We start from the raw sequence: 57,671 nt of genomic DNA on the forward strand, positions 1-57,671 counted from the left end.
CTAAAGCCGGTAAAGCTAGAGACATAAGCGCATTTTTCCATTTGCTCTTTGGCGACTTCAGCCAATTCTTTCCGTCCATAGCCAATATTAACATTCCAAAGAGACGCCATTCCTTCAATGTATTTTTTTCCATTCAGATCATAAACATGAACGCCTTCTGCTTTATCGAAAATAATGGAAGGACCTTTTTCTTGTTGATCTTGAAGTGAAGAAGTGGGATGAATAAAATATTTTTTATCCAATTCAACCAATTCTTGTCGTAACGCTTCGTTGTTGCTCATTGATATCGCTCCTTTTTTCCAAATGTCGCTGTATCCAGTGGCATTATGTAATTAATCTTCACAACTATAGATTATATATGATTAATTTTAGAAAAGAAAGGGGTTGACTTCCTTTTTCCAAGATTTTGTGTAAGGAGTATTTGATTTGCCTCTTGTTAAAAAAAAGTAATTTTTGGATCCAATTTAGGGGATGGATGGGAGCCGGCCATCATTAGTCCCGGCTTCGCCCCATATTCATGTTTCTACAGTTACGCTGTTCTATCTTGTGAATCGTTTTCCAAACTTAAATGAAGCTCAGGTGGTTTTTGTTTAAATCCTTTTGTTAAAAAGATCAGATAAATAAAACCGAGAGCAAACCAGATGCTTCCCAACACCTTTGAATGGATGTCCAAATTCAATAATAACCATATATCAAGCACGGCCCCAATACCCGGAAGGATCAAGTAAAGAATGGTTCCTTTGAAGGACCGTTCTTTCTTTTTAATAAAGTAATAAGAAATAACCGCGATATTGACGGAGATAAAGGCTATAAACGCTCCAAAGTTGATGAAAGACGCCACCAAGGTCAAGCTCAACACTAAAGAAAGAAGGGAGATGGCGCTGATTAATAAAATATTATTGATAGGTGTTTTAAATTTGGGATGAAGCTTGCCAAAAAAACTCGGAAGTTGTCCGTCACGTCCCATGGCAAATAGCACGCGAGAGGCACTTGCCTGGGAAGACATTGCCGATCCAAAAACCGTTACCGCATAAACGGCCAGAAATAAGGTGGCCATTAATTTGCCGCCAACAAAAGTGATGATCTCATGAGATGCTGAATCCGGGTCTGTAAATGTCGTGTGGTCCGGCCATACATTGTATGCAAAATAAGATACCGTCATGAAAACGGCTCCGCCTACAAGGGTGATCAACATGACAGCGCGGGGAATCGTCTTTTTCGGATTGACGGTTTCCTCCGCAAACGCCGTTGCCGAATCAAAGCCCAGGAATGAAAAACATAATAGGGCTGCACCGGCAACAATATAAGAGAAAGATTCATCCGGGTTGAAAAATGGCTTCACGTTTAAAAGGGTGCCCGTACCCGCTCCGCCAACAATTTCTTTTACGGAAAAGCCGATAAATATGAAGATAAACAACAGAGAAAATATCGTGATCATTGCATTGGCCATGGTGGCCAGCCTGATTCCTCTGGCATTGATGAGCGTAACGAGCAGAAGCATCCCCAGGATCCAAATATAGCTTGGGATGGCCGGAAAAGCCGCTGAGAAAAAGATGCCAAACAGCAAATAGTTGACCATCGGAATGAATAAATAATCCATTAGCACGGCCCAGCCGACCATGAAGCCGACGTGTGGGCTGATCGACTTTTGCGTGTAGGTGTAAGCTGAGCCGGCCGATGGCACGACTTTCGCCATTTGACCATAACTATAGGCGGTAAAAAGCATGACAATGAGCGCCAATAAATAGGATCCCGATACCATGCCGTTCGACAATTCCGCAGCTATTCCATACGTGCTGAAAACAGTCGCCAGTGCCATAAATGAAAATCCGAAAAGTACAACCGGGATAAGGGTAAGGGAGCGCTTCATTTGGTCTTGTTGCATACAAATCCTCCTTTTGGCTTGTGAGCGGTTACGAATAAAATGTTGTATAAAGGGGCTTCAAACAAGGAAGCATCTTATGGATGATTCACAAGCTTTTTTGTGTTTTTTTCATAAACTACTTTTCCATCAACCATTGTCATTTCAACTTTAGCATCGAGGATTTCTTTTTCCGGAACATGAAACAAGTTCCTGTCGAGAATAACTATATCTGCAAGCTTTCCTTTTTCTAATGTGCCCATTTCGTGTTCCCGGAACACGCTGTAAGCAGATCCGTAAGTATAGGCTCTTAAAGCTTGTGCCAATGTAATTTTTTCCTGTTCATTCCAAGTATCTTCCAGTGAATAATCTTTGCGTGTTACTGCATGATAAAGTCCCAGCATCGGATTTAGCGGTACAATCGGATAGTCGCTACTGTAAGGCATGACATGGCCTTCCTTGAAGAAGAGGGCGTTCGGATAAATATAAGGGAACTTTTCCTTTGAAACCCTTTCTGTATGGCTTTCTCTCGGCATTAAGGCCATATGGTAAGGCTGGACCGAAGGAAGCACGCCTAATTGTTTAAATCTTGGTATATCTTCCGGGGCAATGACCTCAATATGTTCAAGGGTGTGGCGTGAGTCCCGCTTGCCATTTTCTTTTTGAGCATTTTCATATAGATCGAGGCCAAGCCGGACAGCGCCATCTCCGATTGTGTGAAATTTAATTTGATAACCTTCCTTATCGGCGGCTGTGACCCATTCTTGAAGCTGTTCTTCGGAAAAGCCGATTTCACCTCTTGTTTCCGGTTTATCTTTATACACATCAAGCATGTAAGCGGTATAGCCGGTCACAACCCCGTCAATGAATTGCTTTAAACCGGACATTTTCAGCTTTGGTGAAGTGAATGTTGTCCGGAATTCATTTGCTTGTTCCCAATCACCATTTAGCGGTGGATATAGATGGATTCTGACAGTTAATAAATCGTTTTCATCAAATTCTTTAAAAGTGGCGTACCCTTCCAACTGTTCATGGGCCCGGGACAAATAAAGGTCGTTCACTGCGGTCACACCAAAGCTTGCGGCGTGGTCCAAGAAAAGCTGTACCATTTTTCTTTTCTGTTCATCAGAAAAGTTATAGGCATATTCGCCAACGAGTGACATCGCGGATTCAATTAAAATGCCTGTTGGATGACCATCCCCATCTTTATGAATGATTCCATAATCCGGGTTGGCCGTGTCCGGCTTTATGTTGGCGATATCAAGCGCTTTCGTATTGACCCAGCCATAATGCCCTTCTGCATGAATCAGAAAAACAGGCCGGTCAGAAATATACTGGTCAAGGATGTGCCGATCGGGAAAATGCTTGTCCCCCCATGCGGTATAATCCCATCCGGTTCCAATAATCCACGAGCTGTCAGGATGTTCATCTGCATACGCTTTCACTTTTTCGGCAGCATCTTTGGCAGATAACGTATCATTTAAAGGAACGGCATAGTAGTTAAAGAGACTCCCGGCCATAATATGAATGTGTGAATCAAAAAAACCTGGCGAAACGAGCTTTTCCCCGGCATCAATCAGGCGCGTTTCATCACTCATGTATTTGTTTGCTTCCTGAGGTTTACATACAGCAAGGATTTTATTATCCTTTATGGCGACAGCCAGGTGTTCAGGATGTTCTTTTAAGCCTGTAAAAACGGCTTTACTTTGTATGATCAGATCCGCTTTCATTTTTTTCTCCTCCCAAGTATTGATATGTTTATAGTGGTTGGGATTTACATATAATTATGATGCAATTATTATGCCAACTATAAATTTACTTAAGTCGTGTCTATTCTTATACCTATTTCCCGAGCATTCTGTGTAAAAAAGATCTTGCGATCACGCAAAAAAACAGTTGTCCGGCTATAGTAGGAGGTTGAAGTAATCTTTTATGCTATTAATCATAAAATTGCTCTTTGAATAATACGATAATGCGATTTTACATAACCTATTCAATTTTGCATTGATTAAATGAGAGAGTCGCTGATTGGCGCATCAAGCTTCGGGGTTCAGAAAATGCCGATGTTCGCAAAGCGAGAGGAAGATTTCGTACATGAGCTTTGGGGAATGGCCTTGCATTAAGAGGTCTATTACAAACGGCTTGAGGTCATGAATGGCAAGGAAGCCTATTAGAATGGATGTATTTCCGCGGTCCAACATATTTATGGAAGATTGTTCACCTCGTTGGAAAGGCGGCTAAAAGATTTGCTTAATATATATCATTTTTCATCCATAAAGGGCATCATGTATTTTTCAATGATGGACCCATGATACAATGTTCCAGCCAGCATCAGCATAAACGGGTACTCTTCCGTTCCAGACAAAATCCGAATCGCAAGTGCCAAGTGTACACTTATGTGTCCAGCAAATCGGAAAACGGGGATTTGTGTTTTTGATCAAATTAAAGGGGTTGAGACACAAGCAAATATTAAATAGCAAAAAAATCCCTATCATCTCTACGTCAACATATTTTGACTACGCTAAAAGCTTGCGTATATACCTAGGACAATTTATCCGGCATGTAAGGTGCCGTAAGCCTCCCACTTCAAAATCTTGCGTGAATACAAAAGGTCTAAGTGTGAGAAAACGGCACCTAAATGCCCGATTGGTTCAACTAACATTCAGTAGAAGACCTACTGAATGAAGTTTCACTTTATTGTTCGTTTTTTAACAGCTGATTTAGTTATGTCCCGGTCCCTTTGTGTTTCCTGCACACTTCCATCTTTGATGGAAAGGTACATGAAACATTTATAATATTAAACGACTTTTTCTTCATAATGGACATTTGAGTTGTTGGATTTGGTCAGTAATGAAATAACGACTACCAAAATGGTTGACACCGGCAATCCAATAAAAACGGGATGAATGCCGAATGGATGTCCTGCTACTTGCCAACCTACCGCAATAAACAGCCCGATCCACATTGCCCATGTGCCGCCCGCTTTCGTAGCGCCCTTCCAAAATAACCCGAAAATGACCGGTGCCAGCAGGGAGGAAACTAACATCGCTGTTCCCGTTACCCACAAATTAACGAGTTGCGGAATATATAATGCGAGCAGCAAAGAAAATAGGGAAACAAATATGACTGATAAACGACTGTATGCTAGAAGCTTTCTATCGTTTTGAAGCTTGAGACGCGGCTTAATAATATCGTTGACAATAGAAGAGGCCCCTGCCATGAAAAACGAGTCCGCCGTAGAAATAACGGTAGCCAATAAAGCAATGATCATTACAATAATCATTGGAAAATTGAAAACATTCCCGATGATTTCATAGTAGCTCAATGTCGGATTAATGTCTCCCATCTGTAAGCCGTACTTGCCTGCTACTCCAATCGTAATCACGAAAAATCCTGTTAAAAATGCCAGTACGATGGAAATCCAGTAGCCGCGTGTGGTCGTTTTCAAATCTTTTGCCGCCCAAAATCGTTGCCATAGATCCTGTCTGACAAATTGATAGGCGCCAATCGTTAATAAATAGACGAAAACTTGCGTGGCCGAAATGTTGAAGACGCTCAAATTGGCTCTTTCATTCATTGCCAGGGCGTTTTCTGTCATATTTCCCCAGCCGCCAGATGCAATAATAACAACAACAAACAATGTGAAAATTCCAATCGTCTGGATTGTTCCATGAAAGGCGTCTTGCCAAATAACGGATTTCATCCCGCCAAAGTACGTTTTGAGCGTCAGCATAATCCAGCTAATGATAATTCCTGTTGTGATGCTAAGTCCGATGGTCAAATTCAAAATAGTCGCAATGGCAACAAATTGCATGCCGGTTATGGCACTGTAAGCAATTAAAATACTGATGACTGTTGGAAAGCGGGCCCCTTCCCCGAAGCGCAACGTTGTAAAATCGGCAATCGTAACCATATTGTATTTTTCTCCATATTGGCGAATCTTTTTAACAAAGAAAAACATTAAAATGATACCCGCAAAAAGGGTGCCGAAGTTCAGCCAATGCTGGCCCATGCCAAACCTGTACCCATTTTCCATATAGCCGAGCAAAGTGGACCCGCCGACAGCGGTGCCGACGAACGTCAGGATTAATGGGAAAATGGAGACGGATCTTCCGGCTACGTTATAATCATCATACGTTTTGATACTTTTTTGATTTATATAGAGAGAGACTCCAAATAGAAACAGGAAATAGACAATGACAAGTCCACCCAAAATCATTTGTTCTTGTGAATGATACATATTGATTTCTCCTCGTTTCAGGGATATTTTTAAGTGTCGCTAAAGACGATTTCTCCTTCAACAATTGTTTGAGTTACTTTCATGTCTTTGAGTGATTCCGGATCCGTTTTAAATGGGTCTTGGTTCAATACGATGAAATCCGCATATTTTCCAATGGAAAGTGAACCGATTATGTTTTCATCAAAGCCTGAAAAGGCGGCGTCAATGGTGTAAGCTTTTATCGCGTCTTCCACTGAAATGGCTTCTGCTGTTCCAAGTTGTTGACCGCCAATCGTCTTGCGGACGACGGCAGAATAGACGCCAAGCAGCGGATTGCCGTCACATACCGGTAAATCTGAATTTCCCGGGGACATAATTCCATATTTCTTAAAGGAAGCATGCGGAAATACTTTTTCTGCCCGCTGCTTTCCAAGGTTTGCCAAATAGCTGTCTCCAATCGAGTATATAAATCCAATGGAAGAAGCGGCAATGATTCCATATTGCGCTATTTGCTTTAAATGTTCTTCTGTCGGTAAGGTACAATGCTCGATTCTGTTGCGCATTCTCTTGTTTTCTTCGGGGGTGGCCGCATTTGAAATAGCCTTCAGAGCCATTTCGATTGCCCGCTCACCAATCCCATGGATGGATACACGCAAATTGTTTTTAATAGATTGGGATACGAGCTTGTTTAAATGGTCTTGCTGCATGTATAGAATGCCGTTGTTATTGTCATCATTCTCATAAGGCCTGTTCAATGCTGCTGTTTTGCCGCCGACACTTCCATCGAGCATGTACTTTAAGCCTTGAATATTCAGGCGGTCATTTCCTAAATGGCTTTCAATTCCAAGTTTCAGAGCCTCATCTTGGACACCGGTCCAGCCCATTAAATCAATTGCCCAGAGCCAAAGGCGGGCTTTCAAACGGAAACTTTCTTCTTTTTGAAGCTGTTGGTACACGATCATGTCGTTTTTAGTGACGGCCATTTCATGCACAGTCGTAATTCCCCACTGGAAAAATTGTTTCTGTGCCTGCATCATCGCGTCTTTTAATTGTTCAATAGAAAATAGAGGGACAGAAAACTCGTGCATGGCGTTTTCTTGTATGAGACCGCTTGGTTTGCCGGTTTTAGGATCAATATGGAAATGACCTCCTTCAGGATCTTTAGGAAGATCAGGCAGGCCGCTCGCCTTAAAAGCCAATCTATTGGCCACAGCATTATGTGAACAAGTCCTTTTTAGGAATACGGGATGATCTGGCGCGGCTTCACTTAGCTCGTCCATTGTAGGAAAGCGTTTTTCCTTTATTTTGCTGTCGTCCCATCCCGTCCCAAGGATCCATTCTCCTTTTGGCGTTACTTTTGCTTTTTCCCTTACTGCATGAAGAATGCTTTCAATGTCGGGTGTTACTTCTGCTCTCAAGTCAAGTTGCAGCAATTTTGCCGCGTACTGTAACGGATGTGCATGACTTTCGATAAATCCTGGTAAGACCGTTTTTCCATTTACATTTACTAGTTTTGTGGAAGGACCTTTCATCTGGTTTGTATTCTCGTCAAAAGCAATCATTTTTCCGTTCTTGACTGCCACTTTAGTTGCGTTAGGGCGGACTTCATCCATCGTGTAAATGTTGGCGTTATAAAAGATTACATCTGCGAACATTTCATATACCTCCTCTTGATGTGGCGCTTTCTTACAGGAAGGAAGCGTTAGTATGATGATTTGCCAACTGATAGACTGTCTTCAAAAGCAAGTTGGCACCTTTTTCAATCTCTTGCGGCGTGGTAAACTCTTCTTGGCAGTGGCTTTTTCCATCAGCACTTGGAACAAATATCATGGCTGTCGGGGTTATTCGATTCATATATTTTGCGTCATGCCCGGCTCCGCTGATCATTTTCTGGTTGCTATAACCAAGCTTGTCGGCATTTTCGGCAATGATGTTAATCAAACTTTCGGAAAAGCGGGTCGCGGAACTTTCCCAAATTTTATCGATTTGAACTGAAACTTTTTCAGCGGCAGCACAAACGCTGATTTTTTCTATTAATAATTGGGTCAATTGTTCTTTGATGGTGTCATGCGAATGGCGGATATCGACAGAGAAAGTGACCTCCCCGGGCACACAATTGATCGAGTTTGGCTTAATAGAAAGCCTGCCTACTGTAGCCGTAGCTTCATGATGAAAGTTTACGGCTGTTTGTTTAATCATTTGTATCATCTTGGAAGCCGCGTACAGGGCATCCTTCCGCATGTTCATCGGCGTTGGTCCTGCGTGATCGGATTGCCCGGTGATTTTCACTTCCAGCCAATTCATTCCTTGAATGCCGGTCACGATGCCGATATCCACATTTTTATGTTCCAATACGGGACCTTGCTCAATATGGAGCTCCAAATAGCAATAAGCGTTTTGAATGCGGTTTCTTTTTGAACCGTGATAGCCGATCCGTTTTAATTCATCTAAAAAGGTTTTCCCTTCCCGGTCTGTACGAGAGTAAACAAATTGGTGATCGAAATGTCCCGATAGTCCACCGGCACCTAAAATTGGCGGTTCAAATCTGGCTCCCTCTTCATTTGTAAAATTGATGAGTTCAATCGGTCTGTCTGTTTGTATACCGCTTTCATTCAATACGGTTAAAACTTCCAGTCCAGCTAGCACACCGAGTATTCCGTCGTATCTTCCGCCTTCGGGCTGTGTATCAAGATGGGAACCAATCAACACCGGAGCGGCATTGGGATTTTTTCCTTCCCTCCTGCCATAAATATTGCCAAAATCATCGACACGAACTTCCAAATCAATGTTCTTCAACCAGCGTATATATAAATCCCGCATGTTCTTATCCTCATTCGTCAGCGCGAGCCGGCGTATTCCCCCGCAGGGGAGTTTGCCGATATCGGCACTTTTGTCAATTGTTCTCATGAGGCGGTCCATATGAATCTGTAAATCTCGTTTCATGACTTCGCCAACCTCCTTATCACCTTTATATTTTATGAAATACTGTTTCATTGGCACGTTCTATGGGTTTTACTAAGAGCAATAATTGTGCCAAGATTTTTTGGTTATGGGAGCAAAAACGCCCCCGTTTTGACAGATTACGATGATTGCGTTTACAATTGTTGTTCAAAAGCGACTCAAGAAATACAGATTTGAGTCGATATTGACTCAACTATTTCTTAAAAAACAACGGTAAATTTCTCTTTTGAATCGTTTTCAAATCAAAATGGGCTGTTATTTTTACTCTAATGACAGATGGAGAGGGTGAATGGATTGAATAAAGTGCAAGAGCTTTTGAAACATCCATATTTCACAAAAATTCTGAATGCATTCTCTGACGGAGTTTTGATTTCTGATGGAGAAGGTCAGGTATTATGGCTGAATACAGCGTGTGCAAATTTCTCAAACAAACCGAAGTCGTTTTTTATCGGGAAAAGTGTTTACTTACTGGAAGAACTAGGTATATTTAAGCCATCAGTCACAAAAATGGTTATTGAAAAGCAAGCATTAGTAAGCACGGTACAAACATCTGAGGGCAAAGACCTCAGATTCATTGTCACCGGGTATCCCATTACAGATGAAGACGGAAAAATAGATTGTATCATCGCTCAGACGAAGGACATTACGGAAATTGTCCATACTACTAACGAACTGGAAGAAACACAGGCATTGTTAAAAAGGTACAGCCAGGAAATTGCGAAAATACATTACGAGAAAAACTTAGCGGGTTCGCATTTTTTTATTAGTCACAGTCCGATTTATCAAGCTATGTTGAATACGGTTGACAAAATTGCCCCCACAGATTCGACGGTTCTGCTGAGTGGCGAAACAGGTGTTGGAAAAAATGTAATTGCCAGGCGAATTCATGAATTAAGTGAACGGGAAAGCGAACCGTTTATTGAAATAAATTGCGGGGCGATACCGGAATCTCTAATAGAGTCAGAGTTGTTTGGCTATGCGAAGGGGGCTTTTACCGGAGCGAATAAAGGGGGAAAAGCAGGCCTGATCAAGCTGGCTGATAAAGGAACGCTGTTTTTTGATGAAATTGGCGAACTTCCCATCCACCTTCAAGCAAAGCTTTTGCAATTTTTGCAAGAGAAGAAATTTCTTCCGGTAGGCGCCACAGCATATCATTCCGCAAATGTAAGAATTATTGCTGCCACCAATCTTGAATTAGTGGAAGAAGTAAAGAAAGGCAACTTTCGTTCAGATTTGTTTTACAGGTTGAATGTTTTACCAATACGTGTGCCTTCACTTCGGGAGAGGGAGGAGGATATTGCGGGGTTATTGCAATTTCATCTGGATAAGTACAATAAAAAGCATAAGCGGTCATACCGGCTGACTTCCGAGGCAGTTGCGAACTTACAAACATACGAATGGCCGGGGAATATTCGTGAATTGGAAAATTTAATGGAACGCCTGGTCATTATCAGTTCGGGCGACTACATTCAATTGGAAGATTTACCGCTCCATATGAAAAAGGAGGAAGAACCTTCTTTCCATCTCGCCCATTATGGGGAAGGGGATTCGTTGACAGATATACTGGAATCAGTGGAAAAAGATATCATCGGCAAGGCTTATGCAAAATTTAAAACGACCCGAAAAACGGCGGAACAATTGGGCATTACACAATCACTTTTAATGAGAAGGCTGAAGAAATATAACATCAAGCTGCAAAGAGACAATTGACACCATTTTTGAAAGCCTGTACAATAAAGGTAGACGTACAAAATTTGCTTTCTGGTGAAACTTCCTTTTACTAGGTTCGGCAAAATAGTACGCCTTTCATTCTTATCGTTAATGAGAAGACTGCCAAATCTGTCAACCAGCGGGAAGACCGCAGGAGTCACGCAGAATAACCCAGTCGTTCATTTACATTTCATTGTAAATGACGGCTGGTTTTTTTATGCCGGTTTTCTGATTCAACGGACATTTATTCTTTGGGGAGGAAAAAGAAGATGTGTCTCGCAAAATCAGGCTGCAAACTATGCGGTAACTGCAAAGGCTCGAAAAAAACGAAGACAGAAGAGAAGAAAAAGTGAGGAAAAGAGAGCGGATTCAGCCGCTCTCTTTTTCATATTGCCACAAAACCCTTCTTCCATGGCGGAAATCGCTTCAATTTGTTTTATAACGAATAGGTTCTGGAACATCTGCGTAGTATATTGCTTTATCACGAAATAGAAGAGTGTCTGAGCATTTCCTTGTTGAAAGAAATGATTGGTTTTCATTTAAAAAGTGAGCGGATTCGGCCGCTTCCAGGCTGTTGAGAAACCTTTGATGTTTCATCACGGCAAGTCCGTTCACCCTTTGGGAATGCTCGTCTTTTTTGAGATCCCCGGCGACTTTTTTCATTTACTATCCGCTTTTTGGAAAATACTCTCTACTATTTAGATTCCCTCTCGTCGCAATGAAAATGCTCTTCCTTATTTCGATTTCCTCTTGAATTTTGGAAAATACTCTCTGCTATTTAGATTCCCTCTCGTCTTTATGAAAATACTATTCCTTATTTCGATTTTTGCTCTTGCCTTTTGGAAAATACTCTCTACTATTTTGTTTTATTTGCGTTTTTCGGAAGTTACTTTCCATTTTTTATATTTACTCTCGGTATTAGAAAATACTCTTCACTTACCTCTCGTCTTTCGGGGTATTATTATCGACTTGAAGAGGAGATGCAGCCGCTCTCTTTCAATTCGCTCCTTTTTGGATGGCTGTTTGCGCCAGTTTTAGTATGGTGACATCATCCATCGGCGGGTTATGCAAACCGGCCCTGACATCGCGGTAGTAGCGCTGCAATGGGTTCTGGCGCTGGAGGCTCTTGGCGCCGACGATACGCATCGCTTTATCAACAATGTCAATGGCCGAATTCGTAATGGTATATTTGACTGCGCCAAGTTCGTTTGTCATGTATGGTCTCCGCGCTTCATCATCATATGCTTCCGCCACGTTGTATATAAAGTGCCGGCACCTGGTTAGCTCCAAGTCCATCTCCCCAAGCAGGCGCTGCACATTGGGAAGTTCACTGATCGTTCCCTCAATACTGTTCGGGGAATACTCCAGCGCGAAACGGAGGGCGAAGTCGCGGGCAGCCTGCGCAATGCCAAGATAGCAGGCCGGGATGTGTAAAATCCATCCGTTTACTTTGTTTCCTCTTGGGCCCTCGTTGATTTCCATCAGCATGGAGTCATCTACGGTGACACGATCGAGCACTAAATCATGGCTTTCCGTCCCTCTCATTGAGATCACGTCCCATGTTTCCTCAATGGATAAACCTTCCGATTCTTTATGAAGGAGGAAAAACCCGATGGCTTGTTTTTCCTCAATCCACGCAGAAGTGAGAAAATAAGTTAAAGCCGGGGACATGGTCGTAAATGTTTTTCGGCCCGATATCTCCCATTTTCCCCCTTTTTTCACGGCTGTTGTACCGGGCCGGCCGCCTCTTGTCGGACTGCCTGTTTGGGCTTCGCTGACAGCCCTGTTAACGAGAGCGCCATTCAGCACTTCTTCCGCAAAAAATGCCAATTTGCTGTCATCCCATAATTTTTTTTCATAAAGCTCACCTGTTACGCCCATATGCCAACCAATCGAAAGTCCTGTTGCGGCATCGCTGCTTGCGATTGTTTCTTGGAATAGCACCATGTCATAAATGCCGATGCCTTTTCCTCCGTATGTTTGCGGAAGTGGCAAACTTGTATAACCAAGATTCACTAGCACATCGATATTTTCTTTTGGAAATTTACTCTGTTCATCGGTATCGGCTGAACGAGTGCTGAATTCTGTACCTTCTTCGCTTAATGTTTGCAGCCATTTCTTTTGCGTATTGGTTTTGATAAATATTTGTTTCAAGTCATACTCACCCCGGATTTTTATATGTCATATATATGATAAATGAAGAATTCCTATTTGTTTTATAGGCTTAAATATATCTGAGTTTACTAGGAGCGTCAAGGCATTCAGGTTAATCCTTACTTTACAGGTAAGAATAATTATGTTAACGTCTTTTATATACTATTCGAAAAGTGCAGGGATGGTTATGATTGAACTGGAAAATATCACCAAACGCTACAAAAAGAATGAAGTATTAAAAGGGGTGGACTTGAAAGTCCAAAAGGGGGATGTGCTGGTCATCATCGGCCCGAGCGGTTCCGGAAAGACAACGTTATTAAGATGTATGAATTACTTGGAGCGCCCGGATGAAGGCACAGTTACCATAGACGGTTTTACAGTGAAGGGAAATCATCCTTCCAAACGGGATATATTGGCGCTGAGAAGAAAAACAGCGATGGTTTTTCAACATTACAATCTGTTTAAAAATAAGACCGTTTTGGAAAATGTAACAGAAGGTCTGATTGTGGCCAAAAAAGTATCCAAACAGGAAGCAAGGGAGATTGGGATCTCGTTGCTTGAGCAGGTGGGCCTTGCAGAAAAAATGGATGAGTACCCGTCGCGGCTTTCCGGCGGGCAGCAGCAGCGCGTTGGTATAGCAAGGGCATTGGCCCTCAATCCGTCCGTTATTTTATTTGATGAACCAACATCTGCGCTTGACCCGGAAATGGTTGGGGAAGTTCTGTCCATCATTAAAAAAATTGCGCGTGATGGGATTACCATGGTTGTTGTGACCCATGAAATAGAATTTGCTCGCGAGGTGGCGACCCGTGTCGTTTTTATGGACGAAGGCCAGATCGTCGAAGAAGGCGTGCCGGAGGAAATTCTTGTTCGCCCAAAACATGATCGGACAAAGCAATTTTTAAAGAGATTAGTCAGAGAAGAAGATTACGCAATCTAGGGGGAAAGGGAATGAAGAAAGTTTTACTGGGAGCCGCTTTATTCACGCTCTTTGCTTTTATGGGGGGCTGCTCGCAAAGTTCAGCAGATTCAGAAAAAACAGATGGTAAACAAGTGGTGAAGGTAGCGATTAGTGATGAAGTGAATCCTCCGTTTCTGTATGCCGATGAAAATAACAATCCGATTGGATATGACATGGATTATATGAAAGAAATAGAAAAAAAGCTTCCGGAATATACCTTTGAATATGTGTGGGGAGAGGAAGAATCCAATTTGGTTGGCGTTGATACGGGAAAATATGACTTTGCCATTAACTGGTTCTTTAAAAATCCGGAAAGGGGAGAAAAGTTTCTGTATCCGGAGCATGAATTTGGCTATTCATTGACAGCGCTCGTTACAAAAAAAGATCGAGATGATATTAAAACATTGGATGATATGGTGGGGAAAAAATTCCCGCCGATGTCTCCAAGCGGAGGTCTTCGCACTATTTTAAACGCTTATAACGAACAACATAAGGACCGTCCATTAACGATTGAAAGCATGGATGCTCCTTCCAATGCGGAAAATCTCAAACTTGTTGATAAAGGCAAGGCCGACGCGATGTTTATGAACGTCACAACGTTCAATGAAATTCAAAAAGAGCTGGATCTTGACTTGAAAGTGGCCGGCATTATATCAAAAGAACCGATATGGACGGTATACCATAAGGACCATACAGAGCTTGCCAAAAAGATAGATGAAGCCACGGTTGAATTGCGGGAAGACGGCGTATTGTCCAAGCTGGCCGAAAAATGGTTTGGCGTAGATTTCTTTAAAGATCTTGATTACATGAATGAAGAAGGATTTCATTTTGAACCATAATGTTTCCGTGTTGGGCCGCCCGGTGCCGCCCGGCGCGGACTTTCATGATCATAGCGTCTTTCAGGTGGTGAATGAATATGAATTCGGGGTTTGCAGGCTGGCTTGATTTATTTGTCAAAGTATTGGAGAAATTGCCGCTCACACTCCTGATGCTCGGCCTTTCTTTGTTTTTTTCCATCATTCTCGGGTTGGTAATCGCGGTCATCCGTATTCAGAAAAAGCCGATGTTGTATCAGTTGGCTACCTTTTATTTATCTTTCACAAGGTGCACGCCGCTGCTCGTACAGCTTTTTCTCGTCTATTTTGGCCTGCCGCAATTACTGCTTGCTTTCCATATCGATATTAATAGTTGGGACCGGCTTGTCTTTCTTGTGATGGCCTTTTCTTTTCATACGGCCGCTTACTTGTCGGAAGTTTTCAGGTCCGCGTATCTTGCTGTCGGAGAGGACCAATTGGAAGCTGCTTACAGTGTCGGAATGAGCTATTCCCAGGCTTTAACAAGGATTGTTTTGCCGCAGGCGTTTGTCATTTCGTTGCCGAACCTCGGAAATAACATCATCGAGCTCCTGAAAGATACGTCACTCGCTTTTACGATTGGCATTATCGATATTATGGGGCAAGTGCGCATCATATTGGGAAACAACCATGGCATGGGAATGTTTCAAATCTATGTCGTCATTTCCCTCGTGTATTGGGGAACGTGCATCTTGATTGAAAGCGTGATTGGTTTTATGGAAAAACTGTTTAAAAAAGGGCGGGTTAGCTTATCTGAATAAAGGTAGTGATATGAATGTCTATCATTAATTTGGAATTTGCTTTGGAACATGTTCCGGACGTATTGAAGGGTGTTCCTGTCATGCTGTCGATTGCGGTTGTCGCTATGGTGTTTGGCTCGATTTTTGGCTTGTTGATCGCTTTATGCAGAATTTATCGAGTTCCGGTGTTACATCGTTTTCTTATTTTGTACATTTCCTTTATAAGAGGCACGCCGCTCTTGGTTCAGCTGTATGTGTTTTTTTACGGTGTTCCCGTTCTCATAGATTACTTGAATGCGAAGTTCGGCCTGAACATGGATGCCCAAGGTATTTCACCGCTTATTTATGCGTTTATCAACTATACGCTTCATACGGCGGCGTATCAGGCGGAAATTTTCCGTTCTGCCATCAATGCGCTGAATGTTGGACAAATGGAAGCGGCCTATTCTGTTGGCATGACAACGGCACAAGGCTTGCGGAGGATTATACTGCCCCAAGCGTTTCTAGTCGCGCTTCCCAATTTAGGCAATACATTTATTAGTTTGATGAAGGCGACGTCGCTTGCCTTTGCCGTTAAAGTCGTGGAGATCATGGCGCTTGCTAAAATTATTGCTAATGACGGTTATCGATTTCTGGAAATGTATGTAGTGGCATCCATTATTTATTGGGTCATCTGCCTGTTTTTTGAGGTTGTTTTCGCGAAGCTTGAAAAAAGAATGCGCCGCCACGAATCTCATTGGGATGCAAAATTGGCGTGAAGACTTTTTCGAAAGGGAAACGGATGGGGCCTTTTCCTATCTCATCGTTTTTAATAGAAGTGAAGCCTGATCCAGAAGCGAAATGGATTGCACCCTGTACCGATTTTCGCGCACAATGCCTGTTCGGCTAGACGATAGGCGTGCTCTTTTTTTTCCAAGTCGAACAGCCTTCTGCGATCAATATAGAGGGGCCGGGAAAGTCGGTGCAATTTGAAATTCCCGCGTTCTGGACGGCGCACAGCAAGATGATCCAGACGAAGACAGAGGATCAGCACGATCTCGGTTTACATCGACAATCGGAAAAGACGCTTCATCTGTTTTGGGTTTCTTCATTATTCAATTATTGTTTCGTGGCGTAAAAAACCTAAGTGGCACTGGTCCGCAACTTCCCATAAATGAGGGCCTGCGTCAGAAAGGAGATCCCCCCAACTAAAAAAACAGTCGGTGGGAAGCACTTTGTTTTCTTCCGACTGATTGATGTTAGAGGTTTTTTAGGCGTCTCTTTTTACGTAGTATATTCTCCATTAATGCGCACATAATCATAGGATAAGTCACATCCCCAACCGGTGGCGTTCCCTGGGCCTTGACCGAGAGAAACGAAAATCCCGATGTCGTTTCCTTTTAAGTACTTCGCCAACTCCTCCTGGTTGGGCGCTGTCGGTTCTCCATCCTTAAATACAATGAGATCACCAAATGAAACGGATACTTTGGCCGGATCAATAGTGAAATCCGCATTTCCAATCGTTGAAATAATCCTGCCCCAGTTCGGGTCGGCTCCAAAGATGGCTGTTTTGACAAGGGGAGAATTAATGATACCCTTGACCATTCTCTTAGCTTCGGATTCACTGTTGGCCCCTGACACGTTCACCTCTACAAGCTTAGTTGCTCCTTCCCCGTCACGGGCCAAGTCTTTGGCCAGGCTGATGAGCATAGCGGTCAATGCTTGTTCAAATTCATCAAGATCGACCGGGCCTGCCAGGCCATTGGCCATGATCGCCACCGTATCGCTCGTGCTCGTATCCCCATCAACTGAAACCATATTGAACGATACATTCACCGCTCTTTTTAATATTTTTTGTAAATGTTCAGGAGCAATTTCGGCATCTGTCACAATATAACTGAGCATAGTCGCCATGTTCGGTTCAATCATGCCGGACCCTTTGGCGATCGCGCATACAGTGGCATTGCCCACTTGCTCTTTACGGTATTTTGGGAAGGTGTCTGTCGTCATGATGGCTTCGGCTGATTTCTGTAGTGCCCCTTTTGTTAACTCCTGTTTCAAGCCGGGAATCCCTGCCAATATGTTTTTGACAGGTAGAGGGACTCCGATCACACCGGTGGAAGATGGTAAAATGTCTTCCGGATTGACGGCAAGCTCCTCCGCCAGAGTATCAATGATATGGTGGACATCTACGATGCCTTGTTGCCCGGTCGCTACATTGGCGTTTTTGCTGTTAATGACAAATGCTTGCAAATAACCATTTTTGATATGTTCTTTGCCTACAACGACAGGTGCTCCGCAAAATTGATTTTGGGTAAACATCGCAGCCGCCGCCGCGCGGACTTCGGAGTATATGACGGTGAAATCAAGTGTTTCATCTTTAATGCCCACATTTTTTGCGCAAGATAGAAATCCTTTCGGGAAGGTAAGTGGATTGTCCATTAGAATCATCTCCTGCCTTATCTGTTTTTATTTATATTATACAATGGACAGACCTGAAAGAAAGGGATTTTTGAATAATTATTTAAAAATGTGCATAAATATGAATAAATGTATTGACTTTCACCTGTCGTTCAGTAAGATAAGTTATATATTAAATAAAAAGGTGATAATCAATGATCGAAATCCGCAAAGCAACTTTGAAAGATATTGATCAAGTACATGATTTGGTGAATAAATATGCTAAAGAAGAATTACTGCTGCCAAGGACGCGCGAATCGCTCGTCATCAACATCCAGTCTATTTTTGTGGCAAGTGAGGGTGGAGAGGTGCTTGGTGTTGCCTGCCTGGCCATTCTAGGTCAAGACCTTGCGGAAATTCGATCACTTGCTGTTTCCGAAAAAGCACAAGGCCGTGGAATAGGAAAGATGCTTGTCGAGAAAATTATAGAAGAAACGAAAAATATTGGTATCTCAAAGTTGATATCATTGACATATCAAGTTGTCTTTTTTGAAAAATGCGGTTTTACAATCATCGAAAAAACGGAGATGCCCCAAAAGGTTTGGACCGATTGCATTCATTGTCCAAAATTTCCGGCATGCGATGAAGTAGCCATGGCCATCCATTTGTGATATTGTTCAAAAATTACATTAATATAAAACAACATTGACAGATTCGTGAACTTATTGTTATAGTATTAATCGTTATGTTATAAATAACGTTAAAACAATATAAACATAAGTTTAAGACTGTCAAATCTAACCAGACTTTGTTGAGAAAACGTAAACAAAGCATTACGTAGATTTAGAGCCAGTAAACGATTGTAAATGATAGTAACACGTCTTGCGGATTATCCATTTACAGTAGTTGCTGGCTTTTTTCATTGGAAAACTTTTCTAACTGTATATCCTTTTCTCAACAAGACATGATGACCGATGAAAAAGAAGGTGACTGCGGGAAAGAAGAGTTCTGGAATAGAGGAAGAAAGCCGTCATCTATGTATCTGTCACCAGACCATATTTTGCCAATGGGAATCAGTCTTCATCAATGTAAAACAGGCCGGACAGGAGAAAGTAGCGAAAACGCATTCGCCTTCATTCTGTATCCGCTTTTTCAGCATTCCCTCCGATTTGGAAAGAGTTTTCAGACGACTCCCTTTCAGCAGTGGTTTGCAAAGATAGCCGCGAAATTTGGGAAAAAGCGCTATGATCCGCTTTGACTTGCTTTTAACAGTCGGATGCTTCGTAATATTGGGATCTTTTCAAAAAAAGACTGCTCCAATTTTTCGGCTTCTCTTTTTTATACCGAGAAGATCCCTAGCTTTCTCAAATGTGAAAACCCTTTAAGAGAAAAGTCATCGGGCCTGTTAGGGGTGAAGGCGGATTCACCATTCCTTCTTACATTTTATGAAAGGCTTTACGGATAAAATGTTATCGGATTCATCTCTAGTGAAATGCAAACAGGCTTCTTCGTCTGGAAACTGTTTTCGATGGGGATTTGCGGTTGATCCAGATTGGGCACTCAGTGTTGGTAAAAAGAACGGGCATCCAATTCGGAAATAAATTTTCCGGAAATCAGATTGTACCGCGTTGCCCTGGCGGCAATAGGGGAAACGAAAGAAAGGCACTTCATTGAAGACGGTACGTTAGGACAGTACAAGCTTAAATCCTTTCATATCCAATAACTTAACCGAAATACGGTGCATCGAACCGGCTGATCCATTTGTTCCATTGGGTTTGTTTACAGAAAAGCAATGCAAACTCTCCGGTAAACTGGAATGATTTTGTTAGTGCCTGTCTGTACTGTATGTTGTCGTTGAAAAGGATTGGACATTGGAAAAAGAAGTACAAATGACAAGAGAGAAATGATGTAGATGGGAGAGAGTACGTAATGGAAAATTATCTTAACTTTATTGGCGGGGAATGGGTTGGTTCTGTTTCTGGAGAAAAGCACGAACATTATAACCCGGCGAAGCCAAATGAATGTATCGGTTCAACTGAAGTCTCAACACCCGAAGATGTGAATAGAGCCATTAAAGCGGCAAAATCCGCTTTCAAAGGCTGGAAAGCAACTTCTTCGGTGGCAAGAGGAGAGATCCTTCGTAAAGCTGCTGATATTTTGGAAGAGCGGGCAGATGATATTGCCAAGTCAGCCACATTGGAAATGGGAAAACGCTTTATTGAAACAAAGGGAGAGGCCCTGCGCGGGGCATCCATTTTGCGATATTACGCACAGGAAGGGTACCGCAAAACCGGTGAAGTCCTACCCTCGGCAAACGCCGGATCGACTTTGCTTGCACTGCGTGTTCCTGTAGGGGTAGTGGCAGCGATTACCCCGTGGAATTTTCCAATCGCCATTCCCATTTGGAAACTGGCTCCCGCACTCGTATTTGGCAATCCTGTCGTCTGGAAGCCGGCACAGGAAACGGGTATCACTGCCGCTAAAATCGCCAAAGTCTTTGAAGAAGCGGGTCTTCCGGCAGGCGTACTAAACCTTGTGTTGGGTAGAGGTTCTGTTATTGGAGAAGTCATGACAGAGCATGAAGATGTAACGGCTATTACGTTTACTGGCTCAAACGCGGTTGGGCAAACAATCGCGCAACAGGCAACGGCAAACGGCAAGAAATATCAATTGGAGCTTGGGGGCAAAAACCCGGCGGTTGTACTTGCGGATGCCAATTTGGATCTTGCCGCTCGTCTCGTCGTAGAAGGGGCAATGAAACAAACAGGTCAACGTTGTACAGCGACTAGCAGAGTATATGTTGAAGCACCTGTTCATGATCAATTCGTTGAAAAAGTAATTGAACAAGCAAAGCAAATCAAAATCGGCGACGGTTTACAAGAGGAATACACGATGGGGCCTGTTGCTTCCAAAAAACAGTTCGATACCGTTACAGGTTACATCCAAAAAGGGAAAGAAGAAGGCGCCACGCTTTTATACGGCGGTGAAGCGCTTGACATCAATGGCGGTTACTATATCGAACCAACGATCTTTGGTGATGTTACTCATGAAATGACAATTGCCAAAGAGGAAATTTTTGGGCCGGTTGTGGCAGTCATGAAAGTGGCCGATTATGAAGAGGCTCTTGAAAAAGCAAATGATACGATTTACGGATTAAGCGCAGCGATCTTCACCACAAATCTGGAAAAAGCATTTCATTTTATCGAACACAGTGAAGTGGGAATGGTGCAAATAAACGGAGAGACTGGCGGTGCTGAGCCACAGGCTCCGTTTGGGGGAACGAAAGCTTCCGGCCAAGGACCAAAAGAACAGGGACAGGCTGCGGCTGAATTCTTTACAACAAATAAAACGGTAACTTTTAACCCATTCGCGAAGTAATAACATCTTCTCTGCTGAAAGCGGACGGTCTTTCAGCAGAATCTCTTATAAATGAATAAAGGAGAAAGGTAATGCAAAAAGATCGAAATATTGAAAAGGTTTTATCTCGTTGGGATGTTCTGTTTTTAGCCTTTGGCGCGATGATTGGTTGGGGCTGGGTCGTGTTATCCGGAGAGTGGATTCTTGGAGCCGGTACGGTTGGAGCGATGATCGCATTTGTCGCAGGAGGCGTCCTCGTTATATTTGTTGGTCTGACTTATGCGGAACTCGCATCTTCCATGCCTACGACAGGCGGAGCGCTTATATATGTTTTAAGGGGTATTGGTCCTAAAACTTCCTTTACAGCTTCATGGATGCTCGCACTCGGTTACATTTCGGTTGTAGCATTTGAAGCGGTGGCACTGCCTACCGTGATCGAATATATTTTTCCAAACTATAAAGTAGGTTTCATGTATACGATTAATGGTTATGATGTATATCTTTCCTGGGTTCTTGTAGGTGTGGTCGGTTCCATCTTTGTGACAATTGTAAACTATCTCGGCATCAAATCCGCCGCCTTTTTACAAATGGTACTGACGATTATTATCGCTATTATTGGATTAATGCTCATTTTTGGTGGTGCTTTTAACGGTGAAGTTTCCAATGCCGAGCCGCTATTCATTGGCGGAATGAGCGGGATCATGGTCGTTGCGATTATGACGCCATTTATGTTTGTCGGTTTTGATGTGATTCCGCAAACAGCCGAAGAAATGAACGTTCCCGCCAGGTCAATTGGGAAAATTTTAATTGTATCTGTTGTAATGGCCGTTATTTGGTATGTTGCCATTATATTTGCGGTTGGGTTGGGCCTTGATCATAGTACCCTGGCCAATTCTACACTTCCGACGGCTGATGCAATGGCCAAATTGTTTGGAAGCGACATCTTTGGCATTATATTGATACTCGGAGGAATTGCGGGTATTATTACGAGTTGGAACGCGTTTATTATCGGAGGAAGCCGGATTTTGTATGCGATGGCTGAAAAGAAGATGATCCCATCTTGGTTTGGCAAGCTTCATCCCAAACACGGAACACCGGTAAACGCTGTCTTATTTATCGGTACTTTGGCGACAGTAAGCCCGCTGCTTGGACGGCCCATGCTTGTCTGGCTTGTGGACGCGGGTGGACTTGCTATTGTTATTGCTTATTTGCTGGCTGCGGTGGCTTTTGTTCAGCTCCGCAAAAACGAACCGGAGATGGAGAGGCCCTTTAAAGCCGGAAAGTCAAGCATTGTCGGGTGGCTGGCCGTTCTTATGAGTATTTTCTTCGTTATTCTATACATGCCCGGAATGCCGGCGGCTCTCATTTGGCCATATGAATGGGTTATTTTTGCCGGTTGGGCGCTTCTCGGTTTCTTGCTCATGTTGTCCATGAGAAAAAATTTTTCATCCGGTGAAATCCGGTATCAACACAACAAAAAAATAGGATAGTCGTACAAAGTGAAATGAATCCAATTTGACTAAGATTGGATTCATTTTTTTGTAAAAATCCTCATTGAAACCGTTAAACTTCTATGATAAACTATGAATTGTATCCAAAACAAAGAGAGGTGGATATCATTGCCGAGCGATGCCACGTCAAATAAATCGACGATTGTCAAAAACGTCACGAAGCGGCTTAGAAAAGCCATTTTGGATGGTACGTTAAAAGAAGGCGATCGTTTAATCCAGGAGGAATGGGCAGAACGTCTCAAGGTAAGCAGGATGCCCATACGTGAAGCATTGACGCAACTCCAAATTGAAGGATTAGTCGAGCTTGTTCCGCATAAAGGAGCAGTCGTTACACCGATTACAAAAGACAATATAGAAGAAATATATCACCTTCGCTCCATGCTTGAGGGATTGGCGGTGGAAAAGTCTCTTCCTTATTTAACCGAGGAAGATAAACAGCATTTATATGATATTTTAATTCAAATGGAGACACTCGAGTTAACAGATGAAACAAATGATCAATATATCCAACTGAATGCATCCTTCCATCAGACACTCAGAAGCGGCTGTCCGTGGCCCCGCGTTCAGAAAATGGTCGAAATGTTGGGGATTTCACCAATCGCCCCCAATTTATTAATCGACTACTATCAGGAAACGCAAAGGGAACATCGCCTTATATATGAAGCGGCGTTACGGGGAGATCCTGCTGAGCTAAGGGCTGCGGTGGAGTATCATATTTTGCGGACAAAAAATAATTTGATCAAGTGCATGGAACACATGAAAAAACATACTTAACTTGAACGGGGGTATAAAAATATGTATGATTTTGCGATTGTAGGCGGCGGTATTGTAGGGCTTTCAACAGGCATGGCCATATATGACAGATTTCCAAATGCCAAAGTGGTTGTGATTGAAAAAGAATCCGCTGTTGCCACGCATCAAACAGGACATAACAGCGGGGTCATCCATTCGGGAATCTATTATAAGCCAGGGAGCTATAAAGCGCGTTTTGCCAGACAAGGAAGCCAGTCAATGACTGAATTTTGCCAGAAACACAATATTGATCACGACATATGCGGCAAGGTCATCGTGGCGACGAAACCTGAAGAACTGCCGCTTCTTGAAAACTTGTATGAGCGCGGTTTGCAAAATGAACTGGCCATTGAAAAAATTGAGTCAGCCGAATTGAAAGAAATTGAACCTCATGTGGCGGGTCTTGCAGCCATTCGGGTACCTATGGCTGGTATCGTCAACTACAGGCAAGTGAGCGAAAAGTTTGCAGAAATCATTGCCGATCACGGCGGCGATATTTTGTTAAACACAAAAGTAGAGAAAATCAACGAAGAAAATGATGAGGTCGTAATCGAAACGAATAACGGAACGATAAAAGCCGGCATTGTCATTAATTGCGCGGGCCTTCACAGTGACCGGGTTGCTGCTGCCGCAGGCTATAAAACGGATATGAAAATAGTGCCTTTCCGTGGGGAATACTACAAGTTGAAACCGGAAAAGCGGTATCTCGTTAAACATTTGATTTACCCGGTTCCAAACCCCAAGTTTCCGTTTTTGGGCGTCCATTTTACCCGCATGATCGATGGCGAAGTGGATGCGGGCCCCAATGCTGTGCTTGGATTTAAACGAGAAGGTTACAAGAAAACGGACTTCAATCCCAAAGACCTGGCTGAAACGTTAACATACGGCGGCTTTTGGAAACTTGCGTCCAAGTTTATGAAAGAGGGAATGGAAGAATATATCAGGTCATTCAGCAAAGCTCAGTTTACGAAGAGCCTTCAAGCATTAATTCCGGAAATCCAAGAGGATGACCTTGTACCGGCACCTGCCGGCGTTCGCGCCCAGGCATTAAAAGATGATGGCTCCATGGTGGACGACTTCCACATTATTATGGGGCAACGCTCGATCCATGTATGTAATGCACCATCGCCGGCTGCAACAGCATCAATAGAGATCGGAAAAGAAGTGGCACGAAGAATTCCTGAACAGTCACACCTTAAAGAAGCGGCTGTCACAATTCAATAAAGAGGGGATATCGATGGAGTTTAATGCAAAAACGATGTTCATTGCAGGCCATGCGCGCCTGCCGCAAGGAATGGCTGCCAAAAGCGTCTACGAGACACTGACCATTACAGCAGAAATTGATGTAAAGTATGGGGTCATACTAAAAGCCTCCGCTACTCTTGCAACTGAACATGGAAGTGATTTTATCGGGCGCCTTCTAAGAGGAACCAGTTTGAAGGATGGCATTGACGAACAGATTGAAGCCATTCAAACGTATTATAAAGGGAAAGCGACCAACGCGCTTATTGCTGCCATGAAAGATTTGCACTTGCATTTCAAGCAAATCACTGAAGGGGAAAAATAAGGCGAGGAGTTCCTCCTGAAGTGTGGGATCGTTATACGGAAATATGATCAAAAAGCTCAGCGAGCCCCTTGGCGGGCATTGTTGAGCTTTTATTCTTCGGTTGCTTTTACCCACAAGGATTTGACAACTTCTGTGAAAGACTGTAACTCCTCTTTTTCCTCTTTTTTCTTCAAGTATATAAGAGATGTTTTAAAGCTGATTTTTTGGTCCGTCAACTCGATAGGAATCAACAATCCACTGTTTAACTCTTTTTTTATGAGATTGCTAGATAGCAGTCCATAGCCTGTTCCTTTTAATACAGCGCGTTTGATTGCTTCTTCACTGCCGAATTCAATATTTTTTTTCGGAGAAAAGTCTGTTTGTTGTATATAGTGGTGAATGAGGGCCTTGTAGTTCCCGCTGATTCTGTATCTGATAAAAGGCAATTTGTTGATGATTTCGTTCACTGACAATTGCTCAGAGACAGATTTTGCTGCGACTAATAAGAGCTCTTCTTCATCTAAAATGATATTTTCTATTTCTTCTCTTACTATTTCCCCTGCAATAACGCCTAAATCGAAAGTGTTGGATTCAATTCCTTTTATGACCTCGTTACTGTTACAAGAAGCTAAGTTGATATGGACATCGGGAAATGTCTTTAAAAACTCAGATACAATGAAAGGAAAGTAGTTGGTGCAATAAAATTCAGAAGCAGCAATATGAAGATAACCGTTTGGCTTTTCGAGATCTTCAAAGGCGGATTCCATTCGATCCACGATCAAAAAAAGTTCATCAGTATACTTCTTTAACAGCTTGCCGGCCGGCGTTAAATGATTGGTTCTTCCAACACGAAAGAATAATAGTTGATTCAACTCTTTTTCCAGTGACTGAATCTGAGCCGTAACAGTTGGCTGGGTAAAATTCAGTTTCTCCGCCGCCTTCGTAAAATTCAAGCACTCTGCCACCACCTGAAACGTTTTTAAATTCCTCAATTCCATTCCCGCGCCACCTCTGTACATCATATTGCCAACAGTTTACCATAGATCGGCCAATAGAAATGTATCCATAGAAGCGATTGATGAAAACGATCACAAAGTTCAATTTCTCAATTAATATGCACCATGCTATGTTAAAAGTAATGGGGTGATTACGTGATTGTTTGCTGAGTTTAAAAAAGCGTGGGGTCACGATCATACGTTACATGCAACGGGGGTGATTATGTGATTGTTTGTACAACATTAGACTTATCCGCTGAAATGAGACAAAAAATAGCGAAAGAAACGCAAGTTCCTGTCGTTCAAAGAACAATCAATGAACTGAGCAGAAGGGAGAAAAATGCTGTGGAAATTCTAATCACTTATGGAAACTTTGATGATGCTGTCACCGTTGAGGAATTGCGGCAGCTTCCAGGGTTGAAATGGATCCATGTCTTAAGCAGCGGGACGGAGCAATTGCCGATAACTCCAATCAAAGATAAGAACATTCTCGTCACTTCATCAAAAGGGATTCATGCGATTCCGATCAGTGAGTATGTGATTTTCGCCGTTCTTTATTTTGCAAAACATATACCACAATTTATAAAGCTTCAGGAACAGAAGAGCTGGTCATATACTGCTGGAATGTCTGAAGTTTATGGCAAAACTTTAGGCGTGTTGGGAACGGGTGTAATTGGATTGGAAATTGCCAGAAAAGCAAGGGCGCTTGGCATGAGAGTAATCGGAGTAAATCGGAGCGGCCGTCATATGGTCGGCTTTGATGAAGTCCATCGTGTTCAGCAGTTGAAGGAAATAGTCCCATGTTGTGATTATATTTGCAGTGCGCTTCCATCTACTGATGAGACGAGAAATCTCATCGACAAAAATATCATTCAACTGATGAAGGATCAAGTCATTTTTATAAATGTCGGCAGAGGGGATGTCATTGTTGAAGAACATTTGTTAGAAGCTTTAAGAACAGGAAAAATAGGCGGTGCGGCTTTGGATGTGTTTAAAAGCGAGCCGCTTGAAGTTCAACATCCATTTTGGAGAATGAAAAATGTGTTGATTACACCTCATGCTTCCGCCAGAACGAATATGTACATGTTCCGTGCTCTTCAAATGTTCCTTGAAAATTTTCGCTATTATCAACAGAATGCTCTTCAGTTTATGGTCAATAAGGTGGATTTTCATTAACGTCATGTAGAAAGAAGGGAAAGCACATGGTGAAATACAGACAAGATCCAACTTTTAAGGAGCCCAGGTTTAGTGGGATCAGTACTTTTATGAGGCTTCCGCACGTGAAGACATTGGAAAATGTAGACGTGGCCATCATAGGTATCCCTTTTGATACGGGGCAAACATTCAGAACAGGAGCAAGGTTTGGACCGCAAGCCATTCGCAACTTTTCGTCGCTTGTGCGCTGCTCCTCGAATCACCACAAAATCAATATATTTGATTATATTTCCGCTGTGGATTATGGAGATATTCCGGTTGTTCCGGGATTTATCCAAGAAACATATAAAAATATAGTCGAAGTTTTGGCTCCTATGTATAAAAAGGAAATCGTCCCGATTGTCATGGGCGGGGACCATTCCATTTCACTAGGAGAGCTGCGAGCTGCTGCCGAACATTATGGACCTGTTTCTCTCGTCCACTTTGATGCGCACACTGATACAGTAGACAGCTATTTTGGACAAAGGTACACACATGGTACCCCTTTTAGGCGGGCTGTGGAAGAAGGATTAATTGACCCTTTTCATTCTATCCAGATTGGATTGCGCGGGTCAATCAATAGCGTGGACGAGTACGATCAATCCAGAGAACTCGGATTTGAAGTGATAACGACCGAAGAAGTCCTGGACATGGGAATCAAGTCATTAATTTCTGCTATTAAACATAGAGTGGCAGGCCGGCGTGTCTTCCTTTCTTTTGATGTAGACTTTATTGATCCGGCATTTGCCCCGGGGACGGGCACCCCGGAAGTTGGAGGAATTTATCCGCGTGAGGCCTTCCAAATATTACGCCAACTGACCGATATTCCTTTTATTGGTTTCGATGTGGTGGAAGTTCTTCCAGCGTACGATCATGGAGATATCACATCCGCATTGGCAGCAAACGTTATGTTTGAAATGATGTGTTTAACGGCATTGAATAAAAAAGAACACACCTGATGTGTAACAGAATGGGAGTGAGACACAACTAAATCAGCTGATGAAAAAACGAACAAACTTCATTCAGTAGGCGTTTTCTTCCATCTCCCTACTGAATGTTAGTTGAACCAATCGGGCATTTAGGTGCCGTTTACTCCCACTTAGCCCTTTTGTATTCACTCAAGATTTTGAAGTGGGAGTTTTACGGCACCTTACATGCGGGATAAAGTGAAACTTCATTGAATAAGATGGGACGGTTTGTATTCTCAGAGAATATGAAACAATTTCGAAAAAAATTTGACAAATTTGTTGACACCGCAGACACTCGGTGATATTCTTTAGATAAGAATTATTTTAAACATATTCACCTTTTGAAAAATGCCTTTTCAAAATCGTGAATAGTATAGATTGTACACAAACGACAGGGAAAGTAAAATAAGCAAAACTGCAATATTCACTGTGACTCTACTTCCATAGAGCGGTGAAGTGAATATAAGCCAGTTGTTCGAATGTAAGCCTTTCTATTTGGAAAGGTTGTTCGACAACTGGCTTTTTACGTTTTCTGTCAAACCCGTTTTTACTGATAAAAATTTTTACAGGAGGAATATTTTCATGGGAGTTGCAACAGAAAGCAAATTCGTAAAGAAAACAGCCGGTTATGAGGTAAAGCCTCATCCGCAGTCAAACCGTTTGTTCCACATCACAGTTAACAAAGAAGCGATTGCCAAGTTTTTAGCGGCAGTGGAAGAGAAAAACATCTCTGTCCAAAGCCTTGAGTACACACCATACCAGCGCTTGATCGTATCTTCTCTTCTTCAAGATTTCGTGGGAGAAGATCTCGGCGAAACGCTTAGAGGAATTGTTCACGACCGCGAAACAGGCGGATTTACACTCGGTTTGGAAGGTGTAACTGAAAACACAGATGAGTATGTGATTTTTGCAACAGCGATTACACATCTACTTGGACAGCCCAACTTTGACGCCATGTCCGGAAAATATTATGCGCGTTTTACAGTAAAAGACACTGATAATAGTGACTCTTACCTGCGTCAAGCATACCGTCTCTTTACGCTCCATACTGACGGAACATTCGTTGATGAGCCAACTGACTGGTTGCTCATGATGAAAATGATTGAAGAAAACGCGCGTGGCGGTGAATCAAGACTTCTTCACTTGGATGATTGGAAAGAGCTTGATAAATTTGCCAACAATCCGCTTGGAAGCCATAAATTCTTGTACAAAGCTCCACCAAGCAAAAACGTTTCACAAGAAGTTAATCGTGCAACATTCTTTAAAAAGAATGACAAACCTTGCATCTGCTTTATCGACCAATTTGTTTATCCAGAAACAATTGATCAAGCTAAATACTTGGAAGAACTTTCTGCTTCCATGGAAAGCGATGAGAGCGTCATTGAATTGGAACTTCCAGTAGGCGACCTCGTTGTCGTCAACAACTTGTTCTGGTTGCACGGCCGTGCGGCATTTGAAAAAGATCCAAACTTAAATCGTGAATTGATGCGTCAACGTGGACGTTTCTTAGAGTAAATCAATCTCATTTGGAAAAAACCTCTACCATTTTGTATGCACCCTTTGCAGGGTGCTTTTTTTATAGACAGAGAACATAATCCATATAGATCCAAGTGAATCCAAGAGAAGAAATCGCAAACCCAGTCACCATTTCCGGTTCATCGTACGCGCTCAAGTATGATGGTGCCGTTCGGACATTGCACTATGCAAAACTGGTCGACAGACGACTATTTGTGATTTGGCGGTAAAATCATGAGCGGAGTAAAACGCGCGGCAAGCGGCTTCCTAAGCTGGAAGATAAAATATGTAGGAAAGCCGCTTGCGATGAACGCCCTCCCGCTTTGGACTAACAAGTTGAGCACAAAACTCGCGGACAAGCGTGGATAAGAGGGTGAGCCGAAATACCCGTGTATGAGGAGGTCATACCCGCGTATAGAGGAGAATACCCGCGCGTGGAGAGAAATACCCGCGCATGGAGAGAAATACCCGCGTATAGAGAAATACCCGCGTATAGAGAAAAATACCCGCGTATAGAGGAAAATACCCGCGTATAGAGGAGAATACCCGCGTATAGAGGAAGAATACCCGCGTATAGAGAAAAATACCCGCGTATAGAGAGAAATACCCGCGTATAGAGAGAAATACCCGCGTATAGAGAGAAATACCCGCGTATAGAGGAGAATACCCGCGTATAGAGAGAAATACCCGCGTATAGAGAAATACCCGCGTATAGAGGAAAATACCCGCGTATAGAGGAGAATACCCGCGTATAGAGAAAAATACCCGCGTATAGAGAGAAATCCCGCGTATAGAGGAAAATACCCGCGTATAGAGAGAAATACCCGCGTATAGAGAAATACCCGCGCATAGAGAAAAATACCCGCGTATAGAGGAAAATACCCGCGTATAGAGAGAAATACCCGCGTATAGAGAAATACCCGCGCATGGAGGAAAATACCCGCGCATGGAGGAAAATACCCGCGTATAGAGAGAAATACCCGCGTATAGAGGAGAATACCCGCGTATAGAGAAAAATACCCGCGTATAGAGGAAAATACCCGCGTATAGGGGGAAATACCCGCGTATAGGGGGAAATACCCGCGTATAAGGGGAAATACCCGCGTATAGGGGGAAATACCCGCGTATAGGGGGAAATACCCGTGTATAGAGGAAAATACCCGCGTATAAGGGGAAATACCCGCGTATAAGGGGAAATACCCGCGTATAGGGGGAAATACCCGCGTATAAGGGGAAATACCCGCATATAGGGGGAAATACCCGCGTATAAGGGGAAATACCCGCGTATAAGGAGAAATCCCGCGGATACCCGTCATATCATCCGCGGGATTAGGAAAGTTTCCCTTGAGCAACGGCCATGTTGCTTAGTCAATTTTTAAGGGTTTGTTTTCTTCTCCTTCGTGCCATTCTAATTCGAATTCAAATTCATACTTTCCATTTCTTTCTTCAAGTTCAATTTCTACGGTGACGAATTCTCCCGGTTCCACTTTTTGTGCCTGTTCTCCTTGGTGGAGCGTAAAAGATCCCTCTTCTTTTAATTTTGTTGCAATGGTTTGGAGGAGCGATGCTGCCTGTTCTCTTCCCATTTTTTCTTTATAACTGATCAGTCTGTTTGTTTGGCTTCTGGTGTTCATGATTCATCCTCCTTTCTGATATCTCTTATTACTATTCTTCCACAAAAAAGTAAAAGTTCCTCTAAAAGTGGTGATTTTATAGGGTTGTTTCCCGCGATGTGCTAAAATATACGTGAAAGAGGGTGGAAGGAGAATCGGATGGCTTGGTTATATGTTCTCTTTGCGGCTATTGTTGAAGTGTTTTGGGTCATTGGTCTGAGGTACTCGGAAACTTTTTGGGAATGGACCGGGACAATTGTGATGATTATTTTCAGCTTCTATTTTGTCATTAAAGCATGTGAAAAACTGCCATCTGGAACGGTCTATGCCGTTTTTACAGGTTCCGGGGCGGCTGCCATTGTCTTGATTGATTTTATCATTTTTAGCGCAGATTTCACCTTTATAAAACTAATTTTTATCGCCTTCATTATTATAGGAGTAGTGGGAATTAAAATAACGACAGACGAGAAGCGGGAAGTGTCGAAAAACCCTTCAGATGGAGGAGATTGATTTGGCATGGGTATATCTCATTATTGCAAGTTTCGGAGAAATTTTTGGTGTTATGAGCATCAATATGTATAATCAGAAAAAAAGTATCGGATGGCTGCTCGCCATTATTTTCACCTTTGGCTTCGGGTTTTATTTTTTGGCATTGGCGATGAAGGAAATTCCGCTCGGTACGGCGTATGCAATCTGGACGGGGTTGGGAGCGGCAGGCGCTGTCATAATGGGTATCCTCTTTTTTAAAGAGTCGGCAGGGTGGAAACGCATGTTATTTTTGAGCTTCATCATTGCTGGCGCAATCGGGTTAAAAGCGATTGAATGAGGGGTGAGCAATGATGGATGATGTAAGGTTTCACTCAATGGTTGAATGGTTGCGACAACATCACAATCAGGAAAATGCCGAAAAGATGGAAAGGTATATGCAAGGGCTATTTTCCTTCATTGGATTAAGGTCGCCAGAAAGAAGGAATCTCACAAAGAATTTTATTCAATTGTTTCATGACATGACAATGGATGAATGTAAACCTTTTATTTTAAAATTGTGGGAGCTTCCGGAAAGAGAGTTTCAAAATATTGCCTTGGACATACTTCGCAAAAAACAGCAACAATTGGATGCATCCCATATAGATTTGATTGAATATTTGATTATAACGAAGCCGTGGTGGGACACTGTTGATACCATTGCCAGCCACTTGGTTGGCACGTTATTTCTCAAACATCCCGAACTAATCGAATCAAGAGGCGAGAAATGGCTATCTTCCGATCATATGTGGCTTCAGCGGACTATGATCCTCTTTCAATTAAAGTATAAAGAAAAGACGGATGAAACATTGCTGTTTGCCAACATTAAGCGCACGATGCATATGGAGCAATTTTTTATTCAAAAGGCGATTGGCTGGTCGCTAAGAGAGTACTCAAAAAGCTGCCCTGCCAGTGTCCTGCATTTTATAGAAAGTCAACCATTGTCTAACCTGGCAAAAAGAGAAGGCTTAAAATATATGCAAAGAAAAGGGAGGAATATGGATGGCTAAAAAGGCGTTGCTAAACGTCGATTATACAAATGACTTTGTGGCTGAAGACGGCAAGCTTACTTGCGGGAGGCCTGGGCAGGATATTGAAAAGGCAATTGTTGACTTAACAAAACAGTTTTTGGAAAATGGTGATTTTGTCGTTTTTGCGGTTGATAAACATGAAGAGGAAGATGACTTGCATCCTGAGACGGCGCTGTTCCCTCCACATAATATTGCAGGTACAAGCGGACGGGAATTTTACGGCGGTTTGAAAGATTTGTACGAGCAGGAAAAAAATAACCCAAACGCATATTATATGGATAAAACAAGGTACAGTGCGTTTGCGGGAACGGACCTTGAAATAAAACTGCGTGAGCGGGCAATTGAAGAAGTCCACATTTGTGGGGTCTGTACCGATATATGTGTGTTGCATACGGCGGTGGACGCCTTTAACAAAGGGTTTCAAATGGTCATTCATAAGAATGCGGTGGCAAGCTTTAATGAGACGGGCCACAACTGGGCATTGACCCATTTTAAAAACACACTTGGGGCAAGAGTAGTCTGAGAAAGGGAGTAAAGGCGCATGAGATTTCATGAAAACGACGACAGCCTGGCGCTGCATACAGATTTATATCAAATTAATATGGCGAAAACTTATTGGCAAGATGGAATCCACGAAAGAAAAGCAGTATTTGAATTATATTTTAGAAAACTGCCGTTTGCAAACGGTTATGCCATTTTTGCCGGATTGGAAAAAGCGATTCATTATTTGCGGAATTTTCATTTCAGCGAAAGCGATTTGCGATATTTGCGGGATGATCTCGATTATAATGGGGAATTTATCGACTATTTGGCGAACCTTCGTTTTTCAGGGACGGTTCGTTCCATGAAGGAAGGAGAGCTTGTATTTGGCAACGAGCCCATCATGCAAGTGGAGGCACCGCTTGCCGAAGCGCAGCTCATTGAAACCGCACTCCTGAACATCGTGAATTATCAAACATTGATTGCCACTAAGGCTTCCCGAATAAAAGAAGTGGTCGGGGATGAAGTGGCGCTGGAGTTTGGTTCAAGGAGAGCGCAGGAAATGGACGCCGCTTTATGGGGAACACGCGCAGCTTTTATTGGCGGTTTCGATGCCACTAGCAATGTAAGGGCCGGCAAATTGTTCGGTATGCCTGTTGCCGGGACGCATGCCCATTCCATGGTCCAAGCGTATAAAGATGATTATACCGCATTTAAAAAATATGCGGAAAGTCATCGGGACTGCGTGTTTCTCGTTGATACATATGATACATTGAGATCCGGCGTTCCGGCTGCGATCCGGGTGGCGAAAGAATTTGGTGACAGGATTCATTTTAAAGGAATCCGCCTCGACAGCGGGGACATGGCCTTTTTATCAAAAGAGGCGAGGAAAATGCTGGATGCGGCCGGATTTCCTCACGCCAAAATTTATGCGTCAAGTGATTTGGATGAATATACGATTTTCCACTTGAAAGCACAAGGAGCAAAAATCGACTCCTGGGGAATCGGCACGAAACTCATTACTGCTTATGATCAGCCTGCGCTTGGGGCGGTATATAAAATGGTCGCCATCGAGAATGAGTTCGGAGAATGGGAGGATACGATTAAAATATCGAGTAACGCCGAAAAAGTAACCACCCCGGGCCGTAAAAAGGTTTACCGGATCATTAATCGGTTAAATCATAAGTCAGAGGGTGATTATATCACCTTATGGGATGAAAAGCCGGAAGAAGAAAAACAACTGAAAATGTTTCATCCTGTTCATACGTTTATTAGTAAATTGGTAACAGATTTTAATGCAAAACAATTACTTCATGAAATATTTGTAGACGGAGAGCTGGTATATGATTTGCCGGGCCTTCAAGACATTCAGGCGTTTGCCAGGGAAAACCTTGATCTCTTGTGGGCAGAGTATCGGCGTTCGCTAAATCCTGAAGAATATCCAGTCGACCTCAGTCAGGATTGCTGGGATAATAAAATGAGGAATATCGAAGCGGTCAAAGAAAAGATTGACCGTTTGAGAAAATAGAAGAAAGGGGACATGCGCCGTGAGTTTACAACAACAAATCATCAAAGAATTAAAGGTAAAGTCCCGGATCGATCCACAGGAAGAAATCCGCATCAGCATCGACTTTATGAAAGAGTATATGAAAGCTCATCCTTTTTTTAACGGATTTGTACTCGGTATATCTGGCGGACAAGATTCGACATTAGTCGGGAAACTGGCCCAGATGGCGGTTGACGAGCTGAACGAGGAGCGTGATGTGAAAAAATATAAATTTATTGCTGTCCGGCTGCCTTATGGCGTACAAAAAGATGCAAGCGATGTAGATGACGCGCTGGCATTTATTAAGCCGAGCGTGACTTATACAGTGGATATAAAGCCTGCCGTTGACGCAAGTGTGGCTTCCCTTGAAAAGGCGGGGGTGAAGATTTCCGACTTCACAAAAGGAAATGAAAAAGCGAGGGAACGGATGAAGGCCCAGTATAGCATCGCGGCAATGCATAACTGTGTCGTTCTCGGCACTGATCATGGAGCAGAAGCGATTACGGGGTTTTTTACAAAGCATGGAGACGGCGCAGCCGATCTCGTTCCTATATTCAGGTTAAATAAAAGGCAGGGAAGAATGCTTCTGAAAGAGCTGGGCTGTCCGGAACATTTGTACAATAAAATCCCAACCGCAGACCTGGAGGATGCCCGGCCGCTCTTGCCGGATGAGGTGGCGCTTGGCGTGTCATATGAGGATATCGATGACTATTTGGAAGGGAAGCAGGTTTCCCCGCAGGCTAAAAATACGATAGAGGCTTTATACCGCAAATCAATGCATAAACGGCATTTGCCGGCACATGTATTTGATGACTTTTGGAAATAGGGGGCGGTTCAGTCCCCTTCCATTCCACCATGTAAAATATGATAGGATCGGCAGGTGTATTCATTGACGACCGAGATTTCTCAGCAGCAAGTGAAAAAAGTGATTCAAAACATAGAAAAGGTCATTATTGGAAAAACAGAAGTAGCTCGGCTCAGTATCGTTGCGCTCCTGGCGGAAGGCCATGTGCTGCTGGAGGATGTACCCGGGTTAGGGAAAACGATGCTCGTCAAAGCGTTGGCGAAATCCGTTGATGCCGACTTTAAACGCATTCAATTCACTCCGGATTTATTGCCTTCCGATGTACTTGGCGTATCGATTTACAACCCGAAAGAAATGGCGTTTTCTTTTCGGCCCGGACCAATCGTGGGAAATATTGTTTTAGCCGATGAAATCAATCGGACTTCGCCTAAAACCCAATCTGCCTTGCTTGAAGCAATGGAAGAAAAAAGTGTGACGATTGACGGCGCGACACTCCATATGGAAAAACCGTTTTTTGTGATGGCAACACAAAACCCAGTAGAATACGAAGGAACATACCCGCTTCCCGAAGCCCAATTAGACCGGTTTTTATTGAAACTGAAAATGGGATACCCGGAAGCAAATGAAGAAGTAGAACTGTTGACGAGAGTACAAAAAGTCCCGCCAATCGACTACCTGGAACCGGTTATCAGCCTGGAGGAATTAAGACATTTGCAGCGCCAGGTGAAAGATATATTTGCGGAAGAAACGATTAAACAATATATCGTTGATTTGGCCATCAAGACGCGGTCTCATCCGGACATATTCCTCGGAATCAGCCCCCGCGGATCAATCGCCTTGCTAAAAGCGGCACAGGCATACGCATTTATTTCAGGGCGCGACTTTATTATCCCGGATGATGTCCAGTACCTTGCTCCATATGTTTTCTCCCATCGCATCCTTTTGCAATCCGAAGCCAAGTACCGTGGGGTTTCAGCCGAATCCCTTATAGGCGAATTGGTGAAGTCGGTTGATATACCGGTAAAAAGGGCTGTAAAATAAGATGAAAACAAGAAGTTCCAAAATTCCAATTATGGCAACATTGAAAAGACTTTCCGGATTTTTCCTTATCATCCTATTGCTTGCCCTTATTTTCTCCTATGCCATGTTTCAAGGCGGGTTTGTCAGCTGGTTTTTGTTTTTCAGCTTTTTGCCTGTGGCTGTCTATTCGCTTTTGCTGAATGCCTTTCCATTACGATTTGATGTGAAGAGGGATCTTTCCTCTGAACGGCTTTACGCCGGAAATAATGTACGAGTAACCATCACTGCAACAAGAACATTTCCTTTTCCTCTGCTTTTTTTAATCATCGAAGATGTTGCTTCCGTCAATGGTCATAAACAGATGCTTTTTCCCGGGTTTAGCAGGCGGTTGACGATTCGTTACGAGATTACCCGTATTCCCCGTGGAGAGCATATGTTTCATTCTGTCCGTTTTAAAACCGGAGACCTTTTCGGTTTTTTGGAAAAAGAAACATCCATTTCTGTTCCGAAAACGATCCTTGTCTATCCCAAGTTGAATCCTTTTATCCATGAACCGTTTAAACGGGCGCTGGAGCGTGGAATGGGATCAGGAAGATTCCAATATCATAAGGATGCCTCTCTTGTGGCCGGAATCAGGGAATATCAGCCCGGGGACCGATTTTCATGGATTGATTGGAAGGCGACAGCAAGGACAAATGACATCATGGCGAAAGAATTTGAGGTCAAAAGGTCCAATGATCCGCTATTCGTGCTTGATTGCAGCATTGCCGACCACTTTGAGAAAATGGTTGAATTTACAGCCTCTGCCGCAAGGTCCATACTTGAGAGCGGGGGACAGGCAGGCTTGTATTTGCCGGGGGGCGAAACATCATATCTCCCGGTGAATGGCGGCGAACGGCATTTTATGAATATATTATATGTCTTGGCGAAAGCGCGGCCTCAATTTAAAAATGTCATGGAAGAAATGGTAGAAGAGGCGAAACTGTTTCAACACAACGGAAGTGTGATTTTTATTGCGGCCTCACTGACAAGCTCTTTATTGGAACAGGCAGAAATGCTAGTAAGAAGGAAGCGAAATGTTGTTATTTTCCTTGCTCAAGCGAAAGCCGCGGCACCGCAAGAGAAAGTGTTGATTCAGGAAGCGCTGCAACGAGGTATGCACATTGAAAGATTATATGATCGAGAGATAAAAGCCGATTTATCGGGGGAGAAAGAAGCATGAATAAGGATCGGACATATATGAAACTACTGCTTTATGTATTTGGTTTTTTGCTTCTTTGGGAATGGCTTTTGCCATTGGAACAAATTACAAAAACAAGCCAAATTCATTACTTCATCATTTTCGTTGTGTTTTCCATCATCTTGATTTTCTTGGGAACACCATGGTTTATTAGCTGGCCGGTAAAGTCAGGTTTTATCCTTATTTTCCTGTACCTTATCTTTCGGGAAGCGAATGAGCCCATCGTTGTCTGGCTTCCTCGTTTCGGTACGGAAATCCAGTTAAATATATCGTTGCTTGCTTCCAAAAACTGGACCGAATTATCGCCCGGATTTCGCAGTCTATTATTTTTTCTATTGTTATGGCAAATTACTTATTTGCTTCGCTTTTGGCTGACAATCAGAAAGAGAATTTTCATTTTTTACATGATGACGATTTTTTATGTCGCTCTCCTGGATACTTTTACCGAATATGAAGCGAACCGGGCCATTGTGCGTATTGTTATCATTGGTTTCGCACTTCTCGGAATTCTTTTTTTTCAGCGTGTGTTGGAAAAAGAACAGATTAAAGATGCATCCGGATTAATGAAACAATGGATGTTTCCTTTAACCTCCATGATTATACTCAGTGTATTGGCAGGTTATATTTCACCTAAAGCAGCCCCAGTTTGGCCGGATCCTGTACCGTATATCAAATCCAAATCGACTACGGATAAGACGGCAAATCCCGGTATCTCCAAAATCGGCTACGGAGTAGACGACTCCCAATTGGGCGGACCGTTTATCAGTGATGATCGGGTCGTATTCGAAGTGACATCTTCGAGCAGGCAGTATTGGAAGATTGAAACGAAAGATGTATACACTGGAAAAGGCTGGATTACTTCGGAACAATCTGCTCCAATGAAGCGATTCGAATATGGAGAAACATTTTTAATGGATGAGCACATGCGCAACGAGGGAGAATTGACAAAAGCAAGCTTCCAATTTGAAATCCAATATCCACATATCGTCAGACCTTACGGGTTTGTATCGGTAACAGGCAATGAAGGGAATGGTTTTCTTCAATATGATCCGGTTCTTGACAAGATAAACTCACACACAAGTGATGGTACGGAAGCCCGCTTGAAAGAATATACAGTCACATACGAGAAAGCCGCATACAGCATGAAGAAGTTGCGAGGGACAACTGGTTTGCCGGACGGTGAGCAATATAACCAGCTGCAAAAAAGATATACGCAGCTTCCCGCAGCGTTTCCAGAACGTGTTAAGGAGCTGGCTGTTGAAATAACGAAAGAGGAAGATAATTGGTTTGACAAGGCAAAAGCCATAGAGCGCCACTTCCAATCGGGTGATTTTTCCTATGACCAAACCCGCGTCGCCATTCCAACCGGTGATGAGGATTATGTAGAACAATTTTTGTTTGATACGAAAAGGGGATATTGTGATAATTTCTCTAGCTCCATGGTAACAATGCTGCGTTCGATTGGAATTCCGGCTAGATGGGCGAAAGGCTACGCGCCTGGGAACTACCGCGAAGCGGCTGATGGAGAATACAGAATTTACCAAGTAACAAACAATGAGGCCCATTCGTGGGTGGAAGTTTACTTTCCGGGTTTGGGATGGGTTCCATTTGAACCGACAAAAGGATTTAACAATCCTTCATCTTATGTATTCGACGAAGCCCAATCTCAAGCAAGCCAGACCGATCCGGCTGCGCCCCCCGAAAAAGAGGCTGAGAAGGAAGAAAAAGAGACAAAGGAAGTTATTGAAGAAAAAGAACCTTCCAACACTTCCAATTTTACGGGAATCGGGCTTTCCAAATGGATTTGGAGTGGCGCCCTGTTATTAGTTGTTATGGGCTTAGGATTTGCGATCTTTTATAGTAGAAGAAAACGTCCTTTTGCAAATAAAAATGAGAAAAATGATGACGGAACTTTTATAGAAGCATACGAGCTGTTGCTAAAGCGGTTGGACAAACGCGGCTTTCAAAGGAAAACGGGCCAAACATTGCGTGAATATGCGGCCTATATCGACCGGCAACTTCAAACCAAGGAAATGAGCCAATTAACGCAAGCGTATGAACGCATCATTTACCGGGGAGATGACGCATCTACCCTCACCAGTGAAGAAAAAGCGCTCTGGAAAACGCTCATGGAAAAGGCGAGCGGCGGGGAGATGTCATCGAATTAATCTAAACATACAGCAGTTGGGCTTGGAATCAAAAAGAACTGGAGTACATTAGAAAAGAGAGGCTATCAATACGAAGAAAGAGCCTGTCCTTATTTGAACAGGCTTGGTATAGACGGCATTCCGATGATGATAGCGATCCCGTTGGCGCCGGGGCTAGTGGTTAGACCACCCCGGCATTTAATAGAATGTCCTCTTATTTCTTCGCTAACTCCTTCTGTTCCATTTGTCACGCATCCTTCATTTTCATTCCCCGGATTTTATATATGACAAATAAGAGAATGAACCACACCGGCGTTACAAACAAGGCGATCCGTGTGTCTTCCCCGAGTGCAAGCACTACTAAAATAAATCCGAAGAAAGCAAGGATCAGGTAATTGGCAAATGGAAAAAGCGGCATTCTAAACTTACTCGCTTTGGCTAATTCCGGCCTTGTTTTGCGATATTTTAAATGGGCAAGTACGGTAATTCCCCAAATAAAGATGAAGCAAAAGGTGGAAACGCTTGTGATCAGCGTAAATACTCCTTCCGGCATGACATAATTCAAAATAACGACAATCAGTACAATACCAGCCGAAAAAAACAAGGCATTGGAAGGCACTTTATGGGATGTCAGTTTTTTAAATGTTTGAGGCGCCTGTTGATTTTTTGCAAGTGAATAGACCATCCGGCTCGTACTAAAAATGGCGCTGTTACAAGCCGATGCAGCTGATGTCAGAACGACAAAGTTGATAATGCTTGCAGCTGCCGTAATACCAACCGCCGCAAAGACTTGGACAAATGGGCTTTCTGCCGGGTTAACGGTCGTCCACGGATATATACTCATGATCACCAGTAGTGCGCCGATGTAAAAAATGATTATTCGAATGGGAATATTATTGATTGCTTTCGGGATAACCTTTTCCGGGTTTTCTGTTTCACCTGCAGTGAGTCCTACAAGTTCAATCCCTGCAAACGCAAACATGACCATTTGAAATGAAAGGACAAAACCGGTCATGCCATTCGGGAACATGCCCCCGTGACTCCATAGATTAGTGAAACTGGCCGGACCTGCATCAGTGGAAAAACCTTTCACGATCATAAAAATACCGACCACAATTAACGCCAAGATGGCAATGACTTTGATTAACGCAAACCAAAATTCCATTTCCCCAAAAAGTTTTACGGAGGCCAGGTTCATCACCAACAACAAAATCAATGTAATGAAGCCCGGTATCCACTGGGGCACACTGGGGAACCAATATTGTATATAAATACCAACCGCTGTCAAATCAGCCATTGCAATAGATACCCAACTGAACCAATAAGTCCACCCGGTGATAAAAGCTGCCGCATCACCAAAATAGTCTTGTACGAAGTCAACGAAAGAATGATAGTTTAAATTGCTTAAAAGGATCTCTCCCAGTGACCTCATGATCAAAAAGCAAATGGTGCCCGTAATCAAGTAAGCAAATAAAATAGACGGCCCCGCCAAATGGATCGATTTCCCTGCTCCAAGAAACAATCCCGTTCCGATTGCCCCGCCTATGGCAATTAATTGTACGTGCCTGTTTTTTAAACCTCTTGATAGATTTTCTTGTTGCATGTGATTTACCTCTCTAACTATTTAGCATTTGTAAAATTGTTGCAGTTATCCGGATATAAAACCATTTCAGCCCACTCGCTTTTGTGAAGCGATTACATTCATATCGACAAAATTTTATTTCAGACCAAGAAGGAAAACAGTTACCCTCCTTTTTTGTTACTTTACCCGCAAAGGCAAAGAAAATAGGTATATTTCTCTTTTTGCTAATATCATAGTATTGTACTTCAAGGACGACTCAATTGTTATTAATTTTAACAAATAATAACCTAAATTCCATACCCGTTTGACATAAAGGTCATTCCATGTGGTTCTCAGGGCTAGATACGACCCAAGTCTTGTTGCGCAGGGCTTCGCCAATGGAAGATAGCTATAGCAAGATAAGAGAGTTAGCTGTAGTCATATTCTATTATACAATTTTCGTGAAATATTTTTTAAATTCGGGACCAACTGTAACATTTTTCGTTTGGGAACTCTGACAAAAAGGCGCGAAACTGTCAAATATTGATTTTTGAGTGAAAATTTACCATCGATAACATGTAAGAAAATGTTTACCTAAATCAAAATATAATTGTAACATATTTGGTCCTTCTTCAGGGAGAATTCGCACAGTACGTTCCTAAAGAAAAGGAGAGTTAAATGAAAGCAATAAATATAGTTGACTGAATCAAGAAATGTTGTTACCTCAAAATGACTGGATGAATTGGGGCTTTTATGAAAGTGGCCATAACTTCGAAAAAATATAGCGTGATTTGATTCGTTTTTATCAAGATCGAGAAAAATTTCGATAAAAAGAGAGAAAAATGGATGACAGATTGGAATGGAAGTATTGACGAAAGTGGACGCAACTGATAAAGTGAAAACCGAATAGAATATGTCGTTTTGTATCGTATAATAGCGGGAATAGGGCCCGCAAGTCTCTACCAAGCTACCGTAAATAGCTTGACTACGTGAAAAACGGGAATTGTCAATGAGGGATATTTATTGTATCTTCGCATCCCATTTTTCCCGCCTAGCCAGTCAACGCCTTTAAGCTGTAGCCGCTTAAGGCGTTTTTCTATTTGGATTTATTTATCCCGGTAACTGGCAGTAAGGCTCGTATATCGAAGGGGGCATGTGGGAGGTCAAGAGCCAGGAAACAGCTCGACTCATTCAACTAATCAGGGAAAAAGTCTCACTGATTGAAGTTTCACTTACTTTATGTATCGGAGCCTTTTATTCTGGGAGAAATTGGGGAATGTATGAAGAAGAGGTAAATATGAACAAATTGGCTGCCTTTTAAGAGATCGCTCTATATAAAATTCAATGGAGGAAAGTTAAGGTGAAAAATTATTTTAAATTCGATGAATTAGGCACCAATTATCGGCGAGAATTTATCGGGGGTCTGACAACGTTTTTATCCATGGCTTATATCCTGATTTTAAACCCGATCACATTATCGCTTGAGACGGTGAAGGATTTACCCGATGCACTGCGAATGGATCACGGTGCCGTATTTGTGGCTACCGCTGTAGCGGCCGCACTTGGGACCTTATTGATGGGCTTGCTTGCCAAGTATCCTATTGCGCTCGCACCGGGAATGGGGCTGAACGCCTTTTTTGCTTATACAGTTATTTTAACAATGGGAATCCCGTGGCAGACCGCCTTGACGGGAGTTTTATTTTCGGGAATCATTTTTGTGATTTTAACATTGTCGGGTGTACGGGAAAAAATCATCAACTCGATTCCGGCTGAATTAAAGATTGCGGTTGGATCGGGGATCGGTTTATTTATCACATTTGTCGGTTTGCAAAACGCCAAAATTATTGTTAGCAACGATGCTGTACTTGTCGGTTTGGGAGATTTAAGGGATGGGAACGTCCTTTTGGCCATTATCGGTATTGTGATTACAGTCATCTTAATGACGCGTGGCGTAAATGGCGGTATTTTCTTCGGGATTTTGATCACCGGGATCATCGGCATGGTTACCGGGGTTGTACCTAAGCCAACCGGACTGGTGGGACCTGTACCGAGTATTGAACCAACATTTGGTGCGGCTCTAGAACCGATTTTCAATTCCCCTGGCGAAGTGTTCACGCTCCAAATGCTTGTTGTCATCTTGACCTTTTTATTTGTCGATTTTTTTGATACAGCGGGCACGCTCGTTGGTGTGGCACAACAGGCAGGTCTTATGAAAGGAAATACCCTGCCACGGGCGGGGAAAGCTTTGCTTGCCGATTCTTCGGCAACAGTCGTGGGAGCAGTATTGGGTACGTCTACCACAACCGCTTATGTTGAATCGTCTGCGGGGGTTGCAGCCGGGGCCAGGACTGGCTTTGCGAATATCGTAACAGCCATTTTATTCTTGTTATCATTGTTTTTCTATCCGCTCTTGGGAGTTATCACGGCGTCTGTTACTGCTCCGGCTCTGATTATCGTTGGTGTGTTGATGGTGTCTGGAATTGGAGGAATTGATTGGAAGAAATTTGAGATCGCGGTGCCTGCTTTTTTCACAATCATCTCAATGCCATTGACATATTCTATTGCGACTGGGATCGGTATTGGCTTTATTTTTTATCCGATCACAATGTTGGTAAAAGGAAGGATAAAAGAAGTTCACCCTATTATGTACGGATTTTTCGTCGTCTTTGTGTTATATTTCATATTTATTATTTAATCGCTTGTTGCTTGCGGAAAAGAGAGCTCCTTCTCTGCAAGCTTTTTTTAAATAGTGCCATCTGAGTGATTGATTATATATTCAGAACGGAAGGTGGCGCCCCTTGCGGCAATAGCTTGGGCTGAAAACCCCGCAAGAGCGAAGCGATGAGAAGGGGAAAGCAGACCTGCGAAAAAGCGTTCGCCTGTAGGGAAGAAAATCCATTGGAATGTTCGCTTTCTTACGTATTACATCGAATGATGAAGTTGATTCAAGTGTAAAAATTGGAAAAATTGTCTATCCCATGAACGATCTTTTTCAGGAGGGTACTTTAATGATATGATGTGTCATATAGTATTTCTCCGTTTGTACGTTGGAGGACTTTTAGATATGGAGGGTGCCTACATGCCAGGAAAAACAGAATTGCAACATCAAGAAATGATCATGGTATTAGATTTCGGAAGCCAGTACAATCAGTTAATTACTCGTCGCATACGTGAGTTTGGTGTATATAGCGAGCTTCATCCACATTCCATTACGATGGAGGAAATCAAAGCCATCAATCCAAGCGGGATTGTTTTATCGGGGGGACCCAATAGCGTTTATGAGGAAAATGCTTTTCGCTGTGACGAAAGGATATTTGAATTGGGTATACCGGTACTCGGAATTTGCTATGGGATGCAGCTTATGACGAAGCACTTTGGCGGAGTCGTAGAAAAGGCAAAAGGAAGAGAATATGGCAAAGCAAAGGTTGAAATAAGGGAAGGAGCTCCTCTCTTTACAGAATTGCCTACGGAGCAAACCGTATGGATGAGTCATGGGGACTTAGTCAAGGAAGCTCCAAAAGGTTTTGTGATTGATGCTGTCAATCCTTCCTGCCCAATAGCAGCGATCAGCCATAAGGAGAAAGCATTGTACGGCGTTCAATTTCATCCTGAAGTTCGCCATACGCAGTTTGGCATAGAGCTATTAAAAAACTTTGTGTTTGACATTTGCCGCTGTAAAGGCGAATGGACGATGGAAAGCTTTATTGATGTTGAAATTGAAAAAATACGAAATGAAGTGGGCGATAAAAAAGTTTTATGCGCGCTGAGCGGCGGTGTTGATTCTTCCGTTGTGGCTGTCCTGATTCATAAAGCAATCGGAGATCAACTTACTTGTATTTTCGTCGATCACGGGCTGCTCAGAAAAGGTGAAGCAGAAAGTGTTATGAAAACTTTCCGTGAAGGCTTCCATATGAATGTCATCTTGGTTGATGCAAAAGAAAGGTTTTTATCAAAACTAAAAGGTGTTACAGATCCAGAGAAGAAGCGGAAAATTATCGGCAACGAATTTATTTATGTATTTGACGATGAAGCCACAAAGTTAAAAGGAATTGAGTTCCTTGCCCAAGGAACCCTATATACAGACATTATTGAAAGTGGAACAGCCACGGCCCAAACGATCAAATCACATCATAATGTCGGCGGATTGCCTGAAGATATGGAATTCAAACTGATTGAGCCGTTAAACACATTGTTTAAGGATGAAGTGCGCGCATTGGGAACGGAACTTGGCATTCCGGATGAAATTGTTTGGCGCCAGCCATTCCCGGGACCGGGCCTGGGCATCAGAGTGCTGGGCGAAATTACAGAAGAAAAACTGGAAATCGTCCGGGAATCAGATTACATTTTGCGCGAAGAAATTAAAAAGGCCGGACTTGAAAAAGAAATTTGGCAGTACTTCACTGTCCTGCCCAACATTCGCAGCGTGGGCGTTATGGGAGATGGACGCACATACGACCACACGATCGGCATAAGAGCTGTCACCTCCATTGACGGCATGACCTCTGATTGGGCGCGTATACCTTGGGACGTTCTCGAAATCATTTCCACACGGATCGTGAACGAAGTGGAACATGTGAACAGAGTTGTTTATGATATAACATCTAAGCCGCCTGCGACGATTGAGTGGGAGTAGTAGAAGGAGAGCTGAAACCCCTTTGTTTACAAGGGTTTCGGCTCTTTACTCTATTTTCATTGCATTGTTATTGCATTATTTGTTTTTAAACCTTTACGTAGGTAACGAGCAGTGAATTGATTCTTGGGTGAAGTATCTTCATTTTCTGTTGCTGTTTGGTAAGACATAATACCTTCTAATTTATAGGCTACTTCAAAGTTACTGTTTGGATACAAATGTCCGTAGGTGCCAAGTGTCGTTTCAATATCTTCATGCCCTAGGCGGTCTTTAATGATTAATGGGTTTTCGCCCATACTAATAAGCAAAGAAGCGTGAGAATGTCTTAAAGCATGTAATCTAATTCGATGAACCCCAGCTTTTTTTGAAAAACGTGTAATGGCATTCGCTAACGTATGCTTTTGTGTGGGGACACCATTATAGCTCATTACAAAATTGGTTTGAACGACAGATTGCTGCACGTCCTTCCATTCGCGGAGTAACGTTAATGTATCTCCATCTAATGCAATATGACGAACACTAGCCTTTGTTTTTGGTTCTACAAAAGAATAATTATCCAAATTCTTATAGTAAAGTGTTTTATCGATATATAACAGACCTTTGTCAAAGTCAATATCTTCCCATTGAACCGCAGTGGCTTCTCCAATTCGCATGCCTGTCATAAATAAAAACCACAATGAAATAAATAAAAAATATTGATAATAATCTTCTTTATAGAAAAGAGAGATGACTTTTTCAAATTCCTCTTTTGTCCAAAAGTCTATTTTTGTCTTTGTTTTCTTCACATTACCTACAATTTTTGATGGATTATTTTCAGCTAACCCTAAAACAACAGCTCGATCCATTGCCATAGAAAACAACCCTTGAACATTTCTAATATAAGAAGAACGATACTTCTTTTTAGATAACGCTAATTGCCATTTTTGAACATGAATCGGGGTAATTTCTGTTGTGATTAAGTTATTAAAAAAAGTGAAATGTTTTCTTACAGTTGGTAATCGATTATCGTACGTTCTTCCTTTTACTTGTGTTTTATACCAAGGTAAGAAAATATCTTCAATAAAATGTTGGAATAAAACGTCATCTTGCTTTTCTTCTAATGCGTCTGACTTTGTAAGCAGTAACCTCGAATATTCTTCCCTTGCTTCTTTTTTTGTCTTAAAACCACTGCGGTACTTCTGAATTTGCTTGCCAGTGATGGGGTGATATCCTAAATTTGCCCTAAAATAATAAGTTCCGTTCTTTGCCTTTTTGACGATATCTTTAGTCATGATTTCACTCCTTACGCAATTAGTGCAAGAAGTACAAATCACACATCTAAAGTTATCCCTAATACTTCCTCTACAGCTTCTTTAGGAACACGATCTAACTTTTTAGATTGATAATACGTATGCCCTTTTGAAATCATTAGTTTTTTACACTCTCTAATGATATCAGCTGAAAAAGAGGGACCATAACCTAGTGCTATCAAGTCTTTTTTAGTGACTGTGACCATATGAACTCCTTTCCATAGACTAGGATATGCTATTTGATATCTGTCTATTATTATATCGCGTCTATAAAACTAATTCTAATACGTTGCGTGAATTTGGCTCTTGCACTAAAATTAAAAGGATTTAATGTCATAACTTGATAGTTACTTTAACCTATCTTGCTAAATTGAATATCAAAAATCAGACGGCTGCTGGTGCAGCTCCACGGGAATTTCACCCCTGCAAGTATTTCTTCCAGCCCTACTCATAGCTTGCGACGGTTCAAACGCTCGAACCATGACGATAGGGGAGTATCATTATCCTAACTGATGGGTTATCGCCAGCAATCCACCACGATTACATTAGATTCATAGATTATCGCTCGTTTCTAACGAAAGTCATGGCGTATGAATCAAGTGGCTCATCATCAGTAGAACGTATCTGATTTTTTGCTTATACTGCACGGCGTAATCTTCCGTGCTTTCTTTGTCAAAGAACAAATATATGATTAATGAAAGGGAAAACCTAACCGTTCTGTATTCAAATTTTGAAAGCTAAAACAGATTGCATAAGCTTCGTTCGTAAGCGTTCGCGTGTATCTTCATCGATGCCCCAATAAGTGTTTCCTTGTTCATCACGGAGCTTACACATGTATAAACTTGTCATATAGCTTCTATAATGTAGAACAACTACTTTCATTGCTTCTAGCTCACCCTTATTTGCAGCTAAAATGATTGGATACGGCAACAAGCCACGCTCATTTCTTTCCGTATTAGTATTAATCATCCCATTCATCTGCATGTTCCTCCAAAAAACGTCTTAACGGTTTAAAGAACTCGTTCGCCTATACTGTACAGTACTAACGTGGAATGTTGAACAATTGATCAATTTTTACATCAGAAAGATTAAAAAAGTAGTATAGTAGGATGATAGTACGCTTCTCAACTGGCAAGCTATGCATCGCTTTTGCAAGAAGTGTAGGAGTAATTCTCTTACCAGCTACTTGAAGTCCTTCTATTTCTTCTCCCTTTTAGTGTTTGTCTAAGGTATAGAGCTGTTTTTCTTCTAGCGGTGTTAAATTTGAAAATGTTATCTCCGTTTCTGCCTTTCTTTGTATATGTTGATTGCTTCATTTTTCAGTACTCGCTTACAAAAAGCGTTAAATGCACAACGCACCTGCCGTTCGGTACCATACACTCAACTCTCTTCGAAACTGCAAAGATGGGTGATGATTTCCCCTTTCATTACCTTCAACAAGTTTTTTTGTAAAATGCCAAAAATCAGAGAAAAATTTTTAAAAAAACAATAACACGAGTTAATTTCATAATCCCGAGCCCTTGGGGCTCAAGGCTTTCAAGACGTAAAAAAATAGGCACCTCCCCAAATCCTGTATAATGTAAGTTACCACACAAACATAACAGGCTGGAGAGATGCCCTATGTCCATTATACGTCAACCAAGCCTATTTGACATGCATGAATTATATGAGTTGGAACCTACCCACCACTTTGAGGCTGTTTTTTCGACAATCGATCTGAATCCTTTTTGGAATCTTTTCGATAAACCAAAAAAAGTAGGTGCCCCAAGAGAACTGAATTATGGTGCCATGGTCTATTCACTTATCGCTCGTATGGTGGAGCGTATCGTGACAATCAAGGACCTAATCAAACGGTTAAAACGTGACCCGGTTTTTTAGATATGACTGTAGGTTTCTTCACTCGGACCAAATTCCATCTGAAGCCTTCTATTCAAGGATGATTACTGTCATCAGCGAATCAAATGTGATGACACATATCCATGATGAACTGATTCTACTTGCCATCAACGAGGGGCATATAAGCGATGAAAACATCGCCTTCGTTGCCACGCATTTTGAGGCAAGAGATCGTGCGCAAGCCTCCAAAAAGAAAGAAAAGCAGACACCGAAAAAGCGCGGACGCAAGCCGAAGGTGGAACGAGAGCAATGGTTAAAGGAAAAACAGGCTGCCGAAAACGCACGCCCGATTTATGAGAAAGAGATTGTTCACCAGCTATCCGAATCAGTGGAAACGTTGTATAAAGAAGCTCCCATCGAACCAAAATGGGGAATCAAGAAAAACAGTGATGGGAAAAATACCTTCTGGTTTGGTTATAAAGGACATTTAGCCGTCAGCACAAAGAGTCAATACATTCTAACGGGTATAATGACGTCAGGAAATCTCAATGATGGGAAGGCAGCCATCCCATTATTGAAGAAAATTGATCGGGATCTTCCAGCTTTATTTACCGCCGGTCTTTTCGATGCAGGTTATGATTATGAGCCCATATATCAGCAATTAACCAATCAGAATCTACAGGCTGTCATCCCATATAACCAGCGCAATGAAAGGGAAGTAGTTGGATACGATGAACATTTCGCACCTACATGCGTCCGGGAACATTCTTATCGTTACGACAGCTTCGACCAGAAGTACAAGACACTGAAATACACACGTCCAAAAGAATGTACAGTTTGCCCATTGCGACTCGATTCCCTTTGTCAAATGACCTTTAAAATTAGGCAATCGACGGATATCCGCAAGTACACACATCCAGCTAGAGGTTCGAAAAAGTGGAATGAACTTTACAAGGAACGCACAGCTGTTGAACGGGTTAATGCGTACTTAAAGGAATTCTTTGGACTCAATAATGTCCGTCATCGGACCGGTAAGAAAGCCAGGCTTCACTTCCAATTGGTGACGCTTGTTTACAATGCCTCAAAATTAGCCGCAGACCGGATCAGACTAGAAATGGAGCAACATTCGTTAAAAACAGCGTGATTAAATCGCAATACCTTTTTAAAAAAACATTAAAAAACATCATAGGGTAACTCAACCCATTTTCAAAAACGTCAATTATGAAATCGATTCACACAACTGAATATTAACAGTTGGGTAGAATCATTTTTAATATTTAATATAAAGGACCAAAAGAAGAAATACTTTAAATGTCAAACTCTATTTTATTACAATTCCATAAAAACTGATCGAACAAAATAATGAATAATACAAAAATAAAGTTTTTTAAAGTCATTTCTTATCTGTTAAACGTAATTAAACATGAAAGGTCTAGCTAAATAAAATAGTAAGAACATAAAAAGGGAGGCTTGGGAACATGTTAGACAAAACATAGATCAAGGAGTTGTAGTAGACTTAAAGCTTGACAGTTATTACTTCACTAATAAGGTACAATTTGCTGGTCATTATGTGGCAATGTATGGATATGACGACAGTTTTGCCTACCTGATTGATACAAAGCAACAGGGGGGAATGGTAAAAACAAGTCTTGAAAATTTGGCATTGGCAAGAAACGAAAAAGGTCCAATGTCTCAAAAAATCTGTCTTATACCATTAAGAAAAAAGAGGATATGCCAAATTTAAAGGATGTGATTATAACAGCAATCAAAAATAACGCTTTAGATTATAAGAATCCTCCTATCAAAAATTTGGGCTATAAAGGTATTAAGAAAACAATTGTAGAGAATAAGAAGTGGTTTGAGAGAAGTGAAAATATTGAGGATGATTTAGTTTTAGCAGCCACACTAATGGAGCGAGGGGGAACTGGAGAATCCCTATTTAGAAATATGTATAGAGATTTCTTAAAAGAATGTTTGAGTATAGTTGATTATACTCCTTTACAAAATGGATATATTCTATTTACTAAAATCGCACCTATGTGGGAGGAGGTATCTAAGCTTATTAATAAGGCTGGAGAGACTCATGAATTACTATTCCTAAATCAGGCTTCTGATATTCTTTTAGAGTTATCAAACAAAGAATATGAAGCAATGAATCAACTATCAAGAATCTGTTGACTGCGATGCTTTCAAAAAATGAGTTTTAGAAAAGTGGATTCATGATTCTTGTTCCATTGGGGGGGATTGGGAACGGCTTCATACTGCCTTTGTTGCACCTCCTTTGGGCTCCCGTACATCTTTCGCAGCGGCCGGATGCGGCTTCTTACCGTATTTTCCCCAACTTCAATTTCCGGATCGTGCTCCTTTAGCCAGTCCCATATTTGAGTAGCGGAGAGGTCGGGGTATTCCCTCTGATTCTGGCAATGTATTGTTAAGGTATGAGTTGAAAAAAAGATATAGAAAATATCGACTACTTGCTGTGCTAACAGGTTATGAAAATTGACTAATTCGTTTGGTTTATGTTGGTATGATTTATTACGTAAAGGCAACTGTCTGGATCGAGCGCAAAATGACAGGATTTAGAGAAGTTAATAAGGTAACATGCCATTAAAGGAGTGAACCATATGGCACTGGTAGAATCATTACAAAAGACAATCGAATACATGGAAGCCCATCTGCTGGATGACATCACGATCAAAGACATTGCTGAACAAGCTCATCTATCTCCCGAGCACTGTACTAGAACTGGTGCAGTCAGGGCGTTTTCAAAGAGGCAAATGGTTTAAAAGGTTAGATAAAGAAGATAAAGGGCATGTTCGTCGTTCCCTTGAATCAGTGGGAATGTGGGAGATGCATCATAAAAAGATAGGGGAATTATCAGGTGGATAAAAGCAGCGGATATCAATTGCTCGTGTGTTCTCAACAGATCCAGATTTGTTTATATTAGATGAACCTACAATTGGAATGGATGTACGTTCACGTAATGAATTTTATAAATTATTGAAGCACAATAGTACAGAGCATGACAAGGGTATCTTAATGGTTACACACGATCATGAAGAGATTCGTCACTACGCTAATAAACACATTGAGTTGATACGGAAGGAGGACTCACCTTGGAGATGTTTTTCTATGGATTGATGCAAAGAGCTTTCCAAGCTTCATTTTTAATCTCATTAATCACTCCAATATTAGGATTGTTTTTGGTATTGCGTAGGCAATCACTAATGGCAGATACTTTATCCCATGTCTCGTTATCTGGGGTAGCGCTTGGTCTGTTAATTGGCATCAATCCGACATGTACCAATATTCTCGTGGTAATCATTATCGCAACTCTGCTTGCATTTTTGCGTCAAATTTATCGCACATATTCTGAAATTTCGATTGCCATATTAATGTCTGTCGGAATGGCAGTAGCGCTTGTCCTGATGGAAATAAGTGCTGGTGGAATTACATTAAGTGTAACGCAATTTCTATTCGGTTCTATTGTTACTATTCACAAAACAAATATGGATGTTACTAGGATTAACGATAATTATCGGATTATTATATTTAATATATCGAAAACCTATGTATGTTCTTACATTTGATGAGGAAACAGCTTTTAAAGCTGGCCTGCCTATTAAAACGATGTCGATTTTGTTTAATGTGTTAACAGGGGTCACAATAGCAGTAATAATGCCGATTGTCGGGGCTTTACTTGTCTCAGCCATTATCATTTTACCTGCAGCTATATCGCTTCGTTTAAGCAAAAGCTTCTACGGTGTCATATTAAATGAAATGGTCATTGCACTTGTCGGCATGTTAAGTGGTTTAGTCACTTCTTATGAATTGGGTACACCACCAGGCGCTTCCATCACAATAATTTTAATGTTGATTTTTGCAATCATAACACTTGCAAAGTACATGTTACATTACTTGAAATTTAATAGACTATTTAATAAAAGTCAAGGCTAGAATGAAATAAGCAGAAAAGACAAATCGAGTTTACATCGTAGAATTGTTATTTCAAATAATAAATTCCAAAACTCTACTTAATTCACAATGTATGAAAATCATTGAAGCCTTCAAACCAAATATATAAATAATTATAAAAAAGAACTAAAAGAATATTTCTACAAGCTATTATTAGAAAGAAGGATAGGTTATAAGCTGTTATATTAAGTTGGGGGCATAGATTGACAATATCGTATTAATGTGTCTGCATAATAATATATAAGAGAAGCATTACCATTCATAACGAGAGAAATGGGGTTTTATAGTCACGATTAGAGCATTTTCAAGAAGTTCGACTAGCTGCTATAATATAATAGCCCATGCATTATACTTGGAGTTTAACAACATTCAAGTTATTATAGATAAATAAAATCCTTAATTAGGGTGATGATGAATGAAGTTTTCAAAGGCTACAGATTATGCTCTACATACGATGCTTTTTCTTACTGCAGCGACTCCGGATAAACCTGTGGGCGTTCAGCTGCTTGCTGAGAAGCAAAAGGTGTCACCAACTTATCTGTCCAAGATACTGACCAAGCTAGTAAAGGCTGGTATGATTGAATCCATAACAGGAGTGAATGGTGGATACAGACTGAAACGAAATTGGGAGGATATTTCGTTTCTTGACATTATTCATGCGATTGAGGGATCTGCCTCTTTGTTTGATTGTAGTTTCGATCACGGACCAGATTGTCCGATTCAAAGAGTAGTATTGGAAGCAGAGGAAAAAATGGAAGAGCATTTGAGAAATAAAAAAATGTCCGATCTTGTGCGGGAAATGAACATCGTTTTCTAGCACATATTCTTTCAACCAATTATAGATAATAAATATCTCTATAGTCTTTAATGAAATTATAATAAAAAATTAGGAGAATCCAAAAATGAACATGTATAAAAGGACTGTATAAGTTGATTCAAGATACAGCGATTTTTAATCCGGTATTGTGAAACGATGTCCCCGGAAGATTATAGGAAAGAGATCGAAAGTTAAGGAAGAGTTTCTGTACGTAGTCTGCATATTCATATCGCTGACTGTCATCGAATTTTACTAGGGATTTATGACTGAAAAATCTATATACAGAGTAAAATCAGCGCCTATCGATGATGTTTCAAAGATGTGCAAATTATTTAAAAGTCGAATGAGCTAGTGGATAAGTTCTTATGTAAGGAGGTGATGCCAACATGTAACATCGTAGCAGAGTGAGAATACAGTATTTCAGTAGTACTGGTTAGGTCTTAACTACATATGAGATGTACAGAGTAATTATTGGGCGTATACACATTTGGAAAGTTAAACTAATAAGAGGAAGGGAGTTAATCATGAAGGAAGTTGATGTTGTTATTATTGGAGGAGGTCCTGCTGGTTTAAGCGCTGGACTTATACTAGGACGGGCTAGGAAGAAGACGTTGATTATCGATGAGGGGCAACCGCGTAATGCAGTGACTAGAGAGGCTCATGCCTTTTTAACACGTGATGGCATTAGCCCACATGAATTTAGAAATATTGCTAAATCGCAGCTTCACACTTATCCGTCAGTTTCACATTTGGAAGATACTATCGAGTTGATAGAAGGTGAAGATGGTCAATTTTTGTTGGAAACTGCTTCAGGGTTGAAGATAGCCACTAGAAAACTGTTGTTTGCTATCGGAATGAAGGATCGCGATCTTGGCATACCAGGGTTGGCGGAGGTCTATGGTAAGAGCGCATTTGTATGCCCGTATTGTGATGGCTGGGAACTAAGAGATCAGCAATTAGTTGTCATAAACAGAGGAGCAGCGCTAATGCATTTTGTCCCATTGATTTACGGGTGGACAAAGCAGTTTGTAGTTTGTACAAATGGTCCCAATGAATTAAGTGAAGCAGAACGTGAAGAATTGCGTGCGCATAATATCCCGTTATTTCATTCACCAATTCATTCCATCCAATCAAATCAAGGCATGGTAAGGCATGTTAAGCTTGAGGATGGAACAGAAATTCCATGCACAGGAATTTTCTTCAAGGCAGAATTGGTACTTGGATCGGAATTACCTGTCGCACTTGGTTGCCGGATGTTGGATACTGGAATAATTGAAGTCGATGAGTTTGGAAAAACAAGTGTACCTGGTGTTTATGCAGCTGGGGATGCAACTACACACTTGCACCAATCTATTGTTGCAGCTGCTTCAGGAGCTGTATCCGCAGCCGCAATAAACGGAGAATTAAATCGAGAAGAATGGCATAAGAACAACGTTTGATTCAAATTCTAAATATATTTATAAAGAGGACTTTAAATTTATAATGTACCCTTTGTAAAAGACACTTTTATAAGGCCAAGCTACTTGAAGAAAGTGATTCCAGTACTATGAAATACTCCTCATTACCATTTATGAATCAACTCTTTAGAAAAGGTGGCAGGGTCACTCCTGCACGATTTGCCACTGTGCAAAATGGTCCTAAAACAGGTCTGTCAATAAATTTGTGGAATTGACCGTAAAAAAATTTAGTCGGTGTGGAGGATAATCCTGTCCACGAAGCGGATAGACAACCAGAGGTGCGATTATTTCCACAAAAAAGGAGCCATTCCTTCTTTAGACTGTACCCTTTGTAAAGGACAATCATAAAAAAGCTAGGCAGACTTAAGAAGGTGATCTCTGTATTGAATAGGGGTCATCAGGTTCCATTGATATCTGTAACGGTTATAGTAAATCATGTATTTTAAACATGACTTTTGATACACTGTTTCAGGAGGTGTTTTTATATGACTGCCAAGGGCAAAATAACATTGCCACAAAAACGTACAGTTATTTTTACCGTAACTATTTTTTATACTATTTTGATACTATATTTTATTTTTTTCGCTTTCGGCAGAATAGGTGCATCTGCAAGCACGACTGGGGTCACCTTTATTTTTTTTCCGATTGAGTTCTATCATTTGCCAAAGATTTCTGATTTTCTGCATCCTACTCTGATGGATTTCGTAGATCTAGGAAATGTGGCAGCCTTTATTCCATTCGGCATATTGATTCCATTGTTATTCCGTGTGAAGTTTATTCGTTTCTTTTCATTGTTCTTCCTGTCTATTCTCGTGATCGAAACCATACAGGCACTAACTTTGCTCGGAAGCTTTGATATTAACGATGCCATTCAAAACTCTCTAGGCGCAAGCATCGGATTCGGAGCGTACAAACTAGGGTATCGAACAAAAAACTTTTGGCTAAATATGGCTATTACCGGTATCACGTGTATTGTTATTCTAATCGGGGTATTAGCAATTTGCGGAATTTTGGAGAAAACGTTCACCAAAGCAGAGGGTCCCTTTATAGCTTTAAATGAACTGAAAAATAGTTCCGGGCATACAACAGCGGGAACAAAACCGTACAGCTTTAAAGTTAGCGGTCAAAACGTCGAACCTGGATATAATATATTTGGCGCCAAAGGCAAAGGAAGTGAAACCTACACTTATACGTCCAAGAAGGAGATTATTTTTTCATTTTATTATGGAATACCGGACTTAATGGATAGTGATGGAAGTATACGAGTTTTAGTCGATGGTCGTGAGGTATTATCCGGCTCTGGAACGGAGCAACTGAATTATCCGGAATTGTTTCCACAAATGTTTGAAATTCCACTTGAACGTGCAAGTAAGATTACGATAATCGTTAAGGGGAATGAAAAGCTTTGGGATGTAGGGTTTAGGGAAATGAAATATTTCTGGAAATGATTCAAACGTTTTGTTCAAGATAATGGTCTTTTTTCTTTTTCCCACCCCAAACATGTGGTGCTAGTATATTTTCATGGACACATCCTAGTTAGTTTCATAATTTTTGAGGAATAAGATTAAGAAGAGGTGTGTCCAATGAAAGGCCATAATAAAAACCAAAATAAATTTAATGAAGATTTCAAAAGGATGGTTGTGGAATTATATCAATCTGGCACTCCAGTCAAGCAATTAACCAGCGAATATGGCGCATCTGATGTCTCCATTTATAATTGGGTCAAAAAGTTTTCTCCCGTCAAATTTGAAGATGGAACCGTGGCAACGGCGGATGACTATACCAAGATTCAAAAGGAGCTTCGCCGGCTGCAGGAAGAAAATGAAATCTTAAAAAAGGCTATGGCCATATTCGCGAAAAGGTAAGCCAATCTGCAGTAGCTTCCGTGATTGATCAACATAAAGACCAACATCCCATCCAAACTATGTGCGAAGTCTTGGAATTGCCGCGAAGCTCCTACTACCTAACACTCCAAGAAACCG

General features: G+C 41.8%; 51 protein-coding genes, 3 pseudogenes and 1 riboswitch (2 of these 55 running past the window's edge). Of the genes and pseudogenes, 38 read left to right on the forward strand and 16 right to left on the reverse strand.

Annotation, left to right across the window (positions count from 1 at the left end; all coding sequences use genetic code 11):
- From JOC94_RS06120 to JOC94_RS06145, 6 genes are all read right to left on the reverse strand, one after another.
- On the reverse strand, nucleotides 1–281 hold the start of the coding sequence (locus JOC94_RS06120; RefSeq protein WP_077113139.1) for an aminotransferase family protein. Its footprint begins 1,045 nt before the window's first position; the window shows 281 of its 1,326 coding nt (coding positions 1–281); it begins with the start codon at nucleotides 279–281; its stop codon lies beyond the left edge, outside the window.
- A 248-nt stretch (nucleotides 282–529) separates the two neighbouring features.
- A complete protein-coding gene (locus tag JOC94_RS06125) occupies nucleotides 530–1,885 on the reverse strand; it encodes an APC family permease (RefSeq protein WP_077113140.1) in 1,356 nt (451 codons plus the stop codon).
- Between the two features lie 74 nt (nucleotides 1,886–1,959).
- Nucleotides 1,960–3,591 (reverse strand): amidohydrolase, encoded by a 1,632-nt coding sequence (locus JOC94_RS06130; RefSeq protein WP_077113141.1) that lies wholly within the window; start codon nucleotides 3,589–3,591, stop codon nucleotides 1,960–1,962.
- Between the two features lie 1,067 nt (nucleotides 3,592–4,658).
- Nucleotides 4,659–6,101 carry a sodium:solute symporter family protein gene (locus JOC94_RS06135; RefSeq protein ID WP_077113142.1) on the reverse strand — a complete coding sequence of 481 codons (1,443 nt, stop codon included), beginning with the start codon at nucleotides 6,099–6,101 and terminating at the stop codon, nucleotides 4,659–4,661.
- 29 nt (nucleotides 6,102–6,130) lie between these two features.
- Nucleotides 6,131–7,735, reverse strand: a complete 1,605-nt coding sequence (locus JOC94_RS06140; RefSeq protein WP_077113143.1) for an amidohydrolase — start codon at nucleotides 7,733–7,735, stop codon at nucleotides 6,131–6,133.
- Nucleotides 7,736–7,766: 31 nt separating this feature from the next.
- Nucleotides 7,767–9,023: a M20 family metallo-hydrolase gene (locus tag JOC94_RS06145; protein WP_077113144.1), complete on the reverse strand. Its 1,257-nt coding sequence runs from the start codon at nucleotides 9,021–9,023 to the stop codon at nucleotides 7,767–7,769.
- 321 nt (nucleotides 9,024–9,344) lie between these two features.
- On the opposite strand from JOC94_RS06145, the gene JOC94_RS06150 reads away from it, so the two are divergent.
- Complete coding sequence (locus tag JOC94_RS06150) at nucleotides 9,345–10,751, forward strand: sigma-54 interaction domain-containing protein (RefSeq protein ID WP_321189690.1); 1,407 nt, start codon at nucleotides 9,345–9,347, stop codon at nucleotides 10,749–10,751.
- A gap of 426 nt (nucleotides 10,752–11,177) precedes the next feature.
- Here JOC94_RS06150 and JOC94_RS06155 read toward each other — a convergent pair whose 3' ends face one another.
- Together JOC94_RS06155 and JOC94_RS06160 are read right to left on the reverse strand one after the other, a co-directional pair.
- Nucleotides 11,178–11,414, reverse strand: a complete 237-nt coding sequence (locus JOC94_RS06155; protein ID WP_077113146.1) for a hypothetical protein — start codon at nucleotides 11,412–11,414, stop codon at nucleotides 11,178–11,180.
- A 333-nt stretch (nucleotides 11,415–11,747) separates the two neighbouring features.
- Nucleotides 11,748–12,905: an acyl-CoA dehydrogenase family protein gene (locus JOC94_RS06160; RefSeq protein WP_077113147.1), complete on the reverse strand. Its 1,158-nt coding sequence runs from the start codon at nucleotides 12,903–12,905 to the stop codon at nucleotides 11,748–11,750.
- Between the two features lie 187 nt (nucleotides 12,906–13,092).
- Here JOC94_RS06160 and JOC94_RS06165 point away from each other — a divergent pair, with 187 nt between their 5' ends.
- The 4 genes from JOC94_RS06165 to JOC94_RS06180 all read left to right on the forward strand — a co-directional run bounded on the left by JOC94_RS06165 (nucleotide 13,093) and on the right by JOC94_RS06180 (nucleotide 16,218).
- Entirely contained in the window at nucleotides 13,093–13,845 is a 753-nt protein-coding gene (locus tag JOC94_RS06165) for an amino acid ABC transporter ATP-binding protein (protein WP_077113193.1), read from the forward strand.
- Nucleotides 13,846–13,856: 11 nt separating this feature from the next.
- On the forward strand, nucleotides 13,857–14,705 hold the full coding sequence (locus tag JOC94_RS06170; protein WP_077113148.1) for a transporter substrate-binding domain-containing protein: 849 nt from the start codon (nucleotides 13,857–13,859) through the stop codon (nucleotides 14,703–14,705).
- Between the two features lie 77 nt (nucleotides 14,706–14,782).
- The gene (locus JOC94_RS06175; RefSeq protein ID WP_139345696.1) at nucleotides 14,783–15,481 is read left to right on the forward strand and encodes an amino acid ABC transporter permease; all 699 of its coding nucleotides are present in this window, start codon (nucleotides 14,783–14,785) and stop codon (nucleotides 15,479–15,481) included.
- A 14-nt stretch (nucleotides 15,482–15,495) separates the two neighbouring features.
- Nucleotides 15,496–16,218: an amino acid ABC transporter permease gene (locus JOC94_RS06180; RefSeq protein WP_205178876.1), complete on the forward strand. Its 723-nt coding sequence runs from the start codon at nucleotides 15,496–15,498 to the stop codon at nucleotides 16,216–16,218.
- A 505-nt stretch (nucleotides 16,219–16,723) separates the two neighbouring features.
- Here the strand turns inward: JOC94_RS06180 and argJ are convergent.
- The gene (argJ, locus tag JOC94_RS06185; protein ID WP_077113151.1) at nucleotides 16,724–17,881 is read right to left on the reverse strand and encodes a bifunctional glutamate N-acetyltransferase/amino-acid acetyltransferase ArgJ; all 1,158 of its coding nucleotides are present in this window, start codon (nucleotides 17,879–17,881) and stop codon (nucleotides 16,724–16,726) included.
- Nucleotides 17,882–18,054: 173 nt separating this feature from the next.
- Between argJ and JOC94_RS06190 the strand changes: the two genes are divergently transcribed.
- From JOC94_RS06190 to JOC94_RS06220, 7 genes are all read left to right on the forward strand, one after another.
- The gene (locus JOC94_RS06190; RefSeq protein WP_077113152.1) at nucleotides 18,055–18,510 is read left to right on the forward strand and encodes an N-acetyltransferase; all 456 of its coding nucleotides are present in this window, start codon (nucleotides 18,055–18,057) and stop codon (nucleotides 18,508–18,510) included.
- A 251-nt stretch (nucleotides 18,511–18,761) separates the two neighbouring features.
- Nucleotides 18,762–19,097, forward strand: coding sequence for a hypothetical protein (locus tag JOC94_RS06195; RefSeq protein ID WP_077113153.1), 336 nt, complete (start codon nucleotides 18,762–18,764; stop codon nucleotides 19,095–19,097).
- A 671-nt stretch (nucleotides 19,098–19,768) separates the two neighbouring features.
- Nucleotides 19,769–21,217, forward strand: coding sequence for an aldehyde dehydrogenase family protein (locus tag JOC94_RS06200; RefSeq protein WP_077113154.1), 1,449 nt, complete (start codon nucleotides 19,769–19,771; stop codon nucleotides 21,215–21,217).
- 71 nt (nucleotides 21,218–21,288) lie between these two features.
- The gene (locus JOC94_RS06205; protein ID WP_077113155.1) at nucleotides 21,289–22,686 is read left to right on the forward strand and encodes an APC family permease; all 1,398 of its coding nucleotides are present in this window, start codon (nucleotides 21,289–21,291) and stop codon (nucleotides 22,684–22,686) included.
- 129 nt (nucleotides 22,687–22,815) lie between these two features.
- The gene (locus tag JOC94_RS06210) at nucleotides 22,816–23,481 is read left to right on the forward strand and encodes a GntR family transcriptional regulator (protein ID WP_077113156.1); all 666 of its coding nucleotides are present in this window, start codon (nucleotides 22,816–22,818) and stop codon (nucleotides 23,479–23,481) included.
- Nucleotides 23,482–23,502: 21 nt separating this feature from the next.
- Nucleotides 23,503–24,723, forward strand: coding sequence for an L-2-hydroxyglutarate oxidase (lhgO, locus tag JOC94_RS06215; RefSeq protein WP_077113157.1), 1,221 nt, complete (start codon nucleotides 23,503–23,505; stop codon nucleotides 24,721–24,723).
- Nucleotides 24,724–24,736: 13 nt separating this feature from the next.
- Nucleotides 24,737–25,066 carry a DUF3870 domain-containing protein gene (locus JOC94_RS06220; protein ID WP_077113158.1) on the forward strand — a complete coding sequence of 110 codons (330 nt, stop codon included), beginning with the start codon at nucleotides 24,737–24,739 and terminating at the stop codon, nucleotides 25,064–25,066.
- 89 nt (nucleotides 25,067–25,155) lie between these two features.
- Here JOC94_RS06220 and JOC94_RS06225 read toward each other — a convergent pair whose 3' ends face one another.
- Complete coding sequence (locus JOC94_RS06225) at nucleotides 25,156–26,043, reverse strand: LysR family transcriptional regulator (protein WP_077113159.1); 888 nt, start codon at nucleotides 26,041–26,043, stop codon at nucleotides 25,156–25,158.
- Between the two features lie 222 nt (nucleotides 26,044–26,265).
- On the opposite strand from JOC94_RS06225, the gene JOC94_RS06230 reads away from it, so the two are divergent.
- The 4 genes from JOC94_RS06230 (at nucleotide 26,266) to JOC94_RS23155 (ending at nucleotide 30,086) form a co-directional block, all read left to right on the forward strand.
- Nucleotides 26,266–27,216: a D-2-hydroxyacid dehydrogenase gene (locus tag JOC94_RS06230; RefSeq protein WP_077113160.1), complete on the forward strand. Its 951-nt coding sequence runs from the start codon at nucleotides 26,266–26,268 to the stop codon at nucleotides 27,214–27,216.
- Between the two features lie 26 nt (nucleotides 27,217–27,242).
- Nucleotides 27,243–28,193 carry an agmatinase gene (gene speB, locus JOC94_RS06235; RefSeq protein ID WP_077113161.1) on the forward strand — a complete coding sequence of 317 codons (951 nt, stop codon included), beginning with the start codon at nucleotides 27,243–27,245 and terminating at the stop codon, nucleotides 28,191–28,193.
- A 591-nt stretch (nucleotides 28,194–28,784) separates the two neighbouring features.
- Nucleotides 28,785–29,717: a glutarate dioxygenase GlaH gene (gene glaH / locus JOC94_RS06240; RefSeq protein ID WP_077113162.1), complete on the forward strand. Its 933-nt coding sequence runs from the start codon at nucleotides 28,785–28,787 to the stop codon at nucleotides 29,715–29,717.
- Between the two features lie 234 nt (nucleotides 29,718–29,951).
- Nucleotides 29,952–30,086, forward strand: coding sequence for a hypothetical protein (locus JOC94_RS23155; RefSeq protein ID WP_268920954.1), 135 nt, complete (start codon nucleotides 29,952–29,954; stop codon nucleotides 30,084–30,086).
- A gap of 995 nt (nucleotides 30,087–31,081) precedes the next feature.
- Here JOC94_RS23155 and JOC94_RS06245 read toward each other — a convergent pair.
- Nucleotides 31,082–31,351, reverse strand: a complete 270-nt coding sequence (locus JOC94_RS06245) for an amphi-Trp domain-containing protein (RefSeq protein ID WP_077113163.1) — start codon at nucleotides 31,349–31,351, stop codon at nucleotides 31,082–31,084.
- A 138-nt stretch (nucleotides 31,352–31,489) separates the two neighbouring features.
- On the opposite strand from JOC94_RS06245, the gene JOC94_RS06250 reads away from it, so the two are divergent.
- The 9 genes from JOC94_RS06250 (at nucleotide 31,490) to JOC94_RS06290 (ending at nucleotide 40,145) form a co-directional block, all read left to right on the forward strand.
- Nucleotides 31,490–31,840 carry a DMT family transporter gene (locus JOC94_RS06250; RefSeq protein ID WP_077113164.1) on the forward strand — a complete coding sequence of 117 codons (351 nt, stop codon included), beginning with the start codon at nucleotides 31,490–31,492 and terminating at the stop codon, nucleotides 31,838–31,840.
- 1 nt (nucleotide 31,841) lies between these two features.
- Entirely contained in the window at nucleotides 31,842–32,156 is a 315-nt protein-coding gene (locus tag JOC94_RS06255) for a DMT family transporter (protein WP_077113165.1), read from the forward strand.
- Between the two features lie 10 nt (nucleotides 32,157–32,166).
- Nucleotides 32,167–32,865 (forward strand): DNA alkylation repair protein, encoded by a 699-nt coding sequence (locus JOC94_RS06260; RefSeq protein ID WP_236016992.1) that lies wholly within the window; start codon nucleotides 32,167–32,169, stop codon nucleotides 32,863–32,865.
- Nucleotides 32,858–33,409: a cysteine hydrolase family protein gene (locus JOC94_RS06265; protein WP_077113166.1), complete on the forward strand. Its 552-nt coding sequence runs from the start codon at nucleotides 32,858–32,860 to the stop codon at nucleotides 33,407–33,409. The genes JOC94_RS06260 and JOC94_RS06265 overlap by 8 nt, the downstream gene beginning before the upstream one ends.
- 18 nt (nucleotides 33,410–33,427) lie before the next feature.
- Nucleotides 33,428–34,894 carry a nicotinate phosphoribosyltransferase gene (locus tag JOC94_RS06270; RefSeq protein WP_077113167.1) on the forward strand — a complete coding sequence of 489 codons (1,467 nt, stop codon included), beginning with the start codon at nucleotides 33,428–33,430 and terminating at the stop codon, nucleotides 34,892–34,894.
- A 19-nt stretch (nucleotides 34,895–34,913) separates the two neighbouring features.
- Nucleotides 34,914–35,738: an ammonia-dependent NAD(+) synthetase gene (nadE, locus tag JOC94_RS06275; protein WP_077113168.1), complete on the forward strand. Its 825-nt coding sequence runs from the start codon at nucleotides 34,914–34,916 to the stop codon at nucleotides 35,736–35,738.
- A gap of 63 nt (nucleotides 35,739–35,801) precedes the next feature.
- Nucleotides 35,802–36,758 (forward strand): AAA family ATPase, encoded by a 957-nt coding sequence (locus JOC94_RS06280; RefSeq protein ID WP_077113169.1) that lies wholly within the window; start codon nucleotides 35,802–35,804, stop codon nucleotides 36,756–36,758.
- Between the two features lies 1 nt (nucleotide 36,759).
- Nucleotides 36,760–37,959 carry a DUF58 domain-containing protein gene (locus tag JOC94_RS06285; protein WP_077113170.1) on the forward strand — a complete coding sequence of 400 codons (1,200 nt, stop codon included), beginning with the start codon at nucleotides 36,760–36,762 and terminating at the stop codon, nucleotides 37,957–37,959.
- Nucleotides 37,956–40,145 (forward strand): transglutaminase domain-containing protein, encoded by a 2,190-nt coding sequence (locus JOC94_RS06290; RefSeq protein ID WP_077113171.1) that lies wholly within the window; start codon nucleotides 37,956–37,958, stop codon nucleotides 40,143–40,145. Before JOC94_RS06285 ends, JOC94_RS06290 begins: the two co-directional genes overlap by 4 nt.
- 226 nt (nucleotides 40,146–40,371) lie before the next feature.
- Here JOC94_RS06290 and JOC94_RS06295 read toward each other — a convergent pair whose 3' ends face one another.
- Nucleotides 40,372–41,727 (reverse strand): amino acid permease, encoded by a 1,356-nt coding sequence (locus JOC94_RS06295; RefSeq protein WP_077113172.1) that lies wholly within the window; start codon nucleotides 41,725–41,727, stop codon nucleotides 40,372–40,374.
- A gap of 864 nt (nucleotides 41,728–42,591) precedes the next feature.
- A riboswitch (purine riboswitch) is annotated at nucleotides 42,592–42,693 on the forward strand.
- 145 nt (nucleotides 42,694–42,838) lie between these two features.
- Between JOC94_RS06295 and JOC94_RS06300 the strand changes: the two genes are divergently transcribed.
- From JOC94_RS06300 to guaA, 3 genes are all read left to right on the forward strand, one after another.
- Entirely contained in the window at nucleotides 42,839–43,006 is a 168-nt protein-coding gene (locus JOC94_RS06300) for a hypothetical protein (RefSeq protein ID WP_171973982.1), read from the forward strand.
- A gap of 39 nt (nucleotides 43,007–43,045) precedes the next feature.
- Complete coding sequence (locus tag JOC94_RS06305; protein WP_077113173.1) at nucleotides 43,046–44,380, forward strand: NCS2 family permease; 1,335 nt, start codon at nucleotides 43,046–43,048, stop codon at nucleotides 44,378–44,380.
- A 384-nt stretch (nucleotides 44,381–44,764) separates the two neighbouring features.
- Entirely contained in the window at nucleotides 44,765–46,318 is a 1,554-nt protein-coding gene (guaA, locus tag JOC94_RS06310; protein WP_077113174.1) for a glutamine-hydrolyzing GMP synthase, read from the forward strand.
- Between the two features lie 56 nt (nucleotides 46,319–46,374).
- Here guaA and JOC94_RS06315 read toward each other — a convergent pair whose 3' ends face one another.
- The 3 genes from JOC94_RS06315 to JOC94_RS06325 all read right to left on the reverse strand — a co-directional run bounded on the left by JOC94_RS06315 (nucleotide 46,375) and on the right by JOC94_RS06325 (nucleotide 48,582).
- Nucleotides 46,375–47,586 carry a tyrosine-type recombinase/integrase gene (locus JOC94_RS06315; protein WP_077113175.1) on the reverse strand — a complete coding sequence of 404 codons (1,212 nt, stop codon included), beginning with the start codon at nucleotides 47,584–47,586 and terminating at the stop codon, nucleotides 46,375–46,377.
- A gap of 38 nt (nucleotides 47,587–47,624) precedes the next feature.
- Entirely contained in the window at nucleotides 47,625–47,810 is a 186-nt protein-coding gene (locus JOC94_RS06320; RefSeq protein ID WP_018709270.1) for a DUF3173 domain-containing protein, read from the reverse strand.
- A 517-nt stretch (nucleotides 47,811–48,327) separates the two neighbouring features.
- Nucleotides 48,328–48,582 (reverse strand): helix-turn-helix domain-containing protein, encoded by a 255-nt coding sequence (locus JOC94_RS06325; protein WP_018709271.1) that lies wholly within the window; start codon nucleotides 48,580–48,582, stop codon nucleotides 48,328–48,330.
- A gap of 642 nt (nucleotides 48,583–49,224) precedes the next feature.
- Here JOC94_RS06325 and JOC94_RS06330 point away from each other — a divergent pair.
- From JOC94_RS06330 to JOC94_RS06360, 8 genes and pseudogenes are all read left to right on the forward strand, one after another.
- Nucleotides 49,225–50,584: pseudogene (locus JOC94_RS06330) on the forward strand (transposase).
- A gap of 312 nt (nucleotides 50,585–50,896) precedes the next feature.
- Complete coding sequence (locus JOC94_RS23495; protein WP_077735397.1) at nucleotides 50,897–51,184, forward strand: BtrH N-terminal domain-containing protein; 288 nt, start codon at nucleotides 50,897–50,899, stop codon at nucleotides 51,182–51,184.
- The gene (locus tag JOC94_RS06340; protein WP_268920955.1) at nucleotides 51,142–51,618 is read left to right on the forward strand and encodes a DUF4872 domain-containing protein; all 477 of its coding nucleotides are present in this window, start codon (nucleotides 51,142–51,144) and stop codon (nucleotides 51,616–51,618) included. The genes JOC94_RS23495 and JOC94_RS06340 overlap by 43 nt, the downstream gene beginning before the upstream one ends.
- Before the next feature lie 446 nt (nucleotides 51,619–52,064).
- A complete protein-coding gene (locus JOC94_RS06345; RefSeq protein ID WP_018705595.1) occupies nucleotides 52,065–52,226 on the forward strand; it encodes a helix-turn-helix transcriptional regulator in 162 nt (53 codons plus the stop codon).
- A pseudogene (locus JOC94_RS22835) lies at nucleotides 52,168–52,581 on the forward strand (metal ABC transporter ATP-binding protein); the annotation flags it as partial. The gene JOC94_RS06345 and the pseudogene JOC94_RS22835, both read left to right, overlap by 59 nt.
- Nucleotides 52,557–53,397 (forward strand): annotated as a pseudogene (locus JOC94_RS06350) (metal ABC transporter permease). The pseudogenes JOC94_RS22835 and JOC94_RS06350, both read left to right, overlap by 25 nt.
- A gap of 433 nt (nucleotides 53,398–53,830) precedes the next feature.
- Nucleotides 53,831–54,232 (forward strand): RrF2 family transcriptional regulator, encoded by a 402-nt coding sequence (locus JOC94_RS06355; protein ID WP_018705597.1) that lies wholly within the window; start codon nucleotides 53,831–53,833, stop codon nucleotides 54,230–54,232.
- Nucleotides 54,233–54,756: 524 nt separating this feature from the next.
- Nucleotides 54,757–55,671, forward strand: coding sequence for an NAD(P)/FAD-dependent oxidoreductase (locus JOC94_RS06360; RefSeq protein ID WP_018705598.1), 915 nt, complete (start codon nucleotides 54,757–54,759; stop codon nucleotides 55,669–55,671).
- Between the two features lie 371 nt (nucleotides 55,672–56,042).
- On the opposite strand, the gene JOC94_RS23350 is transcribed toward JOC94_RS06360, so the two are convergent.
- Nucleotides 56,043–56,207, reverse strand: coding sequence for an IS3 family transposase (locus JOC94_RS23350; protein ID WP_328799779.1), 165 nt, complete (start codon nucleotides 56,205–56,207; stop codon nucleotides 56,043–56,045).
- Between JOC94_RS23350 and JOC94_RS06365 the strand changes: the two genes are divergently transcribed.
- Both JOC94_RS06365 and JOC94_RS06370 read left to right on the forward strand, forming a co-directional pair.
- A complete protein-coding gene (locus tag JOC94_RS06365; RefSeq protein WP_077113177.1) occupies nucleotides 56,175–57,137 on the forward strand; it encodes a VanZ family protein in 963 nt (320 codons plus the stop codon). The two genes, JOC94_RS23350 and JOC94_RS06365, sit on opposite strands and share 33 nt — an antisense overlap.
- Before the next feature lie 135 nt (nucleotides 57,138–57,272).
- Nucleotides 57,273–57,671, forward strand: a protein-coding gene (locus JOC94_RS06370; protein ID WP_139345697.1) for an IS3 family transposase whose coding sequence is annotated in 2 segments (ribosomal slippage) — nucleotides 57,273–57,516 and nucleotides 57,516–57,671 — 1,176 coding nt in all; it runs 776 nt beyond the window's last position. Because the reading frame shifts where the segments join, the coding sequence is not laid out codon by codon here.

Source organism: Siminovitchia thermophila, from assembly GCF_016909185.1.
GTDB classification, from domain to species: domain Bacteria; phylum Bacillota; class Bacilli; order Bacillales; family Bacillaceae_C; genus Siminovitchia; species Siminovitchia thermophila.

Excerpts from the sequence above, each read along its gene's own strand:
- JOC94_RS06125 (WP_077113140.1), bottom strand. The coding sequence starts at position 1,885 with ATGCAACAAGACCAAATGAAGCGCTCCCTTACCCTTATCCCGGTTGTA.
- JOC94_RS06130 (WP_077113141.1), bottom strand. The coding sequence starts at position 3,591 with ATGAAAGCGGATCTGATCATACAAAGTAAAGCCGTTTTTACAGGCTTA.
- JOC94_RS06135 (WP_077113142.1), bottom strand. The coding sequence starts at position 6,101 with ATGTATCATTCACAAGAACAAATGATTTTGGGTGGACTTGTCATTGTC.
- JOC94_RS06140 (WP_077113143.1), bottom strand. The coding sequence starts at position 7,735 with ATGTTCGCAGATGTAATCTTTTATAACGCCAACATTTACACGATGGAT.
- JOC94_RS06145 (WP_077113144.1), bottom strand. The coding sequence starts at position 9,023 with ATGAAACGAGATTTACAGATTCATATGGACCGCCTCATGAGAACAATT.
- JOC94_RS06155 (WP_077113146.1), bottom strand. The coding sequence starts at position 11,414 with ATGAAAAAAGTCGCCGGGGATCTCAAAAAAGACGAGCATTCCCAAAGG.
- JOC94_RS06165 (WP_077113193.1), top strand. The coding sequence starts at position 13,093 with ATGATTGAACTGGAAAATATCACCAAACGCTACAAAAAGAATGAAGTA.
- JOC94_RS06170 (WP_077113148.1), top strand. The coding sequence starts at position 13,857 with ATGAAGAAAGTTTTACTGGGAGCCGCTTTATTCACGCTCTTTGCTTTT.
- JOC94_RS06175 (WP_139345696.1), top strand. The coding sequence starts at position 14,783 with ATGAATTCGGGGTTTGCAGGCTGGCTTGATTTATTTGTCAAAGTATTG.
- JOC94_RS06180 (WP_205178876.1), top strand. The coding sequence starts at position 15,496 with ATGTCTATCATTAATTTGGAATTTGCTTTGGAACATGTTCCGGACGTA.
- argJ (WP_077113151.1), bottom strand. The coding sequence starts at position 17,881 with ATGGACAATCCACTTACCTTCCCGAAAGGATTTCTATCTTGCGCAAAA.
- JOC94_RS06190 (WP_077113152.1), top strand. The coding sequence starts at position 18,055 with ATGATCGAAATCCGCAAAGCAACTTTGAAAGATATTGATCAAGTACAT.
- JOC94_RS06200 (WP_077113154.1), top strand. The coding sequence starts at position 19,769 with ATGGAAAATTATCTTAACTTTATTGGCGGGGAATGGGTTGGTTCTGTT.
- JOC94_RS06205 (WP_077113155.1), top strand. The coding sequence starts at position 21,289 with ATGCAAAAAGATCGAAATATTGAAAAGGTTTTATCTCGTTGGGATGTT.
- lhgO (WP_077113157.1), top strand. The coding sequence starts at position 23,503 with ATGTATGATTTTGCGATTGTAGGCGGCGGTATTGTAGGGCTTTCAACA.
- JOC94_RS06220 (WP_077113158.1), top strand. The coding sequence starts at position 24,737 with ATGGAGTTTAATGCAAAAACGATGTTCATTGCAGGCCATGCGCGCCTG.
- JOC94_RS06225 (WP_077113159.1), bottom strand. The coding sequence starts at position 26,043 with ATGGAATTGAGGAATTTAAAAACGTTTCAGGTGGTGGCAGAGTGCTTG.
- speB (WP_077113161.1), top strand. The coding sequence starts at position 27,243 with ATGGTGAAATACAGACAAGATCCAACTTTTAAGGAGCCCAGGTTTAGT.
- glaH (WP_077113162.1), top strand. The coding sequence starts at position 28,785 with ATGGGAGTTGCAACAGAAAGCAAATTCGTAAAGAAAACAGCCGGTTAT.
- JOC94_RS23155 (WP_268920954.1), top strand. The coding sequence starts at position 29,952 with ATGAGCGGAGTAAAACGCGCGGCAAGCGGCTTCCTAAGCTGGAAGATA.
- JOC94_RS06245 (WP_077113163.1), bottom strand. The coding sequence starts at position 31,351 with ATGAACACCAGAAGCCAAACAAACAGACTGATCAGTTATAAAGAAAAA.
- JOC94_RS06250 (WP_077113164.1), top strand. The coding sequence starts at position 31,490 with ATGGCTTGGTTATATGTTCTCTTTGCGGCTATTGTTGAAGTGTTTTGG.
- JOC94_RS06260 (WP_236016992.1), top strand. The coding sequence starts at position 32,167 with ATGATGGATGATGTAAGGTTTCACTCAATGGTTGAATGGTTGCGACAA.
- JOC94_RS06265 (WP_077113166.1), top strand. The coding sequence starts at position 32,858 with ATGGCTAAAAAGGCGTTGCTAAACGTCGATTATACAAATGACTTTGTG.
- JOC94_RS06270 (WP_077113167.1), top strand. The coding sequence starts at position 33,428 with ATGAGATTTCATGAAAACGACGACAGCCTGGCGCTGCATACAGATTTA.
- JOC94_RS06285 (WP_077113170.1), top strand. The coding sequence starts at position 36,760 with ATGAAAACAAGAAGTTCCAAAATTCCAATTATGGCAACATTGAAAAGA.
- JOC94_RS06290 (WP_077113171.1), top strand. The coding sequence starts at position 37,956 with ATGAATAAGGATCGGACATATATGAAACTACTGCTTTATGTATTTGGT.
- JOC94_RS06295 (WP_077113172.1), bottom strand. The coding sequence starts at position 41,727 with ATGCAACAAGAAAATCTATCAAGAGGTTTAAAAAACAGGCACGTACAA.
- JOC94_RS06300 (WP_171973982.1), top strand. The coding sequence starts at position 42,839 with ATGTGGGAGGTCAAGAGCCAGGAAACAGCTCGACTCATTCAACTAATC.
- guaA (WP_077113174.1), top strand. The coding sequence starts at position 44,765 with ATGCCAGGAAAAACAGAATTGCAACATCAAGAAATGATCATGGTATTA.
- JOC94_RS06315 (WP_077113175.1), bottom strand. The coding sequence starts at position 47,586 with ATGACTAAAGATATCGTCAAAAAGGCAAAGAACGGAACTTATTATTTT.
- JOC94_RS06320 (WP_018709270.1), bottom strand. The coding sequence starts at position 47,810 with ATGGTCACAGTCACTAAAAAAGACTTGATAGCACTAGGTTATGGTCCC.
- JOC94_RS06325 (WP_018709271.1), bottom strand. The coding sequence starts at position 48,582 with ATGAATGGGATGATTAATACTAATACGGAAAGAAATGAGCGTGGCTTG.
- JOC94_RS06345 (WP_018705595.1), top strand. The coding sequence starts at position 52,065 with ATGGCACTGGTAGAATCATTACAAAAGACAATCGAATACATGGAAGCC.
- JOC94_RS06355 (WP_018705597.1), top strand. The coding sequence starts at position 53,831 with ATGAAGTTTTCAAAGGCTACAGATTATGCTCTACATACGATGCTTTTT.
- JOC94_RS06360 (WP_018705598.1), top strand. The coding sequence starts at position 54,757 with ATGAAGGAAGTTGATGTTGTTATTATTGGAGGAGGTCCTGCTGGTTTA.
- JOC94_RS06365 (WP_077113177.1), top strand. The coding sequence starts at position 56,175 with ATGACTGCCAAGGGCAAAATAACATTGCCACAAAAACGTACAGTTATT.